Source organism: Cloacibacterium sp. Arc13, from assembly GCF_041431305.1.
In the GTDB taxonomy this organism is placed as follows: domain Bacteria; phylum Bacteroidota; class Bacteroidia; order Flavobacteriales; family Weeksellaceae; genus Cloacibacterium; species Cloacibacterium caeni_B.
Genome location: NZ_JASMRM010000014.1, coordinates 1 through 57,671 on the forward strand (window position 1 = coordinate 1; position 57,671 = coordinate 57,671).

The 57,671-nt window shown below is 32.2% G+C and carries 39 protein-coding genes and 1 tRNA gene (1 of these 40 running past the window's edge); 30 read left to right on the forward strand and 10 right to left on the reverse strand.

Going from position 1 to position 57,671, the window contains the following annotated elements; all coding sequences use genetic code 11:
* Positions 1 to 1,404 precede the first annotated feature (1,404 nt).
* From QO190_RS10280 to QO190_RS10290, 3 genes are all read left to right on the forward strand, one after another.
* Positions 1,405 to 3,540, forward strand: coding sequence for a TonB-dependent siderophore receptor (locus QO190_RS10280; RefSeq protein WP_371461651.1), 2,136 nt, complete (start codon positions 1,405 to 1,407; stop codon positions 3,538 to 3,540).
* A gap of 78 nt (positions 3,541 to 3,618) precedes the next feature.
* Complete coding sequence (locus QO190_RS10285; protein ID WP_371461653.1) at positions 3,619 to 4,830, forward strand: PepSY-associated TM helix domain-containing protein; 1,212 nt, start codon at positions 3,619 to 3,621, stop codon at positions 4,828 to 4,830.
* Positions 4,831 to 6,323: 1,493 nt separating this feature from the next.
* Positions 6,324 to 7,337, forward strand: a complete 1,014-nt coding sequence (locus tag QO190_RS10290) for a M28 family metallopeptidase (RefSeq protein ID WP_371461655.1) — start codon at positions 6,324 to 6,326, stop codon at positions 7,335 to 7,337.
* Positions 7,338 to 7,382: 45 nt separating this feature from the next.
* On the opposite strand, the gene QO190_RS10295 is transcribed toward QO190_RS10290, so the two are convergent.
* From QO190_RS10295 to uvrA, 3 genes are all read right to left on the reverse strand, one after another.
* A tRNA-Arg gene (locus QO190_RS10295) sits at positions 7,383 to 7,454 on the reverse strand.
* Between the two features lie 384 nt (positions 7,455 to 7,838).
* Positions 7,839 to 8,798 carry a YheT family hydrolase gene (locus QO190_RS10300; protein WP_371461656.1) on the reverse strand — a complete coding sequence of 320 codons (960 nt, stop codon included), beginning with the start codon at positions 8,796 to 8,798 and terminating at the stop codon, positions 7,839 to 7,841.
* Between the two features lie 4 nt (positions 8,799 to 8,802).
* A complete protein-coding gene (gene uvrA / locus QO190_RS10305) occupies positions 8,803 to 11,586 on the reverse strand; it encodes an excinuclease ABC subunit UvrA (RefSeq protein WP_371461658.1) in 2,784 nt (927 codons plus the stop codon).
* A 342-nt stretch (positions 11,587 to 11,928) separates the two neighbouring features.
* Between uvrA and QO190_RS10310 the strand changes: the two genes are divergently transcribed.
* The 6 genes from QO190_RS10310 (at position 11,929) to QO190_RS10335 (ending at position 19,286) form a co-directional block, all read left to right on the forward strand.
* Positions 11,929 to 13,722 (forward strand): TonB-dependent receptor plug domain-containing protein, encoded by a 1,794-nt coding sequence (locus tag QO190_RS10310; RefSeq protein ID WP_371461660.1) that lies wholly within the window; start codon positions 11,929 to 11,931, stop codon positions 13,720 to 13,722.
* Positions 13,723 to 13,831: 109 nt separating this feature from the next.
* Positions 13,832 to 14,464 carry a hypothetical protein gene (locus QO190_RS10315; protein ID WP_371461662.1) on the forward strand — a complete coding sequence of 211 codons (633 nt, stop codon included), beginning with the start codon at positions 13,832 to 13,834 and terminating at the stop codon, positions 14,462 to 14,464.
* Positions 14,465 to 14,536: 72 nt separating this feature from the next.
* On the forward strand, positions 14,537 to 15,667 hold the full coding sequence (gene dnaN, locus QO190_RS10320) for a DNA polymerase III subunit beta (protein WP_069796875.1): 1,131 nt from the start codon (positions 14,537 to 14,539) through the stop codon (positions 15,665 to 15,667).
* A gap of 156 nt (positions 15,668 to 15,823) precedes the next feature.
* Positions 15,824 to 16,078, forward strand: coding sequence for a hypothetical protein (locus QO190_RS10325; protein ID WP_371461663.1), 255 nt, complete (start codon positions 15,824 to 15,826; stop codon positions 16,076 to 16,078).
* A gap of 299 nt (positions 16,079 to 16,377) precedes the next feature.
* The gene (pheT, locus tag QO190_RS10330; protein ID WP_371461664.1) at positions 16,378 to 18,810 is read left to right on the forward strand and encodes a phenylalanine--tRNA ligase subunit beta; all 2,433 of its coding nucleotides are present in this window, start codon (positions 16,378 to 16,380) and stop codon (positions 18,808 to 18,810) included.
* 77 nt (positions 18,811 to 18,887) lie between these two features.
* Positions 18,888 to 19,286 carry an META domain-containing protein gene (locus QO190_RS10335; protein ID WP_371461666.1) on the forward strand — a complete coding sequence of 133 codons (399 nt, stop codon included), beginning with the start codon at positions 18,888 to 18,890 and terminating at the stop codon, positions 19,284 to 19,286.
* A 40-nt stretch (positions 19,287 to 19,326) separates the two neighbouring features.
* Here the strand turns inward: QO190_RS10335 and QO190_RS10340 are convergent, their stop codons facing one another.
* The 4 genes from QO190_RS10340 to QO190_RS10355 are packed head-to-tail and all read right to left on the reverse strand — an operon-like array spanning position 19,327 to position 22,890.
* Positions 19,327 to 19,569, reverse strand: coding sequence for a hypothetical protein (locus QO190_RS10340; RefSeq protein ID WP_069796870.1), 243 nt, complete (start codon positions 19,567 to 19,569; stop codon positions 19,327 to 19,329).
* 46 nt (positions 19,570 to 19,615) lie between these two features.
* Complete coding sequence (locus QO190_RS10345; RefSeq protein WP_371461668.1) at positions 19,616 to 20,938, reverse strand: hypothetical protein; 1,323 nt, start codon at positions 20,936 to 20,938, stop codon at positions 19,616 to 19,618.
* Positions 20,939 to 20,980: 42 nt separating this feature from the next.
* On the reverse strand, positions 20,981 to 21,871 hold the full coding sequence (locus tag QO190_RS10350; protein ID WP_371461669.1) for a 3-hydroxybutyryl-CoA dehydrogenase: 891 nt from the start codon (positions 21,869 to 21,871) through the stop codon (positions 20,981 to 20,983).
* Positions 21,872 to 21,927: 56 nt separating this feature from the next.
* Positions 21,928 to 22,890, reverse strand: coding sequence for a Gfo/Idh/MocA family protein (locus QO190_RS10355; RefSeq protein ID WP_069796860.1), 963 nt, complete (start codon positions 22,888 to 22,890; stop codon positions 21,928 to 21,930).
* 146 nt (positions 22,891 to 23,036) lie between these two features.
* Here QO190_RS10355 and QO190_RS10360 point away from each other — a divergent pair, with 146 nt between their 5' ends.
* The 5 genes from QO190_RS10360 (at position 23,037) to QO190_RS10380 (ending at position 30,058) form a co-directional block, all read left to right on the forward strand.
* Complete coding sequence (locus QO190_RS10360; RefSeq protein WP_371461670.1) at positions 23,037 to 23,687, forward strand: protein-L-isoaspartate(D-aspartate) O-methyltransferase; 651 nt, start codon at positions 23,037 to 23,039, stop codon at positions 23,685 to 23,687.
* A 2-nt stretch (positions 23,688 to 23,689) separates the two neighbouring features.
* Positions 23,690 to 24,418 (forward strand): nitroreductase family protein, encoded by a 729-nt coding sequence (locus tag QO190_RS10365; RefSeq protein WP_371461671.1) that lies wholly within the window; start codon positions 23,690 to 23,692, stop codon positions 24,416 to 24,418.
* Between the two features lie 2 nt (positions 24,419 to 24,420).
* Entirely contained in the window at positions 24,421 to 25,035 is a 615-nt protein-coding gene (locus QO190_RS10370) for an HNH endonuclease (RefSeq protein WP_371461672.1), read from the forward strand.
* A 253-nt stretch (positions 25,036 to 25,288) separates the two neighbouring features.
* On the forward strand, positions 25,289 to 27,274 hold the full coding sequence (locus tag QO190_RS10375) for a urocanate hydratase (RefSeq protein WP_371461829.1): 1,986 nt from the start codon (positions 25,289 to 25,291) through the stop codon (positions 27,272 to 27,274).
* A gap of 393 nt (positions 27,275 to 27,667) precedes the next feature.
* The gene (locus QO190_RS10380) at positions 27,668 to 30,058 is read left to right on the forward strand and encodes a TonB-dependent receptor domain-containing protein (protein ID WP_371461673.1); all 2,391 of its coding nucleotides are present in this window, start codon (positions 27,668 to 27,670) and stop codon (positions 30,056 to 30,058) included.
* Positions 30,059 to 30,078: 20 nt separating this feature from the next.
* On the opposite strand, the gene QO190_RS10385 is transcribed toward QO190_RS10380, so the two are convergent.
* Complete coding sequence (locus QO190_RS10385; RefSeq protein WP_371461674.1) at positions 30,079 to 31,617, reverse strand: S41 family peptidase; 1,539 nt, start codon at positions 31,615 to 31,617, stop codon at positions 30,079 to 30,081.
* A 290-nt stretch (positions 31,618 to 31,907) separates the two neighbouring features.
* Between QO190_RS10385 and katG the strand changes: the two genes are divergently transcribed.
* From katG to QO190_RS10405, 4 genes are all read left to right on the forward strand, one after another.
* Positions 31,908 to 34,082 carry a catalase/peroxidase HPI gene (katG, locus tag QO190_RS10390; RefSeq protein ID WP_371461830.1) on the forward strand — a complete coding sequence of 725 codons (2,175 nt, stop codon included), beginning with the start codon at positions 31,908 to 31,910 and terminating at the stop codon, positions 34,080 to 34,082.
* Positions 34,083 to 34,210: 128 nt separating this feature from the next.
* Positions 34,211 to 34,711 carry an RNA polymerase sigma factor gene (locus QO190_RS10395; protein WP_371461676.1) on the forward strand — a complete coding sequence of 167 codons (501 nt, stop codon included), beginning with the start codon at positions 34,211 to 34,213 and terminating at the stop codon, positions 34,709 to 34,711.
* Positions 34,701 to 35,276: a hypothetical protein gene (locus QO190_RS10400; RefSeq protein WP_371461678.1), complete on the forward strand. Its 576-nt coding sequence runs from the start codon at positions 34,701 to 34,703 to the stop codon at positions 35,274 to 35,276. The genes QO190_RS10395 and QO190_RS10400 overlap by 11 nt, the downstream gene beginning before the upstream one ends.
* The gene (locus tag QO190_RS10405; RefSeq protein WP_371461680.1) at positions 35,273 to 35,773 is read left to right on the forward strand and encodes a hypothetical protein; all 501 of its coding nucleotides are present in this window, start codon (positions 35,273 to 35,275) and stop codon (positions 35,771 to 35,773) included. The genes QO190_RS10400 and QO190_RS10405 overlap by 4 nt, the downstream gene beginning before the upstream one ends.
* Positions 35,774 to 35,836: 63 nt before the next feature.
* On the opposite strand, the gene QO190_RS10410 is transcribed toward QO190_RS10405, so the two are convergent.
* Positions 35,837 to 38,056 (reverse strand): NADP-dependent isocitrate dehydrogenase, encoded by a 2,220-nt coding sequence (locus QO190_RS10410; RefSeq protein ID WP_371461681.1) that lies wholly within the window; start codon positions 38,054 to 38,056, stop codon positions 35,837 to 35,839.
* 147 nt (positions 38,057 to 38,203) lie between these two features.
* On the opposite strand from QO190_RS10410, the gene tpx reads away from it, so the two are divergent.
* From tpx to argC, 7 genes are all read left to right on the forward strand, one after another.
* Positions 38,204 to 38,701: a thiol peroxidase gene (gene tpx / locus QO190_RS10415; protein ID WP_371461683.1), complete on the forward strand. Its 498-nt coding sequence runs from the start codon at positions 38,204 to 38,206 to the stop codon at positions 38,699 to 38,701.
* A 62-nt stretch (positions 38,702 to 38,763) separates the two neighbouring features.
* Positions 38,764 to 39,180 (forward strand): SRPBCC domain-containing protein, encoded by a 417-nt coding sequence (locus QO190_RS10420; protein ID WP_371461684.1) that lies wholly within the window; start codon positions 38,764 to 38,766, stop codon positions 39,178 to 39,180.
* Positions 39,181 to 39,238: 58 nt separating this feature from the next.
* Positions 39,239 to 39,880 (forward strand): J domain-containing protein, encoded by a 642-nt coding sequence (locus QO190_RS10425; protein WP_371461686.1) that lies wholly within the window; start codon positions 39,239 to 39,241, stop codon positions 39,878 to 39,880.
* Positions 39,881 to 39,970: 90 nt separating this feature from the next.
* Complete coding sequence (gene gcvP, locus QO190_RS10430) at positions 39,971 to 42,829, forward strand: aminomethyl-transferring glycine dehydrogenase (protein ID WP_371461688.1); 2,859 nt, start codon at positions 39,971 to 39,973, stop codon at positions 42,827 to 42,829.
* Positions 42,830 to 43,085: 256 nt separating this feature from the next.
* Positions 43,086 to 43,661: a GNAT family N-acetyltransferase gene (locus QO190_RS10435; protein WP_274779031.1), complete on the forward strand. Its 576-nt coding sequence runs from the start codon at positions 43,086 to 43,088 to the stop codon at positions 43,659 to 43,661.
* A gap of 5 nt (positions 43,662 to 43,666) precedes the next feature.
* Positions 43,667 to 44,863, forward strand: a complete 1,197-nt coding sequence (gene argG / locus QO190_RS10440) for an argininosuccinate synthase (RefSeq protein WP_371461690.1) — start codon at positions 43,667 to 43,669, stop codon at positions 44,861 to 44,863.
* Positions 44,856 to 45,815 carry an N-acetyl-gamma-glutamyl-phosphate reductase gene (gene argC, locus QO190_RS10445; protein ID WP_371461692.1) on the forward strand — a complete coding sequence of 320 codons (960 nt, stop codon included), beginning with the start codon at positions 44,856 to 44,858 and terminating at the stop codon, positions 45,813 to 45,815. The genes argG and argC overlap by 8 nt, the downstream gene beginning before the upstream one ends.
* A 119-nt stretch (positions 45,816 to 45,934) precedes the next feature.
* Here argC and QO190_RS10450 read toward each other — a convergent pair whose 3' ends face one another.
* Positions 45,935 to 46,132 carry a hypothetical protein gene (locus QO190_RS10450; protein WP_371463326.1) on the reverse strand — a complete coding sequence of 66 codons (198 nt, stop codon included), beginning with the start codon at positions 46,130 to 46,132 and terminating at the stop codon, positions 45,935 to 45,937.
* A 188-nt stretch (positions 46,133 to 46,320) separates the two neighbouring features.
* On the opposite strand from QO190_RS10450, the gene QO190_RS10455 reads away from it, so the two are divergent.
* The 5 genes in view from QO190_RS10455 to QO190_RS10475 are tightly spaced (at most 31 nt apart) and all read left to right on the forward strand, a layout consistent with a single transcriptional unit that may run on beyond the window.
* Entirely contained in the window at positions 46,321 to 48,282 is a 1,962-nt protein-coding gene (locus tag QO190_RS10455; RefSeq protein ID WP_371463324.1) for an ATP-dependent endonuclease, read from the forward strand.
* On the forward strand, positions 48,266 to 50,281 hold the full coding sequence (locus QO190_RS10460) for a UvrD-helicase domain-containing protein (protein WP_371463322.1): 2,016 nt from the start codon (positions 48,266 to 48,268) through the stop codon (positions 50,279 to 50,281). Before QO190_RS10455 ends, QO190_RS10460 begins: the two co-directional genes overlap by 17 nt.
* A 31-nt stretch (positions 50,282 to 50,312) precedes the next feature.
* Positions 50,313 to 53,327, forward strand: coding sequence for an Eco57I restriction-modification methylase domain-containing protein (locus tag QO190_RS10465; protein ID WP_371463320.1), 3,015 nt, complete (start codon positions 50,313 to 50,315; stop codon positions 53,325 to 53,327).
* A 15-nt stretch (positions 53,328 to 53,342) separates the two neighbouring features.
* Positions 53,343 to 54,530 carry an AVAST type 1 anti-phage system MBL fold metallo-hydrolase Avs1a gene (avs1a, locus tag QO190_RS10470; protein ID WP_371463318.1) on the forward strand — a complete coding sequence of 396 codons (1,188 nt, stop codon included), beginning with the start codon at positions 53,343 to 53,345 and terminating at the stop codon, positions 54,528 to 54,530.
* Positions 54,523 to 57,671: the 5' portion of a trypsin-like peptidase domain-containing protein gene (locus QO190_RS10475; protein WP_371463317.1), read on the forward strand. 2,020 nt of this gene lie beyond the right edge of the window; only the first 3,149 of its 5,169 coding nucleotides appear in the window; its start codon is at positions 54,523 to 54,525; the stop codon falls past the right edge of the window. Before avs1a ends, QO190_RS10475 begins: the two co-directional genes overlap by 8 nt.

Genomic DNA, 57,671 nt, shown 5'->3' on the forward strand with positions numbered 1-57,671 from the left:
CGCTGGCGAATTCTCATTTTGTTCACTTAAAAAAAAGTAATTCAATTATAAGAATCTTTGCGTTTCAAAAATAATTCTCCCATTGAAACAGATTTCTAATCATGAGTAAAAACACAACCCTGTCATTCTGAACGAAGCACAGCGTAGTGAAGAATCTTTTCATCAAGGAAAAAGTTTTTCTACACCTGCAAATCGAAAATCCGTGACCTTCCCAGAACATCTCCGATGTTCCTCAGTGCCCTCAAAAACGCCATCATTTCACCTGCTCTCCGTGAACTTTGTGATAGAAAATAAGCCTGTTTAAATAACAATTCCCATAAAGCTTCATAGCGAATGAATTTCGCCAACTTAGCACCGATGTCGCGGATTTGTAATCCGTGACTATTACTTTGTTATTACTTAAATATAATAAAATATTTAAAACACAGCTTTCTCAATTCGATAGCGAATTCTCACTTAGCTCACTTAAAAAAGCAATTCAAGAAAAAAAATCTTTGCGATTCAAAAAAATCCCCCCCCAATAATATAGATTCCTAATCGCGAGCAAAAAACACAACCCTGTCATTCTGAACGAAGCGTAGCGTAGTGAAGAATCTTTTCATCAAGGAAAAAGTTTTTCTACACCTGCCAACCGAATATCCGTGACCTTCCCAGAACATTTCCGATGTTCCTCAGAGCTCTCAAAAATGCAATCATTTCACCACATCTCCGTGAACTTTGCGATAGAAAAAAGTCTGTTTAAATAACAATTCCCATAAAGCTTCAAAGCGAATGAATTTCGCCAACTTAGCTTACTTAAAAAAGCAATTCAAGAAAAAAAATCTTTGCGATTCAAAAATAATTCTCCCATTGAAACAGATTTCTAATAATGATTAAAATACATAACCCTGTCATTCTGAACGAAGCGTAGCATAGTGAAGAATCTCTTCATAAAGCAAAATATTTCAACTTTACGACTTAACAACTTCACAACTTTACAAATCATCAACTTTACTATTTCACAACCTCACGAATCCCGTTAACTAATCAAAGACCAAAAGTCTCCGAACGAAGTTCACGAATCTAAAATACATAGAGTCAGTTCCCATCTTACAAAGGGGTGGCATTCCGAGCATCGGAATGACGGGGTGTTTTTATTGAAGAAATTAATTTCACACATAAAGAACCCCAATTTGATAGGGAGACAGAGATTAATCTAATATTGTGTTTTTAATCCGTAACCTTCATCACCTTCTAATTCATAATTCATACCTCATAACTCATCCCTCATCCCTCATAACTCATAATTCACGACTTCACATCCTCATCATTTTAAAATTCATGATATATGTCATTATATTTATTTAGAATAATTATAAATAATATATATATTTGCATTGTTATTTAAAATCGTTCTAAATAAGTATGAGAAAAATCGCTTTACCTATTGTCCTCTTCAGTTCATTTTCTCAGTTCTACGCACAAGTAGATACTACCAAAGTGGAAAATATTACTGAAGTAATCATCAATCACACGAAGAAATATAAAAATGAAAATGCTTTTTCAGTTTCTAAACTCAATTTAAAGGATATTGAAAATCCTCAAGTGTATAATAGTATTCCAAAGGCAATACTGAAAGACCAAGTTTCCACCAATTTTAAGAATGTATTAACCAATGCTACAGGGATTACAAGACTTTGGGAAAGTACTTCCAGAGGTGGAGACGGCGCAGAATATTACACCATGCGTGGTTTTTCTACACAATCCAGATTGGTAAATGGTATGGCGAGCTTCAACAATGGTGGTCTCGACCCTGCTAATATCGAAAATATTGATGTTGTCAAAGGTCCTTCGGGTACTTTGTACGGCGGAAATTTGGTTTCCTACGGTGGTTTGGTCAATTTACAAACCAAAAAACCTTATGATAAATTGGGAGGCGAAATAAATTATGTTACAGGGACTAACGCCCTGAACAGGGTAACAATAGACATAAATACTCCTGTCAAAAATGGGCTTTTTCTTCGCTTAAATTCTGCCTATCATACTGAAAATTCTTTTCAAGATACTGGATTTTATAAGTCTTTTTTTATTGCACCCTCTTTAAAATATGTGGTGAATGATAAATTGACTTTTTTGGTGAATACCGAATTTAAAAGCAATGAAACAGCCAATGCACCAATGATTTTTTTGAGCAGATACGCTCCCTTATCTTTTAATTCCATAGATATTTTTGAAACAAATTATAAAAAATCCTACACCAGTAACAATCTTACTACCAAAAATCCAACATTCAATTTGCAATCTCAAATGATATACAAATTATCAAATAAATGGACGTCTCAGACTCAATTTTCGAGCAGTTCAAGCAAAGCAATGGGGTACTATCAATATTTGTGGGATAGTGCAAATGGTGATGAATTTACACGATTTATTTCCAAATCCAATAGTGAAACATTGGCAACCGGAATTCAACAGAATTTTATTGGCGATTTCAATGTTGGAAATATGAGAAATCGTCTGGTAGTAGGTTTGGATTATCTCAACACGAAGGTGGTAAACAATGATTCTGAATGGAGAGCATTTGGAACAGTTTCCTTAAAAAATCAAACTGATTCTTCCACGCTGACTTCGCAAGGGGCAGATGCAGCCCTTTTAGACGCAAAAGTTGTTCCTGCAACTGCAGAAATGAATATTAAGAGTGCCTATTTCTCAAATGTATTAAACATCTTACCAGAATTATCTGCAATGTTAAGTCTACGCGTGGATAATTTCAGCGGCAAACCTACACAATGGTCCACTGAAGAAGTGAATGGCCAAACCACCTTTTCTCCAAAATTTGGTTTGGTATATCAACCGATTCTCAACAAACTATCTCTTTTTGCAAATTATATGAATGGATTCCAATATTTAACGCCACAAAAAGTAACCGATGCTAACGGAAATAACCCTACTATAAAAATATTTAATCCTGAAAGAGCTAATCAATGGGAAGTGGGGGCAAAAGCCAATCTTATTGACAATAAACTTTCTGTAACTGCAAGCTATTATGATATTAAAGTAGCGAACAAAATAATGGCAGACCCTAATAATATGAACAATTCCATACAAGGGGGTGAAGTGTTCAGTAAAGGATTTGAATTAAGTGCTGTCGGGAATCCAATAAAAGGGCTTAATATCATTGCAGGATTCAGTAAAAATAGGAGTGAACAGGTAAGCGGAGATTCCACTTACAACGGTTTACGTCCCGAAGAAGCTGGACCAGAAACTTTAATTAATTTTTGGGCAAACTATAAAATTCAACAGGGTAATTTTAGAAACTTTGTTGCAGGGTTCGGTTTTAATCACGCTTCAGAACATAAAACACTTAACAGAACAGGAATTGGAACTTTCGAGTTGCCTAGTTATACGATTGCCAATGCCATGATTGGCTATCATCCAGAAAAATATAGTGTTTCCTTAAAGCTCGATAATATTGGAAATACTAAATATTATTCGGGTTGGAGTACAGTTACCCCTCAAAGGTTAAGAACGCTTTCTTTAGCTTTAGGATTTAATTTTTAAGTTTTTTTCAAATCACGTTTTAATGGTCACAAAAGTTGGCAGATTTCTTCTGCTAACTTTTGATTTTAATAAAAAGCAATGAATAATAGACACGAACATCGCCTAAAAAATAAAAAATCTCTTTTCAAAAAATGGATGGGTAAATTCCATCTATGGCTAGGACTTTCCACAGGTCTTATTGTATTTATCGTAAGCATAACTGGCGCTTTGTATGTTTTTAAAGAAGATATACAATATGCTCTAAGAAAAGATTTTATCTACCATTCAGAACAAAATATTGCTGGAAAATCAACTTTGCCTTTACGGGTTTTAGAACAAAAAATAAACGAACAAAATCCTGAAAAATATCCCTTGCATTGGGTAGAAATTCCCATTGATAAAAGCAAATCTTACAAGTTTTACTATTACGAAAGAAATCCTGATGCTTGGAATTATTTTGATGAATATCAAATTTATAAGACTGTTTATATTAATCCATTTACAGGGAAGATTCTTTCCGTTCAAGACGAGAAAAACGGATTTTTTAATATCGTTAAATTCATTCACTGGAGTTTTTTACTCAAATCAGATTGGGGGAAATATGTGGTTGGGATTCCGGTTCTTATTTTTGTTTTTATGCTAATTTCGGGCATTATTTTGTGGTGGCCAAGAAATAAAGCCGCCAGAAAACAACGCTTTTGGTTTCAGTGGAAAAATATTAAAAATTGGAAACGAAAGAATTACGATTTGCACAGTATTTTAGGCTTTTATGCATCTTTTATTGCTCTTATTGTGGCAATGACAGGCCTTTTTTATTCGTTCTTTTTTATACAAGCATTTTTTTATTTTATTTTTTCTGGAGGTAACACGGTATATCCTGATTTCTCACTTATAAAAACGAAAGACCCGATCGAAATGAAAAGTGCACAGACTTTAGATAAAATTGCACTGCAGGTTGAACAGCATTATCCCAATTATTCAGCATATACAATAGATTTAGGGCATCCGCATTTAGACGATCATGAACATGAAAATTTTACCGTTTATGTAAGAGGTTTAGAAGATAAATACTACATTTACAGCGAAATGATTTTTGATGAAAATTCTGGGAAACTTCTTATGAACCGTCCTTATGAAAAAAGAAATTTTGGAGAAAAATATGTGGCGGCCAATTATGACATTCACGTAGGGGCAATTTTGGGAACTTTTGGAAAAATCTTGGCATTTATATCCAGTTTGATTTGTGCAAGTTTACCCATCACAGGATTTTTAGTTTGGTGGGGTAGGAAAAAGAAGGTAAAACCCATGTAACACTCTATCACAAAATCCAAATAAATAAAAATTATTTAAAACTTAAGTTTCAACAATTCACTAGAGAATTCCCACTTTGCTTACTTAAAAAAGCAATTCAAGAAAAAAAATCTTTGCGATTCAAAAAAAATCCCCCAATAATATAGATTCCTAATCGTGAGCAAAAAACATAACCCTGTCATTCTGAACGAAGCACAGCGCAGTGAAGAATCTCTTCATAAAGCAAAATATTTCAACTTCACAACTTTACCCCGCACTCATAACTCACAACTCATAATTCATAACTCATAACTCACAACTTACGCCTTCACGACTCATCGACTTTACCCCGCATCCCTCATCCTTCATCCTTCACCACATCGCTTCATAGCGAATGAATTTCGCCAACTTAGCTCACTTAAAAAAGCAATTCAAGAAAAAAAATCTTTGCGTTTCAAAAAAAATCCCCCCAATAATTAGATTCCTAATCGTGAGCAAAAAACAGAACCCTGTCATTCTGAACGAAGCACAGCGCAGTGAAGAATCTCTTCATAAAGCAAAATATTTCAACTTTACGACTTAACAACTTCACAACTTTACAAATCATCAACTTTACAAATCATCAACTTTACGATTTCACAACTTCACAACCTCACGAATCCCGTTGACTAATCAAAGACCAAAAGTCTGCGAACGAAGTTCACGAATCCAAAATACATAGAGTCAGTTCCCCTCTTACAGAGGGGTGGCATTCCGAGCATCGGAATGACGGGGTGTTTTTATTGAAGAAAGTAATTTCATACATAAAGAAACCCAATTTGATATGGAGACAGCGATTAATCTAATAGAGCTGTTTTTAATCCGTGACCTTCATCACCTTCTAATTCATAATTCATAACTCACGACTTCACAACTCATTAAATATTAAAGAGATTGAAAGGGCAGAAATTCTTCAATTCATTACAAATTGACTTGTGATTGATGTCCTAGGAAACCGCAAGCGTTAAAAAAATGTTTAGCTTTTTCGTTAAAAAAGTCTGCTGTTTAAGCTCGGCATTCTGCCGAGTGAGTTTCAGAGTTTTTAGAAAAGGCTAAACATTTTTAGCTGAGGATTTCCAGACTTGAAACCTAGCGAAGCGGTTCGCCGATTCCTTTGAAAATAATAAAATGGTTGAGGCAACTTTTGGTTCTTTTGGTTCAAGCCAAACCTAACGGAGTGGTTCGACGAAGTCAAAAGAACATACAATAAAAAATCACGCATCCTCCTACACTTAACCAAAGAATCCCAACATAACTGCTATGTTATAGCTTAGTTGTAGTATAGTTCAAGTATAACAAAAGTACTGATGAAGAATGTAAATCTTATATCTTCTTCATCTCATAAGAAGGGAAGAGTCTATTATCAAATCACTAAGAAATACAGAAAAACAAAGATTAATCTTAGCTTTTGTAAGGGATTTCGGTATTTATTTCCTAAAAAAAACTATTTTTACTTCATTAAAAATGATAAAAAAATGAAATTGACAAGAATTTTTGTTCCAATAGTAGCATCACTGGTATTGTACAGTTGTGCTTCTAATAACCTATCCTACGAAGGAAAAGCTTTTAAAACCGCCTATGAATCCATCAAAGCAGATGAACTGAAGAAAAACCTAATGGTCATTGCTTCAGACGAGATGGAAGGCCGACAAACCGGCTCTGAAGGTCAAAAAAAAGCAGGCGTTTACATGATAGATTACTATAAAAATTTAGGCGTTTCTTATCCAAAAGCATTGGGGAGTTATTATCAAAAAGTACCTAAAGAAGCACTAAAAAGCAGAAGAGGAGAGCTTCCTGACTCAGAAAACATACTGGCATTTATAGAAGGAACAGAAAAACCAGAAGAAATCATCGTGATTTCTGCACATTATGACCACGTTGGAACCAATAATGGAGTAGTGTACAATGGAGCAGATGACGACGGAAGTGGAACAGTTGCGGTAATGGAAATCGCAGAAGCTTTCCAACAAGCAAAGAAATCAGGAAAAGGCCCTAAACGTTCCATTCTTTTCTTACATGTAACTGGGGAAGAACACGGCTTATTGGGTTCTAAATATTATTCCGAGAATCCAGTATTTGATTTAAAGAACACCGTGGCAAACCTAAATATCGACATGATTGGTAGAAGTGATAAAGAAAACGAAGGCAAAAACTATGTCTACGTTATCGGTTCTGATATGCTTTCTACTGAATTGAAAAAAATAAATGTAGCAGCCAATAAAGCGACTCAAAATCTAGAACTCAACTATAAATATGATGATCCTAATGACCCAATGAGATTATATTACAGAAGTGACCATTATAATTTTGCGAAACACGGCATTCCTGTAGCGTTTTTCTTTGACGGAATTCACGAAGATTATCATCAACCAACAGATGATCCTGAGAAAATAGATTATCCATTACTTCAAAAAAGAGCACAACTGGTTTTTGCTACCGCTTGGGAATTAGCCAATCGCAAAGAAAGAATTGTAGTAGATAAAAAATAATTGAAATATTTTCAATTTTCAATTCTATATTTTTAATTAAAAAAGTAGCCTCAACAGGAATCGAACCTGTATCTAAAGTTTAGGAAACTTCTATTCTATCCATTGAACTATGAGGCCAAAATTTATGAATTTAAAAGTAAGAAAATATATTCAATAAAAACATTGATTTTTATCAATAGGAGCGGACTTTAGTCCGCTTTTTTTAATCATAAATTTATAAGGCTTTAGCCGAAATTTAAAGAAGACAAATATAAAAGAACCCACTCTTTAGAAGCAGGTTCAGTAGATAAAGACATCTCATTTTTTTAGTTAAAAGCCAAAAGAAAAGGGAAGCCGACGATGCTTCCCTTAAATTTTTATCTCAAATTTAATGATGATTTCTAGTGAATTGGATACAGAAAAATGCATAACTTTTATTTTCCTGAATTAAAATTACAAATTATTCTAAATCACTGTATTAACGCAATGTTAATATTCACATGTTCTGCACAATTTTTTTGTTTATAAATATTGCAGAGCAAATTCTAATGCTCTTTTTTCAGTGTAAAAAGCATTCTTTTCTTCCATAAATCCTACATGCCCACCAAAATCTGGAATCTCTAAATGTAAAAAAGAATTGGCTAATGCTTCTTCTTTAGGAAAGCAACTTTCAGAAAGAAAACTGTCGTTTTTAGCATTGATAAGAAGTGTCGGAATTTTAATATTCTTTAAAAACTGCTTGGAACTGCATTTTTCATAATAATCAAAAGCGTCTGTAAAACCATTAACTTTCGATGTGTAAACATCATCAAATTCCTTTAAATCTTTGATGTTTTTGATTTCTGCTGCAGACAAAAATTCTGGAAATCTTTTGCACTTGAGTAAGGTTTTCTTTTTTAAGGTTTTCAAGAAATTATCGGCATACAAACGATTTCTTCTAGAGGTCAATTTGTGCATAGAACCTTTTAAATCTATGGGCGTAGAAATAGCGATTACCGCTTTTATTTTATCAGAAATGTCTCTGCTTTCACCAGCGTATTTCAAACACAAATTTCCACCAAGACTAAACCCTTTCAGAATGATTTTTTCATAGTTTTTAGAAAGCACCTTTTCTATCACTTCTTGCACATCATCGGTTCTTCCAGAATGGTAGGAATAATGAACTCTATTGCTTTCTCCGGAACAATCTCTGTGGTTTACAGCACAGCAATCAAAGCCGTTTTCATTGAAAATTTTGGATGCTCCCAACATATAATGTCTTTGTGCACTACCTTCTAAACCGTGAAATAAAATAACACAACGGTCAGTTTTTTCTTTGGCAAAACTCCAGTCTAAATCCAGAAAATCGCCATCAGAAAGTTCTAGTCTTTCTCTTTGTTGAGTTACACCAGTAACTTTTCTAAACAAAGCACTGTAAATCGTAGAAAAATCTCCATTTCTGAAGATTTTTTTAGGTTGATATTCGGAAGGTAGAATAGGCATTCAATTACAATTTTTCAGCAACAAACTTCGCTGTTCTAGAGAATTTATCTTGTGCCAAATCTTCTGGAGTACCAGCAAAAACCACTTCGCCGCCGTGTTTTCCTGCATCTGGACCAATGTCTATAATATAATCAGCAGACTTAATAATATCTGGTTGATGTTCAATCACAATCACAGAATGTCCTAAACCAATTAACGCCTGAAGCGATTTCAAAAGTTTATTAATATCATGAAAATGCAATCCTGTACTTGGTTCATCGAAAACAAAAAGCGTTTTTTCTGTTGTCGCACCTTTTACTAGAAACGAAGCCAGTTTTACCCTTTGCGCTTCACCACCAGAAAGTGTAGAAGAACTTTGCCCCAATTGAAGATAGCCTAAACCTACATCTTGAAGCGGTTTTAGTTTGGTCACAATTTTTTCTTCGTGGTTTTCAGAGAAAAATTCAAGTGCTTCATCTACAGTCATGTGTAAAATATCCGAAATATTTTTTTCATCATATTTCACTTCCAGAATTTCATCTTTGAAACGGGTTCCATGGCAATGTTCACATTCCAGTTCAATGTCTGCCATAAACTGCATAGAAACCGTAATTACGCCTTCTCCTTTGCATTCATCACATCTTCCACCATCTACGTTGAAAGAAAAATGCTTTGGTTTCAAACCTTGAACTTTTGCAGATTTTTGTTTTGCAAAAAGGTCTCTGATGTCGTCATAAGCCTTCAAATACGTGACAGGATTAGAACGAGACGATTTTCCGATTGGGTTTTGGTCTATCAATTCAATATTTTGAATCACTTTTTTAGGAAATTCTACCGAATCGTAATCGGCTTTTTTACCGCCCATTCCTAATTCAATTTGAATGGCATTCGTAAGGATTTCTTTCATTAAAGTAGATTTTCCACTTCCAGAAACTCCCGAAATTACGGTAAGAACTTCCAAAGGAACATCTACATCTATATTTTTAAGATTATTTTGTCTTGCTCCTTTTATTTTGATGAATTCTTTTGGTTTTCTTCTGGTTTTAGGAACTTCTATTTCTAATCTTCCCGTTAAATATTTCGAGGTTAAAGTATCTGCGTTTTTCAATTCCTTGAAATTTCCTGCAAAAACCAATTCCCCACCTAAAAATCCAGCTTCTGGACCGATGTCTATAATGTAATCCGCTGCTTTCATCACGTCTTCATCATGTTCTACCACAATCACGGTATTTCCTAAATCTCGAAGATTTTTAAGAACTTCAATTAAATTTTCGGTGTCTCTAGAATGCAGACCAATACTTGGTTCATCAAGAATATAAATACTTCCCACCAAAGAACTTCCGAGCGAAGTTGCGAGATTAATTCTTTGTGATTCACCACCAGAAAGCGTATTAGAAGTTCTGTTTAAAGTCAAATATCCCAATCCAACTTTATTCAAAAATTCTAAACGAGTGTTGATTTCGTAGGTTAATCTTTTGGCGATTTCCGCATCGTGTTGGTTGAGTTTCAGGTTTTTCATCAATGGTAACAATTCATCCAAAGGAATTTCTACCAACGATTGAATATCGTGACCATCAATTTTTACATATTCTGTTTCTGGACGAAGACGTTTTCCTTCACAAGTTGGACAAAGTGTTTTTCCACGGTATCTGGAAAGCATGACTCTGTACTGAATTTTGTACAGATTTTCTTCCAGCATTTTGAAAAAGTTATCAATACTCGGGAAGTTTTTGGTTTTATCACCTCTCCAAAGATAGTTTTTCTGTTCTTTGGTTAATTGATGATAAGGCTTATGAATAGGGAAATCTTTTGCTTTTTTAATGAAATCTCTTTTCCATTCGCTCATAGATTCTCCTTTCCAACAAGCAACTGCATCTTCAAAAACCGACAAATTTTTATTCGGAATGACTAAATCTTCATCTATGCCGATAACTTTTCCGTAACCTTCACATTCTGGACAAGCGCCATAAGGATTATTAAAACTGAAAAAATGAACATTCGGTTCGTTAAACGTGATTCCATCCAATTCAAATTTATTAGAAAATTCTTTTACGTTTTCGGTTTCAACTTCTTTCAAAGAGCAAGTTCCGTGACCTTCATAAAACGCCATTTGAACAGAATCTGCCAATCTTTGAAGGAAATGTTCGTCATTGTCATAAGAAAATCTATCAATCACGAGATGAATTTCCATCGATTCTTCTGGAACGAAACCAAAACTTTCTAAATCTTCAATATTGGCAAGGTTTCCATTGATTTCTAATCTTGTAAAACCTGCAACTTTTAATGTTTTGAGTTGTTCTTTGAATTTTTTGACTTCAAAAAGAAGTGGCGCTCTTAGAAGAAAGGTTTTTCCTTCATTTTTAGCGATATAATCGATCACATCTGTCACCGAATCTTTTTTCACTTCGTCTCCAGAAATAGGAGAGTAGGTTCTGCCAACTCTGGCAAAAAGGAGTTTCAGATAATCATAAATTTCGGTAGAAGTTCCTACTGTAGAACGAGGATTGCTAGAAATTACCTTCTGCTGAATGGCAATAGAAGGTGCTAAACCTTTGATGTCGTCAATTTTTGGTTTTTCTAATTTACCAAGAAACTGTCGCGCGTAAGAACTCAAAGATTCTACATAACGTCTCTGTCCTTCCGCATAAATAGTGTCAAAAGCAAGCGAAGATTTTCCGCTTCCTGAAACACCAGTAATCACGATGAGTTTGTTTTTCGGAATCAGTACATCTATGTTTTTGAGATTATTAAGATGTGCGTTTTTTACGAAAAGATGTTTTTTGATATCGATTTCTTGAGTTGTAGTCATAATGAATTGAAGAAGAGCAAAATTACGGAAAAATTACCAAATTTTGAAAGGACAATTAAGGATAAAACTTGTAAAATTTAACATGAAATAATTTGAAAATTCAAAAAAAATGCAATATTTGTAGTTCAAATTGTAATTAAAAAAAGTAATTATGAAAAAATTCATTAATCACCTAATTACACATTTGATGAAAATGAGATAGCTAGAGGATTTATCTAGCAACTATAAAGGACAAGATATTTTTTGTGTACTTTTTTATTTGTAAAAAATTTTAAGAATTTTAATTTTTTTACTCTAAATTTTTCATATAAATTTGGCCGATTTTTTATGAAAAATTAAAATATGAAAAAAACAATTTTAAGCGCAGCTCTGTTGGCACTTTTCGTAAGTGTTCATGCGCAAGAAAGAACAATTGATGAGGTAGAATTAACTGGTAAACTGGTGAATATGCCTTTCAAAAAATCTAATGTAAATATCACAGTTATTACAAAATCTGAAATTCAGAATAGTCCCGCTCAAAGCATTGAAGAAGTAATTGCCTATTATACAGGTGCAGATATCAGAAAACGTGGTGCAAATGGCGTTCAGACCGATATTTCTCTCAGAGGAAGTTCTTTTGAACAAGTTTTGGTTTTGGTTAATGGTGTAAGAATGAATGATGCGCAAACTGGTCACAATACCATGAATTTTCCGTTTGATTTGGCTTCTGTAGAAAAAATTGAAATCTTAAAAGGTCCTGCTGCAAGAAGATACGGACAAGGAGCTTATGCTGGTGTAGTAAATGTTGTAACTAAAGTTTCTGCAGAAAACAACCTAACAATTAATGGTGAAGTTGGGGATTTTTCTACGCATGGTTTCGGAGTTGCTGCGAATTTCGGGGGCGAAAAATTTAGAAATTTTATTCAGGTTAATAATACAGAATCAGATGGTTATCGATACAATACCGATTATAAAATTAAAAATATCTGGTATCAAAATCAATTTGATATAGAAAACGGGAATGTGAAATTTCAAGCTGGAATTCAAGAAAAAAAGTTCGGAGCCAATGGTTTTTATGCTTCGCCAGCTTTCAAAGATCAATATGAAGAAGTTCAAACTTCTTTAGTGGCAGCTTCTCTAGAGAAAAAAGTGAACGAAAATCTAGGTTTTGCAACGCGTTTGTATTGGAGAAGAGCACAAGATATGTATTTATTCAATAGAAATAATCCTGCAGCTTACAGAAATATGCACATTGGGAATAATGTAGGAATTGATGCAAATGTAAATTACAAATCAGAACTGGGAATTACAGGATTGGGAGTAGATGTTAGAAAAGAATTTCTAGAAAGTAACCGATTAGGAAGCAGAGAAAGAACTGTTACCAATGCTTTTCTAGAGCATCATCTGTCGTTTTTTGGTGAAAAATTAAACATTACTCCGGGAATTTCTTTCACGAGTTTTAGCAATGATAAAACCTATTTTTATCCAGGAATTGATGCAAGTTTTACCAACGGAAATTCTAAATTTTTCGGTAATTTTTCTAAAGTGAATAGAATTCCTACTTACACCGATTTGTATTACGTAAGTCCTTCAGAACAAGGAAATGCAAATTTGGTTGCAGAAGAAGCATTAACAGGAGAGTTCGGTTATATTTTCAAAACCAATAAAACTTTGCTCAAAGCATCTGCATTTTGGAGAAAATCTGATAATGCTATTGATTGGCAAAAAGCTACGCCAACTTCACCTTGGACTGCGCAAAACATCGGGAAAATTGAAACCAAAGGTGTGGAATTAGAAGCAGATTATCAGTTTGCTTCATGGATTGGAACTTCTGTGGGTTATACGTATATAGATAATCAAAGATTAGCCAGCAATATTGTTTCTAGATATTCTTTAGACAATTTAAAACATCAGTTGGTAGCCAAATTGAGAAATAAATTCGGGAATTTTTCGAATGAATTGATTTACAGACATAATGATAGAGTTTCTCTAGGAAGTTATAATCTATTAGACAATAAATTAAACTATACTGTAAACCAACTTAATCTTTACGTTTTGGTGAATAACATTACAAATGTAAAATACACTGAAACTTCTCTGGTAGAAATGCCTGGAAGGTGGTTTCATCTAGGTTTTACCTATCAATTTAAATTATAATTGTTAAATCCCGAGAAAAAATCTTTTTTCGGGATTTTTTTATAGAAAATGCCCATTAAAAAAGAAAAATTTCGTTACTTTTACCAAAGGATTAATCATTTTAAAAACCATGAAAAAACTTATTATTCTTTTCTTTTCCATCTTTTCATTGTTCTCTTATTCTCAAGAAGATTTTAAGAAAAAAATAGCGCAAGATGCTTGTAAATGCATTGGAGAAATAAAATTGGAGAAAAAATCTAAAGAAATGATGCAGATGCAATTAGGCTTGTGTTTCATAAAAGTTTCTACTCCTTACAAAGAGCAAATCAAAAAAGAATATGGTATTGATTTGTCAAAAGATATTTCGAATGAGTCTAAAATGGAAGAATTGGGCGAGAAATTAGGTATACTAATGGTTTCAGAATGTGCAGATACTTTTATTAATTTTGTAGACCAGTCTGGTCTTGCTGATGAATATGCTCAAGAATCTTCTGCACAAGAAAATTCAGAGGAATTTATGAATGGCGAAATTACCAAAATAGAAAAAGATGCCTTCGTTATTTTTTATTTAAAAGGTGATAATGGTATTTTAACCAGATTTTATTGGATTTCTAATGTAGATTCTAATATAGAACTCGAAAAGAAATATCAAGATTTAGTGGGTAAAAAAGTAAATATCACTTATTACTCTGCTGATATCTTTGACCATAAAATAAATGACTACAGAAAAGTCAATATTCTCTCAATGTTGAAAACTGAATAAAATTTAATGATTTTCGACTTTGTCTATTATTATCAAAATTGTATCTTTGTATACTTAATAATTTTTTAATTTATGAAATTTATAGTTGCAAGTGGCGAATTACAGAAAGCTCTTAACGTGGTAAGTGGTGTAATTTCTAGTTCGCAGTCAAGACCCATTTTAGAAAATTTTCTTTTTGAATTAGAAAATGAAATTCTAAAAATAACTGCTTCTGATGGCGAAACCACACTTATTACTTCTCTTGCTGTAAAATCTGATGATCAAGGCAAAATTGCTGTTCCTGCAAAAATTTTTCAAGATTTAATTAAAACTTTTGGAGACCAACCGCTTACTTTTTCAGTAAAAGATTCTGAGTCTGGTGAAGGTGGTCTTTTAGAAATTTTAGACGAAAAAGACAATTACGAAGTAGCGCTAGATAATGCAGAAGATTATCCAGAATTACCAGAATTTGATGCGTCACAAAAAGTTACGCTAGCTTCTGGAGTTCTTGCAGATGCGCTAAGCAATACCTTGTTTGCAACAAGCAACGATTCTTTAAGACCTGTGATGACCGGAGTTCTTTTCCAATTTACAGAAAAAGAAACCAATTTCGTATCTACTGATTCTCACAGATTAGTGGTGTACAAAAGAACAGATGTTACCAATAAAGAAGCGGTAGAATTTATCATGCCGAAGAAACCTTTGTCTATTTTCAAAAATATTTTGTCAAATTCTAATGACGAAGTTACCATCGAGTTTAATGAAAATATGGCGAAATTCACTTTCGGAGAGAATATTTGGATTTGTAGACTAATTGACGGGAAATATCCTAATTATTCTGCAGTAATTCCTAAAGAAAATCCGAATGTTTTGACGGTGAACAGAAACTTATTGCTAAGTTCTATCAGAAGAGCAAGTATTTTATCAAACAAATCTACTAACCAAGTTAGATTTAAACTTTCTGGTAACGTTCTTCATCTTCATGCAGAAGATACAGAATACGCAAACAAAGCAGATATGAATATTCCTTGTGATTATAAAGGTGAAGACATCAACATTGGTTTCAGTTCTAAATTTTTAACAGAAATGTTATCAGTTTTAGGTTCAGAAGATATCACGATGAAAATGTCTCAACCAAACCGTCCAGGAATTGTAGAGCCAGTTGACGGTCTAGATGAAAACGAACACATCTTAATGCTTTCTATGCCAGTAATTGGAATGTAATATTTTTACAAGAGCCAAGTAAAAAGGCAAAAGTAAAAAGTTAAGATATCAATAGAGTCGTCCGAAATTTCGAGACGACTTTTTTAATTTTTAGCAGATTATATTTTCGTTATAGTGTGTTGTATTATTGTGTTTAATTATTAAAAATAGTTTAACATGATTTTAAAAATTTTATTTAACGGAAAGATTTATTTGGCTAAAGTTGACTCAACAGAATATGGCTACAAATTTAGATTTAAAGAAGAAAATGGTCAATTTGATTGGATGTATTTTTTTTGTTTTCAAAAATTTAGATGTTCATTGAAATGTAGACTTAATCACTACAAAGAATTTAAAAGCAGAATTTCAGGTGAAACAACATTAGGTTGTAGGAATACTATATTGTTAGATAAATATGTTTTTGAAGAATAATTTAATGACATCAGTTTCGTAGGCGTTAAGAAATTAAAGTAAAAATTCGTTAAAAAATTCTTGCTGTTTGAGCAAGAAATGATAAAGCATTGGCGCGAGTTTCAAGGATTTTAGAATTTTTAATTTAATTTTAGCCGAAGAAAGTGCAGTCTTGATTTTTTGGTTCTTTTGTATCAAGACAAAAGAACATTTAAAATTTCCTAATCTCTCAAAAAATCACGATATTTGCAAACTTATAAAAGTTATTTGTTTTTTGATATCTCAAATCTCAAATCTCAAATCTCAAATCTTTTTAAAAAATGAAAATCTCAAACAATTGGTTAAAAGACTTTATCAAAACAGATTTAGCAACAGATAAAATTGGTGCTTTTCTTACAGATATTGGTCTTGAAGTAGAAGGAATAGAAAAATTTGAATCTGTAAAAGGCAGTTTAGAAGGAATTGTAGTAGGTAAAGTTTTGACTTGCGAACAACATCCTAATGCAGATAAACTCAAAAAAACTACTGTAGATATTGGTGGTGGCCAAATTTTAGAAATTGTTTGTGGCGCTCCTAATGTTGCTGCTGGTCAAACCGTTCCTGTTGCTGTAATTGGTACTAAAATTTATGCTAAAGACGGAAGTGCTTTCGAAATGAAAGAAGCAAAAATTCGTGGAGAAAAATCTCAAGGAATGATTTGTGCAGAAGATGAATTAGGACTTTCAGACGATCACGGCGGAATTATGGTTCTAGACGAAGAAATCTACCAAGTAGGAGAACCTTTTTCAAAATATTTTAATTTAACCAATGATGAGGTTTACGAAATCGGCTTAACACCAAATAGAACAGACGCGATGTCTCACTATGGTGTAGCAAGAGATTTACATGCTTTTCTTTCAACCAATGGTTTAAAATCTGAATTCGAGAAAGTTTCTACAGCTTTAGTGAATACAGAAGGAGAACATGGTTTTGAACTAGAAGTAGAAGATGATGCATTATGCCCAAGATATATTGGTGCTGTAATCGAAAATGTAAAAATTTCAGAATCTCCAGAATGGTTGAAAGACAGATTAAAAGCGATTGGTCTTTCGCCAATTAATAATGTAGTAGATATTACCAATTATATTTTACATGGTTTTGGTCAGCCACTTCATGCTTTTGATGCAGATAAAATTGCTGGTAAAAAAGTAAAAGTAGGCGTAAATGATGCAGGAACTAAGTTTGTAACTCTTGATGGAGTAGAAAGAACGCTTAATGGTTCAGAAATCATGATTAAAGACGGAAACAATAAGCCAATGTGTATTGGTGGGGTTTTCGGAGGAAATGACAGTGGCGTTTCTGAATCTACCACCACAATTTTCTTAGAATCTGCATATTTCAATCCTGTAGCGATTAGAAAAGCGGCTAAAGCTCATGGTTTAAATACGGATGCTTCTTTCCGTTTCGAACGTGGAGTAGACCCTAACAATACCAGAACTACGATTACTCATGCCATCAAAATGATCGAAGAAATTGCAGGTGGTAAAAAAGTAGGAAATCTTTTAGAATTTTATCCTAAAAAAATAGAAGACACTAAAGTTATTTTTAGATATTCTCAACTCGATAAAATTTTAGGAATTAAAATTCACAGAGAAAAAGTAAAAGAAATTTTAAAATCTCTAGAAATTTCTGTTCTTAATGATATTCCAGATGGTTTAGAATTGTCTGTTCCAGCTTATAGAGCAGATGTTACCAGAGAAATAGACGTAATAGAAGAAATTCTTAGAATTTACGGCTATAATAAAGTAGATGCACCTCAAAAAATAGCATTTACTCCAGTAAAACTAAGTGTAAATGACCAGGATGAATTAGAAAATTCTTGGGCAAGAACGCTTCAGAGCAATGGTTTCAATGAAGTGATGAACAATTCATTAACCAGCGTAAAAGATGAAACCAATGCTGTAAAACTCTTGAATCCTTTGAGTGGAGATTTAGCTTTTATGAGAAAATCTTTATTAGAAGGGCTTTTAGGAAATGCAGTATACAATATCAACCGTAAAAATCCAGACATCAAATTTTTCGAATTGGGTAAAATTTATCACAAGTTCGAATCAAGCGAAGCGTATCTTGACCAAAGGGAAAAAAAGTATGAAGAAAGAAAACAATTAGCATTGCTTACAACTGGTAGAACGTATGCAGAAAACTGGTTGATGCCAAAATCTGCCTCTGATTTTTACATGTTAAAAGCTTATGTAAAAGTACTTCTTGATCGATTAAATCTAGTTACAGAAGAAAAATCTTTAGAAGATGAAAGATTCGGTGATGCTTTAGAAATTACAGCAAATGGAAAAACCATTGCCAGGTTAGGAAAAGTATCTCCTAAACTGTTGAAAGAGTTTGATATAGACCAAGATTGTTTCTATGCAGAAATTGAGTTAGAAACGTGTCAAGCGCTTAGAAAAACAGATAATTTCAAATTCGTAGATATTCCGAAATTCAATAAAATCAGAAGAGATTTAGCGTTATTGGTAGATAAAGATGTTTCTTATGCAGATTTGTATGCTTCGGCAAGAAAAAATAAATCTAAATTCCTTAAAAATATCAATCTATTCGACGTTTATGAAGGAAAAAACTTACCAGAAGGCAAGAAATCTTACGCAATGAGTTTCGAATTGTTAAACGAGGAAAAAACTTTAGAAGACAAAGAAATTACAGAAGTAATGAACTCGCTGATTAAGAATTTCCAAAAAGAATTCAACGCAGAATTAAGATAATTTAGTAAAAATTTAAGTCGAGATGAGAATAGAAATCTCGACTTTTTTCTTACATTTGAAAGATAAATTTTTAGAATATGAAAAAAATATTTTGGGCACTTGTGATTTCTACAACTGTGATTTCATGTGCTACGATTTCTAAAATTGGTTCTAAACAAGAATCTGTAGCCAATACAAAATGGACTTTGGTAGATAATAATTTTTCAGGAGCGAAAGCACCTACTTTAGTGATAGAAGGAAAGAGAATTACAGGAAATGGTGGTTGCAATAACTATTTTTCTGATGTGGTGATTACCGCTTCAAATGGGACTTTTGATGTAGGAAATGTAGGAGCTACTAAAATGGCTTGTGATAATATGATGACGGAGCAAAGTTATTTCACAGTGTTAGAACAAGTGAATAAATATGTAGTAAATGAAGGTTATTTAGAACTTTATAAAGATAATTTATTGCTATTGAAATTTAAGAAACAATAAAAAAGAATCCTCGAAATTACTTCGAGGATTTTTTTATGATTTAGTCTTCATCTTCTTCGTCATCATACTTAGCTAACTCTTCGTCGCACCATTTGAATGCTTGTTCTACTACTTGAGTAGCTTCGTTAGCGATGGTTTCTTCGTCGTCACCTTCTAGATCATCTAACCATTCTACCTCTTCTTCTTCTACGTTTAGGATGAATCTTGGGTATTCTGTGTGTACTACAAATAAATCTTCTGGAAATTCAGAATTATCTGCCATTAAAAATTTAGGGAGTTTCATATTTTTAGAATTTTAATTTCTTAAGTACAAAGTTAATGAAATTTATTTATTGAAATTTGTTTTTGTTCATTTTCACTTTAGATTCTATCTTAAATTTTGTTAAAACTTCTTTTTTCAAAGAATCTTCAGGCTTTTCGGTGATGTAAACTCTTGGGTTGATGGTGCTGATGATTTCAGAAATTTTAGAACTGCTGAAATTTTCGTCTTTAATTGGTCGGTAATAGTAAATTTTACTGTCCATAAGATTTTCTTTAACCAAAAATTCCTTCATTAGTTTTCTGTTTTCCAAATAATTACCTCTGGAAAGCCAACTGAACACAAAACCTGTCATTAAACTTAAAAAAGCGATGGCAAAAACCAATTTTCCGAAAATTTGATGAAGTTTTTTGAAATAAACCAGCCAAATTCCGAAAGTAAACGGCGCCAATAAACGATAATCTAAAGCATCTGTTTGATAAAAATACTGAATCAAAAACGAACAAATCATTCCGAAAACCGATAAGAAAACCATCATCTTTTCTGTTGCCGAAAGTTTATTATTGATGAAAATAAAGGTAAAAAATGCAATATTCAAAAAGCCAATTCCCAGAATTCCTACATTCAGAATTCCACCATTAGGATTGAGAATATGTATGAAAGGATTGAAACTCGTTCCTATGGCTAAAAAGAACTCTTTTACGAGCAATGAAGTGGGTTTTAAGCCAATTTCTAGAAATTTATTGACGTAATTTTGGTTAAAAACATCAATAAAGAAGAATTTATAACCTGCTACAAAAGCGAATCCGATAATACTCGAAATGATGTAAATTTTCGCAAAACTTTTCTTGTAATTCAGCACTCCGAAAGCAAATAATCCACCCATGAAAAACAAACCGCTATAACGAATGTTAAACAGCAAAATAACGGATAGACTCAATAAGAAAACGCTCAGAATTTTAGAATATTTCTCCAATAAAACATTTCTTGCCACATAGAAAAATACGAATAAAAAGGGCAAGAATAATGTTTCGCTAAGTGTAGCTGCAAACAAGGAAATCATAGAGAATAAAGCCCCAACTAAAAGACTTTCTCGCCAATAGAATTTCTTTTTCCAAGCGAAAAACACCATGAAAAGATAACACAATATTCCTACAATTTTACTTGACCAAAATTCATCTGTAAACACAGTGAAAATTTTGATAAATAAAGGATAAAGCAGTGGAGCAGTAGTGTTGTCGATTTCTGGAAAAACGTGCGCTTGTCTCATAAAACGGATAGAATCTGGTGTGACTCTTCCTTTTTCGTTGAGCAAAAAACGCAAAACAATCATCACCAAAGTAATGACAAATACTGAGATTTTTAAATATTGTTCTTGAGTTCGGTTTCGCATAATAAAGTCCTTCTCCTTTAGGAGAAGGATTTAGGTTAAGGTTTATTTCGCAAACATTTTCGCTACTTTTTCTGCTTTTTTAGATTCTGAATAGTCGTAGAAACCTTCGCCAGATTTTACGCCTAATTTTCCTGCAGTGACCATATTTACTAATAGTGGATTTGGAGCGTATTTAGGATTTTTGAATCCGTCATACATAACATTGAGAATTGCCAAACAAACGTCTAATCCTATGAAATCTGCCAACTGAAGCGGTCCCATCGGATGAGCCATTCCCAATTTCATTACGGTATCAATTTCTTCTACACCAGCAACTCCGTTGTAAAGGGTTTCAATTGCTTCGTTAATCATTGGCATAAGAATTCTATTCGCCACAAAACCAGGATAATCGTTCACTTCTACAGGAACTTTTCCTAAAGTTTTAGACATTTCAAAAATGGCATCAAAAGTTTCTTTAGAAGTAGAGTAGCCTTTAATGATTTCTACCAATTTCATAATCGGAACAGGATTCATAAAGTGCATTCCGATTACTTTTTCAGGACGCTTTGTAGCCGAAGCAATTTTAGTGATAGAAATAGATGAAGTATTGGTAGCGAGAATACAATTTTCTGGCGCCAATTCATCCATTTGCTTGAAAATTTTCAACTTCAAATCTTGGTTTTCTGTTGCCGCTTCTACGATTAAATCTGCGTTTCCGCAAGCATCAGAAAGCGCTGTGAAAGTAGTAATATTTCCAAGAGTTTCTGCTTTTTGTTCTTCGGTAAGGTTACCTTTTGCAATAATTCTGTCTAAATTGGTAGTGATGGTTTTAATTCCTTTATCTAATGCTTCCTGTGAAACATCTACCAAATTTACTTTAAAACCAGTTTGAGCAAAAGTATGGGCAATTCCGTTTCCCATGGTTCCAGCTCCTATTACAACGATGTTTTTCATATATGAGTTCAAAAAATGTTATTATTTGATTTAAAAACTTCCATCATCCATTCAATTTACGAAATCAACTTCATAATCTCCAAAGCCACTTTTAGCGCTTCTGTTCCGTCTTCTAATGAAACTTCTACTTCACGGTTTTCATTAATTGCATCAGCAAAAGAATTTAGCTCGTCTAAAATAGCATTATTCGGTTGAATGTTAGGATATTCAAATAAAATTTGAGATTTTTCGCCATCTGCATTTTCGATAATCATGTCAAAATCGGTAGGATGTTCTGGCGCTTCTTTCATTCTGATGACTTCTGCTTTTTTCTCCAAAAAATCTACAGAAATATAGGCATCTTGTTGGAAGAAACGAGATTTTCTCATCGCTTTCATCGAAATTCTAGAAGTGGTAAGATTCGCTACGCAACCATTTTCAAACTCAATTCTCGCATTGCAAATATCCGGTGTTTTAGAAACCACGCAAACTCCACTTGCGTGAATGTTTTTCACCTTAGATTTTACAATAGAAAGCAAAATGTCCAAGTCGTGAATCATCAAATCCAGAACCACCGAAACATCTGTTCCTCTTGGATTAAATTCTGCCAATCGGTGAATTTCGATGAACATAGGATTTTGAATGAAATCTTTGGTAGCGATAAACGCAGGATTATATCTTTCTACGTGACCTACCTGTGCTTTTATGCCGTTTTCTCTGCATTTATAGAGAATTTCTTCCGCTTGTTTTAGTGTTTGGGTTACTGGTTTTTCTATAAAAAAATGAAGCCCTTTTTCTATGGCTTTCATGGCGTAATCGTAATGATAAACTGTAGGAGTAACGATGTCTAACATGTCTATTTCCGCCAATAAATCATCAAAATTTTCAAAATATTTGTATCCGAACTCTGCTTCTAGTTTTTTTCCGTTTTCTACATCTTTGTCGTGAAAACCTACGAGTTCATATTTATCTGATTGATTAAGAAGTCTTAAGTGAATTTTTCCAAGGTGACCAGCACCTACTAAACCTGCCTTTAACATAGAAATTTTGTTTTGGTAAAGATAAGAAATTTGGTTCGAGTTACCAGATTAGAGTGACGAGTTTTTGTAAACTCCAACATTTTGTAGTAGTTTTGTTTTAATCAAAATCTTATCTCAAAACTCGCATCCCGAAACTCGCAACTCTTATGCAGGACTCATTTGTACATAAAGGAAAACGTAAAATTTTAGTAGAATACCTCCGCGAAAAAATTGGAATTTCAGATGAAAATGTGTTAAAAGCCATCAACGAAGTTCCACGTCATCTTTTTTTAGAAAGTGTTTTTGAGGATTTTGCTTATGAAGACAGGGCATTTCCTATTGCGGCGAACCAAACCATTTCGCATCCTTCTACTGTTGCCGAACAAACCGAATTGTTAGAAGTTCAGGAAAAGGAAAAAATTCTTGAAATTGGTACAGGTTGCGGTTATCAAACTGCGGTTTTGGTCACCATGAATGCTTTTGTTTACACCGTAGAAAGACAAAAAGATTTACACGATTTTGCCAAAAAAAAACTGCGTGAAATGCATCTTCGTCCGAAATTTCAAAGTTTTGGAGATGGATTTTTGGGTTTGCCTACTTTTGCACCTTTTGATAAAATTTTGGTGACTTGCGGTGCCGAAATTCTTCCGATAGAATTATTAAAGCAACTTAAAATAGGAGGGAAAATGGTGATTCCTATGGGAAAAACAGACGAACAGATTCTCTATAGATTTACCAAAATTTCTGAAAAGGAATTTGAAAAAGAAGAATTCGGAGCGTATAAATTCGTGCCGATGTTGCAGGATAGAAATAAATAAACATGATGAAAACTTTTGAAGATATCGTTCATTACCGCCGTTCTGTAAGGCATTATCAAAATGTAGAAATAGATGCAGAAAAGGTGAAACATTGTATAGAATTGGCAACTTTATCACCCAATTCTTCTAACATGCAATTGTGGGAATTTTACCACGTTACTGAGCCAGAAATTTTGAAAAAATTGGCGGTGGCTTGTTTAAGTCAGGAAGCAGCAACTACTGCAAAACAAATGGTGGTTTTCGTGACGCGACAAGATTTGCACAGAAAAAGAGCCAAAAAAATGGCAGAACTTGAAACGCAAAACGTTTTGAAAAATACGCCTACCGAAAAACAAGAAAAACGAATCAAGCGTTGGCAAATGTATTACGGAAAAGTAATGCCGTTTTTGTATTCTAAATTTCTAGGAATTCTTGGCATTTTTAGAAAAATTTTAGTCAATGTGATTGGGATTTTCAGACCAATTACGTATCAGGTTTCAGAAAATGATGCGAGAATAGTAGTGCATAAAACGTGTGCTTTGACAGCGCAAACCTTCATGTTAGCGATGAGCAATGAAGGTTATGACACTTGTCCGATGGAAGGTTTTGACAGCAGAAGAGTGAAAAAAATTCTCAATTTACCTTTTGGTGCAGAAGTGAACATGATTGTTTCATGCGGAATAAGAGATGAAAAAGGAGTTTGGGGCGATAGAATGAGAGTGCCTTTTGAAGAAGTGTATAAAAGATTTTAGATATGTCAATTTCTGTTAAAACAAGAAAGATTTTGTGGTCTAAATCAGGTAATAGATGCGCAATATGTAAAAATCCATTAGTACACAAAATGGAATTAGAAAATGCAAATTTTATAGTTGGCGAAGAATGTCATATTGTTTCATCAAAAGAGAATGGGCCTAGAGGAAGAAGTCGGAAATTAAAGAATTATGATGAGTATGAAAACTTAATTTTATTATGTGCAAATGATCATAAGTTGATTGATGAATTTCCAGAAACATTCACTATTGAAATAATAGAAAGTATTAAAGATAATCATGAATTGTGGATTGAATCAGCTATTGAAAAGGATTTACATGAGTACATAAAAAGCATAAATAATATTGAGTTTCTTGATGAGATTAAAACTCAAAGTGATATTGAAGTAATTCTTCAAAATTCGCATTTTTATTTTTTTGATTTTTCTTCATTAAAAAATGATTTAGATAAAATTAAAGTAAGCGAATTATTTGATGATTTTAGAGACTATGGAGATTTTTATTCAGATCTTGAGTACTCAAATAAAACTAAAATATTAATAAATTATGTTGATTTCATGAAAGAAATGAATAATAAAGGAATTCGTTTTTTTTGGTAAAAGTATTATTAGAGAATATAAGTTTATTAATACTTCTAAGAGTAAATATGAAGTGTCTATTATAATTGCCTTTCAAGAGAATGTAAATCCACTTTCCATTGAAAAAGGTAAATTAATGATAAAGCTTCCTGATGATTTTACACCTAAATTATAAATATTTATTCAACTAGAGTGCTTTTATTAATTTAAGAAATTTGTTTCATATTTTTAAATTAAAGTATCTTTAAAACCAGATTGAATTTCAAATTTTATGATGACTTTCCAACAACTCATCCAACAAGGAATTCCTACCGAACTTCCACAACCAAAACCATACGAAACCCAAATTAATCACGCTCCGAAACGTAAAGAAATTCTCAATGAAGAAGAAAAAAAGTTAGCGCTAAAGAATGCTTTACGTTATTTCGAACCGAAATTTCATGCAGAATTGTTGCCAGAATTTCGTGAAGAGTTAGAGAAATATGGTAGAATTTACATGTATCGTTTTCGTCCAGATTACGATATGTATGCAAGACCGATTTCAGAATATCCAGGGAAATCTTTACAGGCGAAATCTATCATGCTCATGATTCAAAATAATTTGAGTTATGCTGTGGCGCAACATCCTCATGAATTGATAACTTACGGTGGAAATGGTGCGGTTTTCCAAAATTGGGCTCAATATCTTTTGACCATGAAATATTTATCAGAAATGACGGATGAACAGACTTTGGTAATGTATTCAGGTCATCCTATGGGGTTGTTTCCAAGTCATAAAGATGCTCCAAGAGTTGTAGTTACGAATGGAATGGTGATTCCTAATTATTCAAAACCAGATGATTGGGAAAAATTTAATGCTTTGGGAGTTTCTCAGTATGGACAAATGACGGCGGGAAGTTATATGTACATTGGTCCGCAAGGAATTGTGCATGGAACTACGATTACCGTTCTCAATGCTTTCAGAAAAATTAAAAAATCGCCAAAAGGTGGACTTTTTGTGACTTCTGGTTTAGGTGGAATGTCTGGAGCTCAACCAAAAGCGGGAAATATTGCGGGTTGTATTACGGTTTGTGCAGAAGTAAATCCTAAAATTACCAAAATTCGTCACGAACAAAAATGGGTTGATGAAATTCATGAAAATTTAGATGAACTGGTTGCTAGAGTGAGAAAAGCACAGGAAAATGAAGAAACTGTTTCTTTGGCTTATCTCGGAAATGTGGTAGAAGTTTGGGAGAAATTTGATCAAGAAAATCTAAAAATCGATATCGGAAGCGACCAAACATCGCTTCACAATCCTTGGGCAGGAGGTTATTATCCTGTCGGAATTTCGTTTGAAGATTCCAATAAGATGATGGCGGAAAATCCACAATTATTTAAGGAAAAAGTACAGGAAAGTTTAAGAAGACACGCAGCAGCAATCAATAAACACACTTCAAAAGGAACGTATTTCTTTGATTATGGAAACGCTTTTCTGCTTGAATGTTCTAGAGCTGGAGCTGATGTTTTAGCGGAAAACCCAACTTTAGGTAGAGAGTTCAAGTTCCCAAGTTATGTTCAAGATATTATGGGACCGATGTGTTTTGATTACGGTTTCGGACCATTCCGTTGGGTTTGTGCTTCCGGAAAACCCGAAGATTTGCAAAAAACCGATGAAATCGCTTGTGAAGTTTTAGAAGAATTAATGAAAAATTCTCCTGTGGAAATTCAGCAACAAATGCAAGATAATATTACTTGGATTCGTGGAGCTCAAGAAAATAAATTGGTAGTTGGAAGCCAAGCCAGAATTCTCTACGCTGATGCAGAAGGAAGAATGAAAATTGCTGAAGCCTTTAACAAAGCAATCAAAAAAGGAGAAATAGGACCTGTAGTTTTGGGTAGAGACCATCACGATGTTTCGGGAACAGATTCGCCTTATAGAGAAACTTCTAATATTTATGACGGGAGCCGTTTTACGGCAGATATGGCGATTCATAATGTTATTGGTGATAGTTTCCGAGGTGCAACTTGGGTTTCAATTCACAATGGAGGTGGAGTTGGTTGGGGAGAAGTAATTAATGGCGGTTTCGGAATGCTATTAGATGGAACCGAAGATGCAGACCGAAGATTAAAATCAATGCTTTTTTGGGATGTAAATAACGGAATTTCCCGAAGAAGTTGGGCAAGAAACGAAGGCGCAATTTTTGCCATAAAACGTGCAATGGAAGCAGAACCGAATTTGAAGGTGACATTGCCGAATTTTGTGGATGAAAGTTTATTTTAAACTTAAAATGAAATTATTTTAAAAATTAAATTTCAGATATTCAATATATAAAGCTCCCTTTTTCATAAGGGAGTTTTTTATAAATAACAATTATAGTAAAATTCTATACCAAAAATATTTAATTAGATAATTAATTTACTATTTTTGAAGAGAAATTTAATGCTTTTAATGATTAAATAAATTTATTTATTTATTTATTTACTTATAAATAGTACTCAAGTTGATTTTGCTCTAATGGAATTATTCATGTGATTGACAAGGTCATTCTTCCATAATTTCATAGTTTTTATAATGGTTGTTTTTAAGGAGAAATGACGCTTATAGAAAGCGTCATTTCTATTTCTTATCGTATTTTCTAAACAAATGTTTTATTTTTGCTAAAAATATATTTTGATGCATAAAAAATTAATTACCAGTTTACTTTTATTAGTGACCACAGTAGTTTTGGCACAGGTAGGAAGTGTTACAATCTCGGTTTTTGATGAATTTTCTAAAAAGCCACTTTCGGCTACCATTTCTATTCAAGGAGGTAAAGATGAAATTTTCATTGGGAATGGAAGCGTTTTAATTCCAGAAATTCCTTCAGGAAACTATAATTTTCGAATTTCTGCAGAAGGTTATGATGATGGCTTTTTGAATGATATCAACGTAGTTCCTAATCAGAATCTTACTTTTTCTATCGGGCTGAATAAAGTCGCTACTCAGATTAAAGAAGTAACGATTACCAAAAAAGTGTACAAAACCTCAGCAGAATCCCCAATTTCCCTTAGAAATATTACGAGTGAAGAAGTGCAAAAAAATGCAGGTTCTAACCGTGATGTTTCTAAAGCAATTTTAAGTTTTCCAGGAGTGGGAAGTACAGCAACTTTCAGAAATGACCTTTTTATCCGTGGAGGAAGTTCTGCAGAAAATAAATTTTATATCGATGGAATAGAAGTTCCGGTGATAAATCACTTCCAAACGCAAGGAGCAAGTGGTGGGCCAAGAGGAATTATCACTGTCGACTTCATCAAAGATGTAGATTTTTACAGCGGTGCTTTTCCTGCTAAGAGAAATGGGGTTTTGTCTTCGCTTTTTGAGTTTAATTTAAAACAAGCCAGAAAAGATAAACTCGGCTACAAAGCGATTGTAGGTCTGGATGATTTACAATTGATGATGGATGGACCGCTGAGCAAGGACCAATCATGGAGCGGACTTTTTTCTGTAAGAAAATCTAATCTTCAGTTGCTTTTTAAAGGAATTGGTTTGCCTTTTTTACCAAGTTATTATGATGCAACATTTAAAGTGTCTAAAAAATATAAATCTGGTAACGAATTGTATTTCATAGGTTTAGGAGCAAAAGACCAATTTGAATATAATTTTGATGCTAAAAAAACACTTTATAATCTAACTTTGATAGACAGATTGCCGAATTCGCCACAGTGGAATTATACGATTGGAGCTGGTTACAGACATTTGGTGGAAAACGGAAACTGGTTATTTACTTTGAGTAGAAATATGCTGGATAACCAAGCGATTAAATATTACAGAAATATAGAAACTCCGGATAATTTATTGTACAATTATCAGTCTAGAGAAGCCGAAAACAAATTGAGAATTGACAGAAATTTCAGTTGGAATGATTATCAATTCAGTGCGGGAACCAATATTAATTTCGCAAAGTATACCAATGATTCTACCGTGAAACAAGTCAATCAAAATTCGGTAGATTATGATGTAATTAACTCTGAATTAAACATTGTTCAGTATGGATTGTATCTACAAACTGCGAAGAAATTTCTAGAAAATAAAGTTCAAGTTTCACTAGGTGCGAGATTAGATGCAAGCAACTACTCAGATTTAACGGATAATCCTTTAGAACAGTTTTCTCCAAGATTTTCATTGAATTATAAATTTGCAGAAAATTGGGCGTTTAATTTCAATACAGGAATTTTCTATCAACTTCCAGCTTACACGAGTTTAGGACTAAAACTGAATGATGCTTTGGTGAATGAAAATACTTTAAAATACATCAGAAATGCACATTTAGTGGGTGGTTTAGAATTTAATGGAAAAGACAATTTAAGAATTACCGTAGAAGGTTACTATAAAAAATATAAAAACTATCCTTTCTCACTCAGAAACCAGATTTCTCTAGCGAATTTAGGTGGAGGTTTCGGAGTGGTAGGAAACGAGCCTGTTGATTCTAGAGGTTTTGGAGAAACCTACGGTTTTGAAATTTTAGCTCAAAAAAGAACTTTAAACAATTTCTACGGAATTGTAGCCTATACTTTCGGAAATTCTAAATTTTCTAATGCTAATGGAGATTTATTGCCTTCTAGTTGGGATTCTAGACACATTCTTTCTTTAACTACAGGGAAATATTTTAATAGAAATTGGAATGTAGGTGCAAGATTTAGATTGCAATCTGGTTTGCCAGAAACGCCTTATGATTTAAACAGAAGTGCTTTGGTTAATATTTGGAACATTGCCAATGGTCCAGTTTCTAATTTTGCACAATTAAATACTTTGAGAGGAAACGTAGCGCATCAATTAGATATAAGAGCAGAGAAAAAATGGATTTTCAGTAAATGGCAATTCACATTTTATATGGATGTAGTGAATGTATATGGCTCTAAAAACGCCAGCAATTTGCCAGTGGTAAATCTGCAAAGAGATGCTTCGGATAACGGAATTATTGCCAATCCTAATGCTCCACAAGATCAACAGTATTATTTGTTAGATGTAGGAGAGTCTGATCGAAATATGCCACTTCCTTATTTCGGATTTATATTTGAATTTTAATCATAAAAAGAAAAACTTCTCTATTGCAGAGAAGTTTTTTTGTTTTGAATATCTTTCAGAATCCATTCTAATTCTACATCTTTTCGTTCCAGAATTTGATGAAAAGTAGGTTTTATTTCTACATCTGGAGTAACTCCTTTCATAGTATGAGTAAATTCTATATTGGGCTGAACCAAAAACAGACCAATTGGCAATTTTAGTTTAGAATTTGGCAGTTTTTGAGTACTGTATATTCCAGCAACTGTTCCATCATTGGCGCCACCAGTTTCTTCTCCTATAATCATGGCGCGCTTGTCGTTTTTTAATTTTGCAGAAATTATAGAAGATGCAGAAAAACTGCTTCCGTTGATGAGAACATAAATTTCCCCTTCGAAAGCATCTTTTTTAGGCTTTTTCGGGGTGAAAATGTTCTGAGATTTTAGATAATATTTGTCGTTTTTGTGACGAACCATCAATAAACTGGTTAATTTATAATCCAAATATCCAATTGCTGCAATCGGTTTCAAATAATTCGGAAAGTGTGAGAAATAATCCGCATGAGTAATGGAAGTTCTATTGGCTACTTCTAAATCATTGATGAATCTGAACTTATCCTTTGTCAAATAGCTGTATAAATTCGTGATTTCTGCAAGAGAACCACCCAAATTATCTCTGATGTCTAAGATGAGGTACTTAGATTTGGCCTTTTTGATTTCTCGAAAAGTTTCTCGGTAAAATTTTTGAGAATAAGTTCCTGAGAATGTTTTGATTTTGATGTACGCTACACTGCTGTCTTTTTCTAAAAATTTCAAATTTCTATTGAAACTTTTGGTCACAGGATTGTAGTCTTTGGTTTTCTTTTCTTCTGTAGGTTTTTTATCGGTTTTTTCCTTCTTTTTATCTTCTTTTGATTTTTTTTCTCGGGTAACTATTTTTTGGTCAAGGGTGTTTTCGGATTTTAAATCTATTTTCACACTGTCCATAATTCCATATTCTACAGTGAAAAAAGTAGGAAATCTTTTCGCCATCGAATATTTTTGATAGGTGGTGTTATAACCATCACTGGTGATAAGTGGTTCGTATTTTTTTAGTAGTTTTTCGGTTTTTATATTGTTAATGGCAATGATTTCTGAACCGTTTTTGATATTAGCTACTTTTTCTGGGTTGTCTTTTATATAAAGTTTGTCGTTTTCTACATAATAAGATAACCTTCCCAGAAGTCCTTTTTGTTCTTTGAGTTTTTTAATTTCCTTCTTGGTAATTTTTTTCTCTGGCGGAACCAATCTTAAATGGCCTTGTCTCACTTCAGCAACAACAGGCGCGAGTTTAAAATAAAATTCTAATGGCTTTAATGGTTGTTGAATCGTGTTTTTAAGACTGTCAAATTTATAATCTAATGTCTCTTTGGGAATATAAGTATATAGAGTAGGGTGAAGTTTCTGAAGTTTTAGATAGGCGTAATCTATATCTTGTTTTAGCTTTTCGCTGGAAATGGGCTTTTCAAGGCGTTCATTGTACTTTTTTACTGAAATACAAGAATTTAGAGTTAAAATTAAGAGGAGGAATGCAATTTTTTTCATAAATTTATTTGTTCAAAAATAAGATTTTTTAAAAAGATTATCAATAGTTATAATTTATTGAAATTTTATTTTTGATTGTCAAAATCTATAACTCGAATTTTTTTAATGAATTGAAATTATACTTTACAAGACCATTAAACTTTTAATTTTGACAAAAAATAATCAATATGAGTACATCAGAGCAAGGGAAATGTCCATTTCCACATCATGAATTACCAAAAGAAAACAACCCTCATCAAGGAGAAACTATTCACAGTAAAAATGAAGAAAACCCAATTCCAGTGGCAGGAATGTCATTGGGGAATTCAGGGAAATGCCCTGTAATGCATGGCGCAAATACAGGCAGTGACCAATCAGTAATGAGTTGGTGGCCTAAAGCTTTAAATCTTGATATTCTTCATCAGCATGACAAGAAAACCAATCCTCTAGGAGAAGAATTCAACTATGCGGAAGAATTTAAAAAATTAGATTTAGAAGCCGTAAAAAAAGATTTAAAAAATTTAATGACCGAAAGCCAAGATTGGTGGCCTGCAGATTGGGGACACTATGGTGGTTTAATGATTAGAATGGCTTGGCATTCTGCTGGAACGTATAGAGTTGCAGATGGAAGAGGTGGAGCGAATACAGGAAATCAACGTTTTGCACCGCTTAATTCTTGGCCTGATAATGCTAACTTAGACAAAGCAAGAAGATTGCTTTGGCCAATCAAAAGAAAATACGGAAACAAGCTTTCTTGGGCAGATCTTATGATTCTAGCAGGAAACATGGCTTATGAATCAATGGGACTTAAAACCTTTGGATTTGCAGGTGGTAGAGAAGATATTTGGCATCCAGAAAAAGATATTTATTGGGGAAGCGAAAAAGAATGGTTAGCGCCAACTGGTAGCGAAGGAAGCCGTTATTCTGGAGAAAGATATTTAGAAAATCCTTTAGCAGCGGTAATGATGGGATTAATTTATGTAAATCCAGAAGGAGTAGATGGTAATCCAGATCCATTGAAAACTGCTAGAGATATGCGAATTACATTCAAGAGAATGGCAATGAATGACGAGGAAACGGTAGCACTTACAGCAGGTGGTCATACTGTAGGAAAAGCTCACGGAAACGGTGATGCTTCTACATTAGGCCCAGATCCAGAAGAAGGAGGAGTAGAAAATCAAGGTTTTGGATGGATGAATCCTAAAGGTGCAGCTGGTAATACGGTAACTTCTGGCATTGAAGGAGCTTGGACTACTCATCCTACAAGATTTGACAATGAGTATTTTGAATTATTGTTAAAATATGATTGGCAATTAACCAAGAGTTCAGCTGGAGCTTGGCAATATGAACCAGTAAACATTGCTGAGGAAGATAAACCACTAGATGCACATAATCCTAATGTTCGTAGAAATCCTATGATGACAGATGCGGATATGGCGCTAAAAGTAGACCCAGAATACAGAAAAATTTCTGAGAAATTCCACCAAGATCCAGCATATTTCCAAGAAGTATTTGCAAGAGCTTGGTTTAAATTAACCCACAGAGATTTAGGTCCTAAATCTAGATACTTAGGAGCAGATGTTCCTGCCGAAGATTTAATTTGGCAAGACCCAATTCCTACAGTAGATTACACGCTTTCTGATGCTGAAATCGAAGAATTAAAAACTAAACTTCTAAATTCTGGATTAACCAGAACAGAACTCATCAATACAGCTTGGGATTCTGCGAGAACTTTCCGTGGTTCTGATTTCAGAGGTGGTGCAAATGGTGCTAGAATTAGACTAGAGCCTATGAAAAACTGGGAAGGAAACGAACCGGCAAGATTAGAAAAAGTCTTAAATAAACTTACAGAAATTCAGTCAACTTTAGATAAAAAAGTAAGCATTGCAGATTTAATCGTTCTTGGAGGAAGTGCAGCAGTAGAACAAGCAGCTAAAGATGCAGGTTTTGATGTAAAAGTTCCATTTGCAGCAGGAAGAGGAGATGCTACACAAGAACAAACAGATGTAGAATCTTTCGAAGAGCTAGAACCTTTACATGACGCATACAGAAACTGGTTGAAAAAAGACTACGTAGTAACTCCAGAAGAACTGATGCTAGATAAAACTCAATTACTTGGTCTTACTGCTCCAGAAATGACGGTGTTAATTGGTGGTATGAGAGTTTTAGGAACCAATTACGGAGGAACTCAGCATGGTGTATTTACCGATAAAGTAGGAGTTTTGACCAATGATTTCTTTGTAAATCTTACAGACATGAACTTCAAATGGGAGCCAGTTGCAGAAAATCTATACAATATTGTAGATAGAAAATCTGGCGCTACTAAATTCACTGCAACAAGAGTAGATTTAGTGTTTGGCTCTAATTCTATCTTAAGATCTTATGCAGAAGTATATGCGCAAGATGACAACAAAGAGAAATTCGTAAATGATTTCATCAAAGTTTGGACGAAGGTCATGAATGCAGATAGATTTGATTTGAAATAAATTTTTTTGTTTTTTATTACTATTTAAACGGGCAATATTGCCCGTTTTTTTATTTTAGTACATTGGTAGTAATTTTTTTTTGTAACATTTTTACAACTTCTTTACTAACTCCATAGAAACGCTAATTAATGAAAACTTTAGAATCAGAATTTTTAGAAAAAATAGAAAGTCATAAAGGAATGATTTTCAAAATTTCTAAAATGTACGTAGATGGTAAGGAAGATAGAGAAGATTTGTTTCAAGAAATCATTTTTCAACTCTGGAAATCTTATCAAAATTTCGAAGGCAAAAGTCAGTTTTCTACATGGCTATACAGAGTAAGCATCAATACAGCACTTACTTTTCTTAACAAAGAAAAAAAGAAAACCGATAATGCTTATTTAACCGAAAATATAGACGTACAAGACGAAAATTCTAACGAAAAAGAAACACAATTAGAATTTTTTTATAAAGCAGTTCATGAACTCAATCCTGTAGAAAAAGCGCTGATTTTTTTATTTCTAGAAGGCCAAAGTCATAAAGAAATCGCCACCAATCTTGGGATTACAGAAGTTAACGCACGTGTAAAACTCAACCGAACCAAAGAAAAATTACAACAAATTATTAAAAATTACGGCTATGAATTTTGATAAATTACAAGAACAATGGCAAAACGAAGAAGTTTCTACACCGGAAATTTCGCTAGAACATCAGCATAAAATAAACAATCCACTCCAGAAGATTAGGAAGAATATGAAAATGGAAATATGGTTAAATATTTTTAGTCTAATTTTACTGATTCCTCTTTCAAAAGTTTTTAGTGAAAATCCTTTTTTAAGATGGACAATGATGATGGTGTTTTTTTTTATAATATTTTTTTTCACTTTTAAGTTTTATCTATTTTATATAAAAACAAAAGATTATTCAATTGATACATTAAATAATTTATTAGAGATTAAGTTTGAATTAAGAACTTTAAAAGAATTATATCAGTCTTACTATGTGAGTAGTATTCCTTTTTTTATGGGGATGTTATTTTTGTTTTTAGGTAAACATGATTTTTTTAAATATGAAGATCTTATAATGCACTATGCTCCGTTTATTGTCTTCTTTTCAATAGTAGCTTTAGTTATAGGAATTGGTGTATGGTGGTTTGAAAATTATTACGGAAAATATATTAAGAAAATAGAAAATGTTTTAAAAGAATTAACATGAAAACCTACACCGCAACATCACAAAATTCTAGAAATTTTATTCTTGAAAACGAAAATCAAGAAATTTTAGGTGAATTAATCTATCCAAAATGGTATTCTACCAAGGCGGAAATTCATATCGGTTCAAAAATTTTTAAAACTGATACCAAAGGTTTTTGGACAACTTCCGTAGAAGTTACCGAATATGAAAGGGTTTTACTGAAATTTAAAATGGATTGGAAAGGAAATATCATCATGACCAGTTTACAAGATGGCGAAAAACATTTCATCATCAAAAAAGAAAAATGGTACAGCAATATTTTGGTCATGAAAGACGAAAACGAAAAAGTGTACTTTCATCTGAAAAGAAATTTTAAATGGAAAGATTTTAAATTCCACTATGAAATTGCTTTAGAAGAAGAATTAGATGAGCTTACTTTGCTTAGTATTATTCATGTAGTCAATTATTTTAGTTCTCAAGATGACGGAAGCGCAGCAACTACAGCCGCAACTGTTTAAAATAAAAACCTCCCGAAATTTTCGGGAGGTTTTTTTATGATTTAAAATCTAAATTTTAGAATTTTATAAAGAATCTACAATTGCATTTAATGTAGCAGAAGCTCTCATGGCTGCATAGGTTTTCGTAGAATCTGGTTGGTAATAACCACCGATGTCTTGTGATTTTCCTTGCGCTCCAATCAATTCTTCGTTAATTTTTGCTTCGTTTTCTTGCATTGATTGAGCAATTGGAGCAAAAGTAGCTGCTAATTCAGCATCTGCAGTTTGATTTGCCAAAGCTTCAGCCCAATACATAGCCAGGTAGAAGTGAGAACCTCTGTTGTCTATTCCGCCCACTTTTCTTGCAGGAGATTTATCTGTTGCTAAGAATTTAGCATTCGCTTCATCAAGAGCATCTGCTAGAACTTGCGCTTTAGGATTGTTTTGAGTCTGAGAAAGGTGCTCTAAACTCGCTTGTAAGGCTAAGAATTCACCTAGAGAATCCCATCTTAAATAACCTTCTTCTAAGAATTGTTGAATGTGTTTTGGCGCAGAACCACCAGCTCCAGTTTCAAATAAACCACCACCGTTCATCAATGGAACGATAGAAAGCATTTTTGCAGAAGTTCCAAGCTCTAAAATTGGGAACATATCGGTTAAATAGTCTCTTAAAACGTTTCCAGAAACAGAAATTGTGTCTTTGCCTTCTCTACCTCTTTTTAAAGTTTCAAGCATCGCATCTTTTACATCCATAATTCTGATGTCAAGACCCGTTAAATCGTAATTTTGAAGATATTTTTCTACTTTTTTGATGATTTGTGCATCGTGAGCTCTTCCTTTGTCTAACCAGAAAATAGCGGGAGTGTTAGAAAGTCTCGCTCTATTTACCGCTAGTTTTACCCAGTCTTGGATTGGAGCGTCTTTGGTTTGGCACATTCTGAAAATATCACCATTCTGAACGTTTTGTTCTAAAAGGGTAGTTCCGTTTTCGTTTTCAATTTTTACCGTTCCTTCTCCAGAAATTTGGAAAGTTTTATCGTGAGAACCGTATTCTTCAGCTTTTTGAGCCATTAAACCTACGTTTGGAACCGTTCCGAAAGTAGTTGGGTCTATTGCGCCGTTTTGTTTCATTTCTTCTACTATTGCATCATAGAAACCAGCGTAAGTTCTATCTGGAATAATACAAACGGTATCTTCTTCTTTTCCTTCTTTGTTCCACATTTTACCGCCACCTCTTACTAAAGCAGCCATAGAAGCATCTACAATTACATCTGAAGAAACATGGAAATTGGTAATGCCTTTATCAGAATTTACCATCGCAATTCTTGGTCCGTTTTCAATCGTTTTTTCAATATCTGCTTTAATTTCAGCTTCTTGAGTATGACCAGCAATTTTTTCGAAAAGGGTAGCTAAACCAAAGTTAGGATTAATGTCTAATTCATTGAAAGTTGCAGCATATTTTTCAAAAACATCAGCAAAATAAGTTTCAACTACAGCTCCGAAGATAATTGGGTCAGAAACCTTCATCATCGTAGCTTTCAAGTGTGCAGAAAGCAATACGTTTTTTTCTTTAGCTTCGTTGATGGCTTCTTTTACAAAAGATTTTAGTGCAGAAATATTCATCACAGAAGAATCGATAACTTCACCAGCTTTTAAAGGAGCAAAATCTTTCAAAACTTTAGATGAACCATCATTTCCGTAGAATACAATTCTGTATTTGCATTCGTTTTCTACAGTGGTAGAGTTTTCAGTACCGTAGAAATCTCCATTATTCATGTGAGCAACAGAAGTTTTAGAATCTGCAGTCCAAGCCCCCATTCTGTGAGGATTTGCTTTTGCGTAATTTTTAACAGCTTTAGGCGCTCTTCTGTCTGAGTTTCCTTCTCTTAAAACAGGATTTACTGCACTTCCTAAAACTTTAGCATATTTTTTATTGATAGCAGTTTCTTCTTCAGTTTTTGGTTCGGCAGGATAATTAGGTACTGCATAACCGTGTTTTTGTAATTCTGCAATCGCTTCTTCTAGTTGCGGAACAGAAGCAGAAATATTGGGTAATTTAATGATGTTAGCTTCTGGTTTAGTCGCTAATTCTCCTAATTCTGCAAGTGCGTCTGCAGTTTTTTGTTCTTCTGTTAAATATTCTGGGAAATTTGCCAAAATTCTTCCAGCCAAAGAAATGTCTCTAGATTCTACATTAATTCCAGCAGTAGAAGCATATTTTTGAATGATTGGTAATAATGAGTGAGTTGCCAACATTGGCGCTTCATCTGTATACGTATAGATGATTGTTGAATTGTTAGACATTATATTTCTGAGTTTTTAATTGTTTAAAATTAAGAAGTTAGCAAATTTAGTGATTTTTATAGAAAATATGAAATACATAAATTTATAATTCCTTTTATTTATTATGGGTAAAAACTATATCTTTGACAAAGTATAAAAAATAAAAAAATGGCAAATATTACATTACAAGGAAACGAAATTCACACTTCAGGAAATTTACCAGAACTAGGAACTGTAGCACCAGATTTTACATTGGTTGCAGAAGATTTATCAGAAAAAACATTATCTGATTTTGCTGGTAAAAAAGTAGTACTTAATATTTTCCCGAGTATCGATACAGGAGTTTGCGCTGCTTCTGCTAGAAAATTTAATGAAGAAGCATCTGCTTTAGATAATACAGTTGTGGTAAATGTTTCTAAAGATTTACCATTCGCTTTAGGAAGATTTTGTGCTTCAGAAGGACTTCAAAATGTAATGAATCTTTCTGACTTCAGAGGAAATTTTGGCGAGACTTATGGTTTAACGATTGCTGACTCTCCGCTTAAAGGTTTGTTAAGTAGAGCAGTAGTGGTTTTAGATGAAAACGGAATTGTAAAATATACTGAGCAAGTTCCAGAAATAGCTCAAGAGCCTAATTATGCAGCAGCTTTAGAAGCTGTAAAATAAATTTAAATTTTTTGTGTAAGCGCACTTTTTAGTGCGCTTTTTTTAATTTAAAATAAATGGAAATGGAACCACTTATTGTAAATGTCACCATCAATGCGCCAATAGAAAAGGTTTGGGCGTTTTTTACCGAAGCTGAACATATTGTGAATTGGAATTTTGCACACGAAAGTTGGCACTGTCCGAAAGCTGAAAACAACTTAGAAATTGGGGGAGAATTTTTCTACACTATGGCTGCCAAAGACAAGTCGGCAAGTTTTGTTTTTCATGGAACGTATACAGAGATTATTCCGTTTCAGAAAATTGAATATCATATAGAAGACGGCAGGAAAGTAGAAGTGTTTTTTCATAAAGTAGATGAAAATACTACTGAGGTTTTCAAACGTTTCGAACCAGAAATGATTAATGCTTTGGAAATGCAAGAACAAGGATGGCAAAGCATTCTCAATCAATTTAAAAATTATACAGAAGGAAACTCTTAGCGGTTTCCTTTTTCATAAAAACTTATTTTTCTATTTTTGCTCCTCAATCATCAATCCATTGAAAGACTACTACTATTTTCTAGGAATAAAACCGAATGCTTCTTCCGAAGACATTAAAAAAGCGTATCGTAAACTTTCGCTGAAATATCACCCTGATAAAAACGAAAATGATGAGTTTTTTACAGAGCGCTTCAGAGAAATAAAAGAAGCGTATGAAACTTTGATGGATGAAGAATCTAGAAAAGTTTACGACCAGCGATTTGGAAGTTTCCAAAGAAGTCAAAAATCAATGCTTCCTCCAAAAATTAAAAACTTTCACGCAGATAAAATCCGAGCACAAAAAGGCGACGAAATTACCATTCATTGGCAAACCTATGATGCGGATTTGGTGAAAATCACACCTTTTGGTTTAGAAAAGTCTCAAGGCGATAGAAAATTTAGAATCAAGGAGTTTGATAAAGAAGGTAAGTTTCAGATTATTCTGCATGCTACCAATACTTTATTACACAAAACAGTAGTTCAAGGAATTACCATCACCGAAGTTTCTGGGGAAATGAAAACTTCTATAAAAGAGGATGTTCCTGCTCAAAATTCTACAACTACACCGCAAAAAAAGGAAGAGGTTAACGCTCGTTTTTATTATAAGTTATTGGCTATTATTCTTTTAGCGATAGCTCTGTACTTGGTTTTTCGTCAATAGTTTTTATAGACAAATAGAATTTTACCATTCATAAAAAAATCCTTATTTTTACGAAACTTACAAAAAGTAAAAATAATACCTAAAATTTTTATGAACACACAGCAATTTGTGAACAGTCACATCAACTTCAATGAAGCTGATAAGAACGCTATGTTACAAAAAATTGGCGTTTCTTCTGTAGAAGAATTAATTTCTCAAACTATTCCAGATGCAATCCGATTAGAAAATGAATTAGATATTTCTGCTCCTTTATCTGAGTACGAAATGCTTCAGCATTCTAAAGAGTTGGCTGCTAAAAATCTAGATTATGATACTTACATTGGTTTTGGTTATCATAACAGTATTTTGCCAAGTGTTATCCAGAGAAATATTTTAGAAAATCCTAGTTGGTACACCGCTTATACACCTTATCAAGCAGAAATTGCACAAGGTAGATTAGAAGCGTTATTGAATTACCAAACATTAATTACCAATCTTACTGGTTTTCATTTAGCGAATGCTTCTCTATTAGATGAGGGAACTGCAGCTTCTGAAGCCATGAGTATGTTCTTTTCAAACAGAACGAAAGACCAGAAAAAAGCAGAAGCCAATAAGTTTTTTGTTTCTGATTTGGTTTTACCTCAAACTATTGCGGTTCTTAAAACCAAAGCTGATGGTTTAGGAATAGATATAATTGTTGGTAATCATGAAAATTTTGAGCTTAATACAGAATTTTTCGGAGCTATTTTACAATATCCTGGTAAAAATGGTGTTGTGATTGATTATACGGGGTTAATTTCAAACTATAAGGCGTTAAATCTTCAAGTAGTAGTTGCTTGTGATCCACTTGCTCTAGTAAAATTAAAATCACCTGCAGAAATGGGAGCTGATTGTGCAGTAGGAACTACGCAGAGATTTGGTATTCCATTAGGTTATGGTGGTCCTCACGCTGCGTTTTTTGCTTGTAAAGAAGAATATAAACGTGATATTCCGGGAAGAATTATTGGGGTGACTCAAGATGCATACGGAAAACGTGCTTTGAGAATGGCTTTGCAAACCAGAGAGCAGCACATTAAGCGTGAGAAAGCGACTTCTAACATTTGTACAGCTCAAGTTTTATTGGCGGTAATGGCTTCTATGTATGCTGTTTATCATGGTAAAGCTGGTTTAGAATATATTGCAGACCAAATTCATTATAAAACCAATGCTCTAAGAGATGCGCTATCTGCTTTAGGATATGATACGGTGAAAGAGCCAGTTTTTGATACGGTTAAAATCAGTATGTCTGAAGAAGAAAAAGATAAGTTAAAGAGATTAATGCTAGATCATAAAATCAATTTAAATTATTTTACAGAAGGTTTTGTAAGTATTTCTATCAATGAAACTACAACTACCGAAAAAATTGATAAAGTAGTGGCAGCTTTTGCACAATTCAAGCAAAAACAAGGTTTCAAATTAGAACCAAAAGCCGTTTCTACACTTCCAGAAAATTTATTGAGAAAAGACGAGATCTTAAAAGAAGAAGTTTTCAATAAATATCATACTGAGACAGAATTGATGCGTTACATTAAGCGTCTCGAAAGAAAGGATTTATCACTCACGCATTCTATGATTTCTCTAGGTTCTTGTACCATGAAACTGAATGCAGCTACAGAAATGATTCCACTTTCTTGGGAACATTGGGGCGCAATTCATCCTTTTGTGCCAGTTAATCAAGCTGAAGGTTATCAGAAATTAATCAAAACTTTAGAAAAAGATTTGGCTACGATTACTGGTTTTGCGGCAACTTCACTTCAACCAAATTCTGGAGCTCAAGGTGAATATGCTGGTTTGATGGTAATTAGAGCATATCAAAAATCTATCGGTCAAGGTCATAGAAATATTTGTTTAATTCCTCAATCTGCTCATGGAACCAATCCTGCTTCTGCGGTAATTGCAGGTCTTAAAGTAGTGGTGGTGAAAAATCTAGAAGACGGACAAATAGATTTCGAAGATTTAAAAGCTAAAGTGGAAGAGCATAAAGATAATTTATCTGCTTTCATGATTACGTATCCATCTACTTATGGTTTCTTTGATGATAACGTGAAAGAAATTACAGACTTAATCCACGAAAATGGTGGTCAAGTTTACATGGATGGTGCAAATATGAATGCTCAAGTTGGCTTCACTTCACCAGGTAATATTGGTGCAGATGTTTGTCACTTAAATCTTCACAAAACTTTTGCAATTCCTCACGGTGGAGGTGGACCAGGAGTTGGACCAATTTGTGTAGCAAAACATTTAGTGTCTTTCTTGCCTCAAAATCCTAATATTCCAACAGGTGGAAGTCAGGGAATAGATGCTATTTCTTCTGCACCTTATGGTTCTTCGTTGGTTCTTAATATTTCTTATGCTTATATTAAAATGTTAGGAGCGGTTGGATTGAGAAATTCTACAGAATTTGCAATTATCAATGCGAATTATTTAAAAGAAGTTTTAGGTGAGCATTTCCCAATTTTATATGCGAATAAAAAAGGCAGAGTAGCTCACGAATGTATTGTAGATTTCCGTCAGTTTAAACCTCTAGGAATTGAGGTGGCAGATGTTGCAAAACGTTTGATGGATTATGGTTTCCATGCTCCTACCGTTTCGTTCCCAGTTGCTGGTACGTTAATGATTGAGCCTACAGAATCAGAATCTAAAGCAGAATTAGACAGATTTGCTGAAGCTTTAATTGCTATCAAAGCAGAAATTGAAGAAATTGCAGAAGGAAAAGCAGATGCTCATAATAATGTATTAAAAAATGCTCCGCATACAGAACAAGTGGTGATTTCAGATGCTTGGGATAAACCATATTCTCGTGAAAAAGCAGCTTATCCGCTAGAATGGGTGAGAGAACATAAGTTCTTTGCTTCTGTATCTAGAGTAGATGAAGCTTTCGGAGATAGAAATTTGGTTTGTACTTGTGAGCCAATAGAAAGCTACATGTAAGATAAAAGTAATTTTTACAGATATTTTAAATCGCTAAATTCATTTTTAGCGATTTTTTTTTGTTTGTAGATTGTCTTGTTTTGTAAAATCTTAATAATCAATGGTTTCATATTAAAGTGTTAACGCTTAAACAAATAAAAAATGTCAAATAATATTAATTTAACAATAAATTATCTTTTAATTATTTAAAAATAAAGATAAAAAATCTTTTATTTGAACTTTATTTGTATATTTGCACTCTAAACTATTTATTTAAATGGAATTTATCATTAGAAAAACAACCGCTGATGATTTTTGTTTTGCAGACGAGATTGTAAAAGAAATGGAAGAGTCTGCCAAAATTAGAGGAACAGGTATCGCCAAAAGATCTCCAGAATATATTAAGGAGAAGATGGAAAAAGGCGATGCGGTTATCGCAATCACGCATAATGGAATTTGGGCAGGATTCTGCTATATCGAAACATGGACCAATGGTGACTATGCTTCTAATTCGGGATTGATTGTTTCGCCAAGGTATAGAAATATTGGTTTAGCAAGTAGAATAAAAGAATCTGTGTTTAATGTGACCAGAGAAAAATATCCAAACGCTAAATTATTTGGTATTACTACAGGTTTGGCGGTAATGAAAATTAATTCAAGGTTGGGTTATCATCCAGTTCCTTTTTCGGAACTTACTCAAGATGATCAGTTCTGGGATGGTTGCCAAAGTTGTGTCAATTATTCTATTTTACAAAGCAAAGGCAGAAAAAATTGTCTCTGCACAGGAATGTTATTCGTTCCACCCAAAGAAAAAAATAAAAGAGATTTAAGTTACTATATGCAAAATTATTAATAGAGATGAAAAAAGTTGTTTTAGCATTTAGCGGAGGTTTAGATACATCTTTTTGCGCAGTTTATTTGCAGCAAGATTTAGGCTACGAAGTTCATGCAGTTACGGTAAATACAGGTGGTTTTAATGAAGAGGAAGTCAAAAAATTAGAGCAAAAAGCAATTTTGCTAGGTGCTAAAACTTTTACATGTCTAGATGTAGTGAAAGAATATTATGATTCTTGTATTCAGTATCTGGTCTTCGGAAATGTTTTAAAAAATAATACCTATCCGCTTTCTGTAAGTGCAGAACGTACCATTCAAGCAAAATCTTTGGCAGAATATGCGCTTAAAATTGGTGCAACAGCCATCGCTCATGGAAGTACAGGCGCTGGAAACGACCAAGTTCGTTTTGATGGGATTTTTAATATCGTTTGTCCGCAAATGGAAATCATCACGCCAATTCGTGATTTGAAACTTTCTCGTGAGGCGGAAATTCAATACTTAACAGATAAAGGTTTTTCTGGTGATTATACCAAATCAGTATATTCTATCAATCAAGGACTTTGGGGAACTTCGGTTGGCGGAAAAGAAACACTTACTTCTCATAGCAATTTGCCAGAAGAAGCTTATCCTTCTCAATTAAAGAAGCAAAATCCTGAAAAATTGACTTTAGAATTTGAAAAAGGACATTTAATTAAAATCAATGATCAAAAATTTTCTCATCCTTCAGAAGCGATTGTTAAATTGAATGAAATTGCTTCTGAATTTGCGATTGGTAGAGATACTCACGTTGGTGATACGATTATTGGGATTAAAGGCAGAGTAGGTTTCGAAGCAGCTGGTGCTATTTTAACTTTAAAGGCTCATCATTTGCTAGAAAAACATGTACTTTCTAAATATCAATTGATGATTAAATCTCAAATGGCAGATTGGTACGGAACTTGGCTTCACGAAGCTCTTTTCTTAGATCCTGTGATGAGAGATATTGAAAAATTAATGGAAAGTTCCCAGAAAAATGTTACGGGCAAAGTGTTTGTCACGCTTCTTCCTTATCGTTTTGAACTGAACGGAATTGAATCTAAATACGACTTAATGACTTCTAAATTCGGAAGTTATGGTGAAATGAATAAATCTTGGAGCGGTGAAGACGTGAAAGGTTTTTCTAAAATTTATACCAATTATTTATCAATTTATCATCAAGTAAACGCTGAAAATAATGATTAAAGCAGGAATTATTGGTGGTACTGGTTACACTGGTGGCGAACTGATTCGTTTGTTGCTCAATCATCCGAATGCAGAACTTTCGTTTGTGACGAGCTATTCTAACGTGGGTAAAAAAGTAACCGATTTGCATCAAGATTTAATCGGAGAAATAGATTTAGAATTTATTGATAATTCTACTGATGCAGATGTTCTTTTTCTGGCTTTACCACATAAAGAAAGTAAAATTTGGCTCGAAAATAATAACGTAGGAAATGCAGTTGTCATAGATTTAGGAAATGATTTCAGAATTGGAGATACTTATCAAGGGAATTCTTTTGTTTATGGACTTCCAGAACTTAATTCTGCTCAATTGAAAGGCGCAAAACTCATTGCCAATCCTGGTTGTTTCGCTACTGCAATTCAGTTGGGAATTATCCCGATTCTTCAAGCTCAAGAAGTTTCGGAAATTTATACAACAGGAATTACAGGCGCAACTGGCGCTGGAAAATCACTTTCTGAAACCACGCATTTCAGTTGGAGACAAAATAATATTTCGGCGTATAAGACTTTAACGCATCAGCATTTAGGCGAGATAAATTTTCAACTAAAAGAGTTGAGCAAAGTGCCGTTTTCAGTTCAATTTGTTCCTTGGAGAGGAGATTTTGCAAGAGGAATTTTTGTGAGTTCTACATTTAAAACTTCATTTTCTTTAGAAGAATTGTTTGAATTGTATGAAAAATTCTACGAAGGGCAAATTTTCACCACGGTTTCAAGAAAAGAAATCAATCTGAAACAAGTAGTCAATACCAATAAGTGCCTGATTAATATTGAAAAAAACGGAGATTTTGCAGTAGTTCATTCTGCAATTGATAATCTCTTGAAAGGCGCTTCAGGACAAGCTATTCATAACATGAATATATCTTTCGGGTTTCCCGAAAACGCAGGTTTGAAACTCAAATCTATCGCTTTTTAGCAATAAAAAGTAAAAATGAAAGGTACTTTGTCAAAGCTCTTATAATTTAAAATTAATCTTTGACAAGGTTAAAGTAAATTTTCCGTAAAGCCTTTAAACAAATAGTTTTTAGGCTTTTTTTATTTCATAAGTACAACATAAGTGCAACAAATTAAAAAGTATTGTAAAATTGATGCTTCCCTTTTACTTTGCACTATAGCAAAGATATGAAATGTTTTTTTGTTTTTAATCATTTCAATACCTCCTTGAAATTCTAAAACATAGAAGGAAGTTCCGTCTTCTTTTTGTCTTTCTTTGTAGTTGATAATTGTTACCATTGTTTTGAATTTTTGAGTTAGAACATTACAACCAGGAATCAGAATGTTTTCTGTAAGAATATTGCAACTATCACCTTGAATATAAATACTGCCGAAAATTTCCAAATTACATCAAAAGGTGGCGGGGAGTTGTTCCCCCAATACAAGTGAGGGGGTTTAGTTGCGGGGGGCTTACTCAAAAATAAATGATGTCAAAAAAAAATTTTTTAGGAAAATTTTTACTAATTTTAAAAATTAAAAACACAATGTACCTGAAAAACATTAAGCTATGGAATTTTAGAAAGTTTGGGGATAATGGAGAATATGATATTAATAAACCCAATTTAAGTTTAAATTTCACTAAAGGATTAAATGTGCTTATAGGTGAAAACGATTCTGGAAAAACAGCTATAATTGATGCTATAAAAATTGTTCTTAAAACTCATGCTTATGAATGGATAAAAATTGAACATGATGATTTTTTTGATAATTCTAATAAATTCAGAATAGAAATTTTATTTGAAGAATTAAATGATGATGAGGCAAAACATTTTACAGAATGGCTTACTTGGAATGGAAATGGGGAAAATGCTCAGCCTACATTAAAAATATTTTTTGAAGCTACTAAAAATCAGGAAAGAATAATTTCAACAGATGTAAAAGCAGGTTCAACCAATGAAGGTACAATTCTTACATCCGAAGCAAGGGATTTCTTGAAAGTAACATATTTGAAGCCTTTAAGAGATGCAAAAAATGAACTTATTCCTAAAAAAAACTCAAGGTTAGCTCAAATTTTTCAAGAACACGAAGCCTTTAAAGGTCAAAATGACACTCATCTTTTAGTTGAGTTATTCAAAAAATTCAATGAAGACATCAAAAAATATTTTGAAGGTAAAGACAATAATGATGCACTACTTTCAGAGGAAGACCAAAAGGGCAAAGAATTAAAATCTGAAATAGATAAATATTTAAAGTCATTTTATGATAATTCAAAAGAAACTGATATAAAAGTTGTTGAAGCAAACCTCAAAAATATACTTGAAAAACTTGAATTATTAATAAAGGACGAGAAAAACATTGGATTGGGTACACTAAACCGATTGTTTATGGCTTCTGAACTATTGCATTTAAACAAAAGAAATTACGAAGGATTGAGATTAGGGTTGATTGAAGAATTAGAAGCTCATTTACATCCTCAAGCTCAAATGCAAGTCATTGAATCTTTACAAAATCAAGAAAACATACAATTAATTTTAACAACTCATAGCCCAAATCTTGCTTCAAAAGTAAAATTAGAAAACTTGATAATTTGTTCAAAAAGTAATGCTTTTCCTCTAGGCAGAAATTATACAAAACTTAAAACAACTGATTATCCTTATCTTGAAAGATTTTTAGATGTTACTAAATCAAATTTATTTTTTTCTAAAGGAGTGATATTCGTTGAAGGCATTTCAGAAGAAATAATAATTCCATCACTTACAAAAATTTTAAAAAGATTCTATGTAATAGATAAAGATTTAACTGAAGCTGGAGTATCAGTAATATCAATTGGAAATACTTCATTTTTAAGATATTCAAAAATATTTCAGAGAGTTAAAAGACCATTTTTAGAAATACCTGTTAGTGTTATCACGGATTTAGATTTAAGACCTCAGGAGTATTCTACTAAATACAATATACCACAGAATAAAAGGAAAGAAAAAAAAATTATTAGTGAATTTAATGTAGATGAGTATCTTGAAATTAAAAAAAAGGGAATTGAAAATCAATTTGTAAAAGTTTTTATAAGTAGCGCTTGGACTTTGGAATATTGTATCGCATTGCATCCTATTTTAAGAAAAACCTTATATAAAGCAATTATTCAATCCAATGAAGAACTTAGAGCAGATAGTTATTCTGGTTTAAAACCAACAAAAATGAAAATAAGAGATATTTCGGAATTAGATTTTGAAAGAAAATGGGAGGTGTTCTCAATGAACAAATCTAATGAAGAAATTGCATTTCAAATTATGTATGATTTTATAGAAAATAAAAAAACTTCAAAATCTATAATATCATTATACTTTTCAAAATTTTTAGAAAATGATATTAATGATATTAATCAAATAATGGTAGAAAACAATCCTATTGAATATCTAATTAATGCAATAAAATATGCCTGCAACTGCTGAAAGTAATCTTTTAAATATTAATCTTGATGAAATTATTGAAACTGAAAGAATTTTACTTCCAGTTGGAAAAAGTTTTGATGCTGAACGAAGAAGATTTATTAAAAATTTTGAAACGATAGATTTACAAGCTGTTCCTGGTAGTGGTAAAACAACTGCTTTACTTGCGAAACTTTTAATATTAGAAAAAAGGTTACCTCTCAACAACAATAGAGGAGTTCTTATTTTATCTCATACTAATACAGCGGTAGATGAGATTAAAAATAATATTGGCATTCATTGCCCTAAACTATTTTCTTATCCCAATTTTATAGGTACGGTTCAGAGTTTTGTTGACCAATTTCTTGCTATTCCATATTACGAAAATCATTATAATAAGAAAGTTATAAGAATTGATAATGAAATTTATGATGACACAATAGAAAAATTTTTAACAAGAAATCTTAAGGGTTTTTCATTTGATGAAAACAAAAATGCAAAATATTTCATTCGTTCTAATGAAGGCATTTTGAAAAACTATAGATTTGAATATATAAATGGTATTTTAAAAATAACAAAAGGATTAAATAAAGAAGAATTAACTATAACAAAACCCAGAAGAAATAGTAGAAATTGGGTTGATTTTTCTAATAATGAAAAAAATAGGATAAGACAATGGTTAAAAAAGGCTAAATTGGATACACTGTCTGATGGGATATTACATTATGACGATGCTTATTTTTTAGCAAACATATTTTTGTCAAAATTTCCAAAAATAAAAAATATACTGCAAAGAAGATTTCAATACATTTTTATTGATGAAACGCAAGATTTGGAAACTCATCAATATGATTTAATTGAAAATATATTTTATGACAATGGTAATAGCACATCTATTATTCAAAGGATTGGCGATATAAATCAAGCTATTTTCAGTAACGAAGTACATCATAATTCAATTTGGAATTTACGTGAAGGAGAGAATCAATTATTAGCCATTAAAGGAAGTAAAAGACTTACACCAAAAATTGCCGAACTTGTAAATTGTTTTGCTCTAAAAACTGGTGAAACTTTTGCTATTGAAGGGAAAAATGAAAATTGTGATTTGAAGCCACATATGATAGTTTATAGTACAGATAAAATTAAAGATGTAATACCAAAATTTTCTGAAATAGTCAATAACTACATTTCTTCTGGTGTAATTGAAATTAAAAATTCAAGTAAGATAAAGGCTATTGGTTGGTCAAAAAGTTCAAATAATATCAACCATTATAAAATAGCAGATTATTACGATTCTTTTACATTAGTTAAAACAAAGACAAAGATAGATTATGAAAATTTAGATTCTTATTTGGTAAAATATAATAAGGAAAGTTCTACATTGACTGCAATTAGAAATAATATACTCAATGCACTTGTTAAAATTTTAAGATTAGAAGGCTTATATCACACTAAATTATCACTTTTAAATTATATAAAAGAGAAGAACGAAACAGAATATTTGGTTTTTAAAAAACATCTTTATCAGTGGAGTATTGATATTATTAGAAATAAGTTTATCGAAGTTTATAATTCTATAAAAACTTATTCAACAGAATTTTTAAACATTTTTGAGTTAAGAGTAAATCATTCAAGAAACTTTATTCAAAATCAATCCCAAAATATTGAAAATGAAGAAATAAGAGAAAATTTGACCAAAGAGAATATTCTCAATTTTCACGGATTTGATATTGAAGTAGGAACAATACATTCTGCAAAAGGTGAAACACACTTGGCAACACTTTATTTGGAAACTTTTTATGGTAAAGGTAATGGTAATTATGAATCTCAAAGATTGGCAAGTCAATTTAAATATCAAAATTTTTCAGACCAAAGAGCTCAACATATTCAGTCAACTAAAATGGCTTATGTAGGTTTTTCCAGACCTACACATTTACTTTGTGTTGCTATCCAAAAAGAAAGATTTGAAGCCAACTTGTCTGATATAGACAGAGATAAATGGACTATTTCTACATTAGAATAAATCATTAAATTTATAGTTTGAAAATTACAGTATGTCACTATTCCAAAAAACAATAATCAACAAATATCTCAAAACACAAAACCAAGAAAATCTTAATAATAAATGGGATTTGTTTTGTAAGCATTTTCATAATGCTGAAATCCAAGAAAATATCAGAAACTCTAAAGAAGAACAATATCAAGGAGAGTTTCTCATTGATTTGTTTGTTAATGTTTTGGGATATACCAAAAATCCAACACCCAATTTTAATCTTACCACAGAATATAAAAACGTAAAAGACAGCAAAAAAGCAGATGGTGCAATTATCATTAATGATAAAGTTCTCGCCATTATAGAACTAAAAGGAACTGACACCACAGATTTAGGCAAAGTAGAAACACAAGCTTTTGGGTATAAAAACAATCAGCCAGATTGTAAATATGTGATTACTTCTAATTTTGAGAAATTACGTTTTTACATAGATAATGCTATTGAACATTTAGAATTCAATTTGTTTGAATTGACCAAAGAGCAATTTGAACTCTTGTATTTGTGTTTGGCTTTTGAAAATATTTCGGCAGATATTCCTGCCAAGATTAAAAATGAATCGGTAAGTAAAGAAGACGAAATCACCAAAAAACTTTACAAAGATTATTCGGTTTTCAAAAGAGAATTGTTTCAGAATCTTACCCAGCAAAACCCTGATTTTGACCAATTAGAACTTTTCAAAAAATCCCAGAAATTATTAGACAGGCTTTTGTTCCTCTTCTTTGGAGAAGATAGAGGTTTACTCCCTCCCAATTCGGTAAGATTAATTTTAGAACAATGGAATAAGCTGAAAGATTTAGATGAATATGTTCCACTTTATGATAGATTCAAAAAATATTTTGGCTATCTCAATACAGGTTTTAAAGGGAAGCAATTTGATGTTTTTGCCTATAATGGCGGTTTGTTTAAGCCTGATGAAATTTTAGATAATATCACTATTGATGATACTTTACTCTATAATCACACTTATAAATTGGCAGAGTATGATTTTGCCAGTGAAGTAGATGTGAATATTTTAGGGCATATTTTTGAAAATTCTCTCAATGAAATTGATGAAATAAAAGCACAAATAGAAGGGCAAGAAATAGACAAATCTAAAACCAAAAGGAAAAAAGATGGCGTTTTCTACACCCCGAAATATATTACCAAATACATTGTAGAAAATACAGTTGGCAAACTTTGCGAAGAAAAGAAAGTAGAATTAGGAATTGTAGAAGAAGACTATTTTACAGATAAAAAACGCCAACAAAAAACCAAGTTAGCACTTCTACAAAAATTAGAAGATTACAGAACTTGGCTGCACCAAATCACCATTATAGACCCAGCTTGTGGAAGTGGTGCTTTCCTGAACGAAGCTCTTAATTTCTTGATTGAAGAACATAAATATATAGACGAATTAGAAGCCAAACTTACAGGCTCCTCTATTGCGTTTACTTATCATTCTGAAAGTATTTTAGAAAACAATCTTTTTGGGGTGGACTTAAATGAAGAATCTGTAGAAATAGCCAAACTTTCTCTTTGGTTAAGAACCGCAGAACCCAATAGAAAACTAAACGATTTAAGCAACAATATAAAATGCGGAAACTCTCTGATTGACAACCCCGAAATTGCAGGAAACAAAGCGTTTAATTGGGAAAAAGAATTCCCGCAGATTTTTGCAAAAGGTGGTTTTGATGTGGTGATTGGAAATCCGCCGTATGTTGATAATAGAGGATTTGACAAGAATACTCTTTATTATTTATATACTATTTATCCAAATTCATTTAAAAAATCAGGAACTGATAAATTTAAAACTACAAAATTAAATTTAATTGCATTATTTATTGAACTCAATAGTAAAATACTTAAAATTAGTGGTTTAACAAGTTTTATTTTTCACAAAAATATATTCAAAACAAACAGTTATACTGCAATTAGAGAATATATTCTAAATAATTATGATATTTTACTTTTGACTGATTGGGGAGCAGGACAATTTCAAGATGTTGTTGCTGAAACAGCAACATTTGTTTTAAAAAAAGGAAATATAGCTGATGATAAAATAAAAATTGAATTTTTCAATCTCAACAATAAATTTCTTGAAAATGAACAGAATCAAAGTTCTTTTAAAAATTCTTATGAATTTATTTTTGGTATTTATGCAACAAATTATGATAGAAAATTATTGGATAAAATTGAAAATAATTCAAAAATTCTAGAAAATTTTGTTCAGATAAATAATGGAATTGTTACAGGAAATGATAAAAAATATTTAAGTTTTAATTGTGAAAATGATTTTTACAAGAAAGCAATTAGAGGAAAGGATATTAAAAGATACTCTAAATTATTTGAAAATGAATACATCTTATATAAAAGAGATGAATTATTAAGAGCAAGAGATGAAAATATTTTTCTTTCAAATGAAAAATTAGTTATGCAAATGATTAATATTCATTTCATTATAACATATGACAATGAAAAATATTATAATTTAGGAACTACTTATGCAATTACTAAAAAAGATAATTCAAAAATAGATTTGAAATACTTGTTGTCAATTTTAAACTCTGAACTAATTAAATTTTATTATTTGAAAAAGTTCACAAACGAATCTTCTCTAACAAATGCGATTTCAACTCAAAATTTATTTAATATTCCAATCAAAGAAATCTCTTTAGAAAGCCAACAACCTTTCATAGAAAAAGCAGACCAAATGCTTTCTTTAAATAAAGAGTTGCAGGAGATTTCAGATAAATTCCAAAGAAATCTGCAAAGAGAATTTTCTCTGGAAACATTTTCCAAAAAATTACAAAATTGGTATGAACTTTCTTTTGCAGAGTTCTTAAAAGAATTGGCAAAAGCAAAACTCAATCTCACGCTTTCCCAAAAAGCAGAATGGGAAGATTATTTCTTGCAAGAACAAAAGAAAGCGTTAGAATGCCAGTCTAGAGTAAATACAACAGACAAAGAAATAGACCAAATGGTGTATGAACTTTATGGATTGACGGAAGAAGAAATTGAAATTGTGGAGAGAAGTTAAAAAAAACTCATAACTATGATTCTTACAATATACCCAGCAAATAATGGAGATTCTTTTCTTTTAGAAATAAAGGATAAGATTATTTTAATTGATGGAGGTTATGTAGATACATATAAAAACTATATTAAGCCTAAGCTTTTTGAGCTATCAAAGGAAAATAAAAAAATTTCTCATCTGATTGTAACACATATTGATAATGACCATATTTCAGGCATCATTAAATTTATAGAAGAGAACAAAAAAGATTCAATAATCGGAATCAATAACATTTGGCATAATTCATTTCGACATGTAAATTGTATCGAGGATAATTTAATATTTAAAGGCAAACCTCTTTCTGGATTAATAATTAATTATTCAATAAAAGAAGAAAAAAAGACAATTGAAAGAAATATTTCTGCTGTACAAGGCTCTACTTTAGCTTCATTAATCCATAAATACCAGTATTCATGGAATTCTGAGTTTAATCAGAATGCCGTTTCTATTGATAATGAGCTAGAAATTAAAATATCAGAAGACATTTATATAAAAATCCTTTCCCCAAACAATAATAAGTTAAAAGATTTAAAAAAATATTGGAAAAAAGAGTTGTTTAAAAAAGGCTTTTCAAGTAATTCAGAACTATCAGATTTTAATGAAGAAGCCTTTGAATATATTGTATCATTAGAAAAAGAAAAAAGACGATTGCAGAAAAAAAATGTATCTTCAAGTACTTCATTTAATATTGAAGACTTTTTAAATGAATCTTTTATAGAAGATGATACAGCAACGAATGGAAGTTCTATTTCATTTATAATAGAATATAAGAATACAAAGTTACTTTTTTTAGCAGATTCTCATCCTTCAGTAATTATAGAGAGTTTGAAAAAACATTACAAACAAGAAGAATTCCCATTACAATTTGAATTAATAAAAATATCTCATCATGGAAGCAAAAATAATACAAGCGTTGAATTGCTAAATTATATTGATTCAGACAAATTTGTTTTTTCAACAAACGGACTAATTCATAACCATCCTGATAATGAAACAATTGCAAGAATAGTGTGCAGAAAAACCAAGTTTACCCGAAATCTTTATTTCAATTACAATTTAGATTCCATAGAATGTTTTAAAAATCAAAGCTTCGAAACAAAATATAATTATAAAATAATAGAAAGTAATAACTTACCAATCAAGATAGGCTTTAAAATAGATGGATAGAATAATAACCCCTCAACAAATTCAAAAATCGGTAGTTAAAATAGTTTATAAAGAAAAAGAACAAGGAACAGGATTCTTTATTACTCCAAATATTATTTTAACGACTTATCATGTGTTTTTGGAAGAAAAGATTGAAGAAGACAAAATTCAATTAAACTTTAATGATAGTGAAATTAGTAAGTGTAAGATATTGTCTATTGATGAACAAAATGACATTTGTTTATTAGCCTGTGAGTGTAATAATATCAGTTTTTTACCATTAGCTTCTGTAAATATCCGAATTAATGAAACTTGGGAATCATTTGGATTCCCATATCAGGGAGAAGTCGAAGGACTGAGAATTTATGGCACTATTAACCAAATAGTAAACGGGGAAAAATATAATACGATATTAAATTGTCAAGAAATAGATGTAAACTATAACTATGAAGGACTTTCAGGCTCTCCATTAATTTCAAACGGAAAAGTTGTAGGAGTTGTTTTAAGCCAACTTGATGATAAATTAGGGGCAATTTCAATTAATCAATTTGAAAATTTCTTACGAGAAAATAATATTGAAGTTCATATAGAGGAATCAATAAATGATATTCCAAGACAGTTAAACAATGATATTAAAAATATTGCATACAATTATGATGTTCTTAATAAATTAGATGAAAGCGTAAAAGAAACTGGAAGCTGGATTTTATTAGAAGGAAATCCAGGTACTGGCAAGACTTTTAATATTGCATCTTATATACCTGTTGAAAAAGACGCATTAATATTAGGAAAATATTTTGTTAAAGTTCCAAATGATGATAAGCCAAAAAGCTTGAGAATGTCAAAAGAATATTTTTTGACTTGGCTAGAAGAAACTATTTCTATTTTACTAACTGGAGATATCCCCCCAAAAACATCTGAATCTTTTGAAAAACGTATAGAAGCATTAAATTATAATATTAGTGGTTTAAGTGAATATCTATTTAATAATAACTTAACAGGATTATTATTTATTGATGGTTTAGATGAAGTTAAAAATATTGAAGATTTCTTGGGTATTCTATCAATGAATATTCCTGAAAACATTAAAATAGTACTTTCATGCATTTCAAAAGAAATTTTACCTAGTGATATCAAAAATAACATTAATGCAACTCAAAGTATTTCTGTTTCACCTTTAAATATAAGTCAGTGTGAGCAATACATTCTAAAGGAATTAAAAAAAGATATAGTTGATTTTGAAGACATTCAAAAAATAGCACTCAAATCTGAAGGGCATCCTCTTTATATGCGTTATTTGATAGATTATATAAACAACTCTGAAATTTCCAATGACAAAGACGAGTTAAAAGAATGGATAGATAATATTCCCAATATTGGAGGCAACATAGAAAACTACTATAATTCCATTTGGTATAAAATATATGAAGACAAAAATAAATTATGGATATGTTTATTTTTATCTCAATTAAGGCAAGCTATTGATGAAAAGGAGTTTTTTGAAATTCTTAGTCCTGAAATAAAAAATGAGTTTTATTCAGTATTTCCAAAAATTAGCTATTTAATAAAAAACGATGATAAATTAGAAATTTATCACAACTCATTTAAGGAATTCATATTAGGTAAAGTTCCCCTACTCTTGAGAAGCTGTAACGATTTGATAGTAAATTATTGTGAGGCTCATCCTGATTCTGACTACTCATTAACTAATATGCTATACCACTGCGGCTTATCAAATTCCCCTGAAAAAGCTGTTGAAAGTTGCAACCAAGTTTGGGCTGATAAAATGGCATTTAATCATATCGAACCAGATTTAGTAGTATCTGATATAAAAAACACTATAAGTTTATCAATTGAATTAGAACTTACAACTGAATTAATTAGACTATTGCTACTGCTCCAAAGAATTGATTTCAGGTACAATAGCGTATTTGTTGAATATGCTCATGAAATGACTTTAGCACTAATAGCAAATAAAAAATATAAAGAGGCAATTAAATATATTGTAAGGAGAAAAACACTATTAATATCTGCAAGTGATGCTATTCATTTTCTACAACATTTCTATGAGAACAAGGCTTTTGAGGAAGCTACTATTTTAGAAGAAGCAATTGATAAGGAATATAGAAAATCCATACATGATGGATTTAAAGGCGAAGGTATTAGTTTTAATACCTTTGTAATTAAAGCTCAAACTTTGATTCTTTCCAGCAATGAGTCGTCTAATCATGAAGAGTTAAGAGATTCACAAATGATATTTTCAAATTATATGAATTTATTAAGAAAAATGCCTAACCCATCTAACGATTTATCAATTGAAAATCAAAATAAAGAAACTATTCAACTTGTTAGAGATCATTGTTGCGCATGGAATAATGCATATTTATTAAGGCGGTTCAGTATGAACATGGACATTCAAAAAATGATGCAAGTTCCTAAGATAAAAATAAATGATACATGGGCTTACACTTATGCAACTTCTCTTTTGATCTATAAAAAAGAATTAAATAGTTATAATTTACCAAATCATTACAAAGATTTAAACGAAAAAAAATTATCAAAGGACATTGAGTTTTTGATAGAAAACTTTGGCTATCAAAAACAGAACGGTTCCATTACAAATATCATATTATCATTATTAAGTAACACTACTAAACCCGAATTGCTAAAATCTATTATAGGGGAGTATTTAGCAACTGACCGAAAAGTAGAAATAAGAAATAAAAACGGTGTTGATTTTGAAAGATTTAACTATGAAAATCTATGTTTAAAGTATAATTGTTTAGGGTTCATTGATAATTCTAATGAATTTAAAGTAAGTCATAAAAAATGGTCTCATAATACCTGGGAAAAAGATTTACTGACGTTAATTGAAGAAATTCATTTTATTGAAGGGAAAGCATATTATTATAAAGCATCAAACCTCCTTATAGAAAAATCAAGTTTTCTAATTGATAAAATACAAGAGATTGTCAAAAGCATTAGTTTTACTTTTGATTATAGAAGCCATTGGGAAAGAAGCTATCAATTACCTGAACAAATTTTTCCTTTACTATATACAAAATTAGTAATGTTAATTAATGAGTTTGATAATGAACGATTAGAGTTATTTTTAGAATCTTTAAAAATCAAGTGTCCTAATCAAATAGGTCTCTATACGGA

Coding starts and splice junctions, on each gene's coding strand:
- QO190_RS10280 (WP_371461651.1), top strand. CDS start 1,405: ATGAGAAAAATCGCTTTACCTATTGTCCTCTTCAGTTCATTTTCTCAG.
- QO190_RS10285 (WP_371461653.1), top strand. CDS start 3,619: ATGAATAATAGACACGAACATCGCCTAAAAAATAAAAAATCTCTTTTC.
- QO190_RS10290 (WP_371461655.1), top strand. CDS start 6,324: ATGAAATTGACAAGAATTTTTGTTCCAATAGTAGCATCACTGGTATTG.
- QO190_RS10300 (WP_371461656.1), bottom strand. CDS start 8,798: ATGCCTATTCTACCTTCCGAATATCAACCTAAAAAAATCTTCAGAAAT.
- uvrA (WP_371461658.1), bottom strand. CDS start 11,586: ATGACTACAACTCAAGAAATCGATATCAAAAAACATCTTTTCGTAAAA.
- QO190_RS10310 (WP_371461660.1), top strand. CDS start 11,929: ATGAAAAAAACAATTTTAAGCGCAGCTCTGTTGGCACTTTTCGTAAGT.
- QO190_RS10315 (WP_371461662.1), top strand. CDS start 13,832: ATGAAAAAACTTATTATTCTTTTCTTTTCCATCTTTTCATTGTTCTCT.
- dnaN (WP_069796875.1), top strand. CDS start 14,537: ATGAAATTTATAGTTGCAAGTGGCGAATTACAGAAAGCTCTTAACGTG.
- QO190_RS10325 (WP_371461663.1), top strand. CDS start 15,824: ATGATTTTAAAAATTTTATTTAACGGAAAGATTTATTTGGCTAAAGTT.
- pheT (WP_371461664.1), top strand. CDS start 16,378: ATGAAAATCTCAAACAATTGGTTAAAAGACTTTATCAAAACAGATTTA.
- QO190_RS10335 (WP_371461666.1), top strand. CDS start 18,888: ATGAAAAAAATATTTTGGGCACTTGTGATTTCTACAACTGTGATTTCA.
- QO190_RS10340 (WP_069796870.1), bottom strand. CDS start 19,569: ATGAAACTCCCTAAATTTTTAATGGCAGATAATTCTGAATTTCCAGAA.
- QO190_RS10345 (WP_371461668.1), bottom strand. CDS start 20,938: ATGCGAAACCGAACTCAAGAACAATATTTAAAAATCTCAGTATTTGTC.
- QO190_RS10350 (WP_371461669.1), bottom strand. CDS start 21,871: ATGAAAAACATCGTTGTAATAGGAGCTGGAACCATGGGAAACGGAATT.
- QO190_RS10355 (WP_069796860.1), bottom strand. CDS start 22,890: ATGTTAAAGGCAGGTTTAGTAGGTGCTGGTCACCTTGGAAAAATTCAC.
- QO190_RS10360 (WP_371461670.1), top strand. CDS start 23,037: ATGCAGGACTCATTTGTACATAAAGGAAAACGTAAAATTTTAGTAGAA.
- QO190_RS10365 (WP_371461671.1), top strand. CDS start 23,690: ATGATGAAAACTTTTGAAGATATCGTTCATTACCGCCGTTCTGTAAGG.
- QO190_RS10370 (WP_371461672.1), top strand. CDS start 24,421: ATGTCAATTTCTGTTAAAACAAGAAAGATTTTGTGGTCTAAATCAGGT.
- QO190_RS10375 (WP_371461829.1), top strand. CDS start 25,289: ATGACTTTCCAACAACTCATCCAACAAGGAATTCCTACCGAACTTCCA.
- QO190_RS10380 (WP_371461673.1), top strand. CDS start 27,668: ATGCATAAAAAATTAATTACCAGTTTACTTTTATTAGTGACCACAGTA.
- QO190_RS10385 (WP_371461674.1), bottom strand. CDS start 31,617: ATGAAAAAAATTGCATTCCTCCTCTTAATTTTAACTCTAAATTCTTGT.
- katG (WP_371461830.1), top strand. CDS start 31,908: ATGTCATTGGGGAATTCAGGGAAATGCCCTGTAATGCATGGCGCAAAT.
- QO190_RS10395 (WP_371461676.1), top strand. CDS start 34,211: ATGAAAACTTTAGAATCAGAATTTTTAGAAAAAATAGAAAGTCATAAA.
- QO190_RS10400 (WP_371461678.1), top strand. CDS start 34,701: ATGAATTTTGATAAATTACAAGAACAATGGCAAAACGAAGAAGTTTCT.
- QO190_RS10405 (WP_371461680.1), top strand. CDS start 35,273: ATGAAAACCTACACCGCAACATCACAAAATTCTAGAAATTTTATTCTT.
- QO190_RS10410 (WP_371461681.1), bottom strand. CDS start 38,056: ATGTCTAACAATTCAACAATCATCTATACGTATACAGATGAAGCGCCA.
- tpx (WP_371461683.1), top strand. CDS start 38,204: ATGGCAAATATTACATTACAAGGAAACGAAATTCACACTTCAGGAAAT.
- QO190_RS10420 (WP_371461684.1), top strand. CDS start 38,764: ATGGAACCACTTATTGTAAATGTCACCATCAATGCGCCAATAGAAAAG.
- gcvP (WP_371461688.1), top strand. CDS start 39,971: ATGAACACACAGCAATTTGTGAACAGTCACATCAACTTCAATGAAGCT.
- QO190_RS10435 (WP_274779031.1), top strand. CDS start 43,086: ATGGAATTTATCATTAGAAAAACAACCGCTGATGATTTTTGTTTTGCA.
- argG (WP_371461690.1), top strand. CDS start 43,667: ATGAAAAAAGTTGTTTTAGCATTTAGCGGAGGTTTAGATACATCTTTT.
- argC (WP_371461692.1), top strand. CDS start 44,856: ATGATTAAAGCAGGAATTATTGGTGGTACTGGTTACACTGGTGGCGAA.
- QO190_RS10450 (WP_371463326.1), bottom strand. CDS start 46,132: ATGGTAACAATTATCAACTACAAAGAAAGACAAAAAGAAGACGGAACT.
- QO190_RS10455 (WP_371463324.1), top strand. CDS start 46,321: ATGTCAAAAAAAAATTTTTTAGGAAAATTTTTACTAATTTTAAAAATT.
- QO190_RS10460 (WP_371463322.1), top strand. CDS start 48,266: ATGCCTGCAACTGCTGAAAGTAATCTTTTAAATATTAATCTTGATGAA.
- QO190_RS10465 (WP_371463320.1), top strand. CDS start 50,313: ATGTCACTATTCCAAAAAACAATAATCAACAAATATCTCAAAACACAA.
- avs1a (WP_371463318.1), top strand. CDS start 53,343: ATGATTCTTACAATATACCCAGCAAATAATGGAGATTCTTTTCTTTTA.